Genomic DNA, 57,671 nt, shown 5'->3' with positions numbered 1-57,671 from the left:
TTTTCGTTTCCACTTGTTGTATTACTCTCATTCCCACAAGCAGCTAATATTGTAATAAATAATATTGCAATCATTGTCATTATTAATTTTTTCATTTTCATCGTATTTCCTCCTCTTTACTAGTTAATAGAATTCGAATTGTGTGAACCTTTTACTTTAGGACCACCCCCTAAAAGCATTCACTTCTGTTATCCTTTAATTCCTGCTTTCGCTACACCTTCAATAATGTACTTTTGTAAAATGAGATATAAAATAATCATTGGCAGTATGATCATTGTAGAAGCCGCCATAAGTAGCTCATAAACGGTTCCTGCTTCGGTACTAAACGAAGTTAAACCGACCGGTAAAGTTCTCATTTCCTTTGATTGCGTAACAATTAACGGCCAAAGGAACGCATTCCAGCTGCCGATTGCTTTTAATAATAAAATCGTAACAATCGCTGGCTTTGCTAGTGGTACCATAATCGTCCACAAAAAACGAAAATTGCTACAGCCATCAATTTTGGCAGCATATGATAGCTCTCTTGGAATTCCTAAGAAAAATTGGCGTAATAGAAAAATAGAAAAAATACTTGCTAGCCACGGTACGATTAATGCTGGGTAACGGTCAATCCAACCTAACTCAGACAATGTCACATAATTCGGAATCAATAATACTTCTCCGGGAACCATCATCGTTCCTAACAGAACAGCAAAAACGATGTCCCGACCGTAAAAGTTAATTCTCGAAAAAGCGTAGGCAGCTAGTATCGTTGTCAACAATTCCCCAATAGTCGATAATACGGTAACGATAATGCTATTTACCGTATACCTAGCAAACGGGGCCATCCCCCATGCCGTTTCATAGTTATCCCATCTCCAATCGGATGGAATCCAGACAGGAGGCATCATCATTACCTCTCCTGAAGATTTCAGCGACGTACTTAACATCCAAACAAACGGCAAAAGCATCAACATACTGCCTACGATTAAAATGATATAAATGAACCCTTTTGATAGAGCTGCTTTTTGCATGTTCTCTCCCCCTTCTCCTAGTAAGTAACCCTACGTTTTCCAATGTAAAGTTGGATAAGGGTAAAGATAAAAATAATAATGAACAAAACATACGCAGCTGCGGAAGCAATGCCGAACTGCCATTCTAAATAAAACTTGTCATATATGTAATACACAATTGTTTGTGCACTATACGCTGGTCCAGGCTTTCCATCAAAAAGTGCATACACTTCGTCAAACACTTTAAACGAATTTATCACTGCAATAATCGATACAAAGAACGTTGTTGGCGATAACATCGGAACAGTTATATGCAAAAAACGTTTCCATGAACTAGCACCGTCAATTTGAGCTGCTAAATAATATTGGTGGTTAATATTTTGTAAGCCTGCTAGAAAAATAATGATGTTATATCCGAGACTCTTCCAAATACTCATAATAATTAATGCGGGCATTGCCCAATTCGGGTCCGTTAACCAACGTATCGGATCAATCCCAATTAGCCCTAAAAAGTAGTTAAATATCCCATAGTCTGTGTGGTAAATCCAACGCCACACAATGGAAACTGCTACAACGGACGTAACGAATGGTAAAAAATATATCGATCGGAAAATACCTCTAAACTTTATTTTTGTGTTTAATAAAATGGCGATCCATAGCGATAATATAATGGACGCAGGTACGACCCCTAAAACGAAAATGAACGTGTTTTTGATGGAAGTCCTAAATTCCGGATCATTGTATATGTAAATAAAGTTGTCAAAGCCATATTCATGTACGATATTTTTAAAATAATCGTAATCTGTATAAAAGCTCATTAAAAACGACATGATGATTGGATATATATTAAAAACTCCTAAAACGATAAGAGCTGGTGCTAAATACAGAAGAGCTTTTAATGTTCCTTTTATAGTTGGTTTTTCTATCACCCTACGCGCTCCTTCTTTTCAATAGATTCAATCGCTACATTCTGTCCTGACTCGGCATCAAAAAGATGATAACGGTCTTTACGAATCGATAGTTTAATCGCATCTCCACTATTTGTTGTTTGCTCTGGGTCAAGTAATGCTCTAATTTTCAACTCCCCAACGGTAGCGGTTAATAATGTGTCACGGCCGATTCGTTCTACGAGCTCGACTCTAGCTGTAATACTATTATCTTCACTGTCTGTTACAAAGAAATCTTCTGCTCGAACGCCTAATAATAATTCTTTTTCTGAATCATTAGGAATAGCTAGCTGTTTATCAAGTTGCAAGCTATTTTTTGTGTCTTTTATATGTAATGATTGGTTACTAGGTTGATAGTTTACTGGGATCATATTGATTGGTGGATTCCCCATAAACTTGCCAACGAAAGCATTAACTGGCCTGTCATACATTTGTTGCGGTGGACTAAACTGCTGAAATTTTCCGTCCTTCATTAGTAACACTTTGTCTGATATACTCATCGCTTCTTCTTGATCATGCGTAACAAAAATAGTCGTAATTCCTACTTCTTGTTGAATGCGACGAATTTCTTCACGCATTTCTAACCTTAAGCGTGCGTCTAAATTAGAAAGTGGTTCGTCGAGCAACAGTAGCTTTGGCTGTTTTACTAGCGCACGTGCTATTGCAACACGTTGTTGCTGACCTCCTGAAAGCTGTTTCGGCTTTCGCATTAATAGATGGTCAATTTGTACGAGCTTTGCCATTTCAATCGCTCTTTCTTCCGCCTCTTTTTTAGGTACTTTTGTCATTCTTAATGGAAACATAATATTTTTTAATACGGTCATATGTGGATATAAGGCGTAGTTTTGAAACACCATCCCAATTTCTCTATGCTCTGGTTCAATATCGTTTACTAGTTTTTCACCGAAAAATAATTGTCCTGACGTAGGCTTGTACAATCCGGCTAGCATAAATAAGGTTGTACTTTTTCCACACCCACTTGGCCCTAAAAGGGATACGAGTTCCGCATCATTAATCGTCACGTTTAATCGATCCACTGCGGTAACATCGTCAAATTTCATCGTTATGTCCCTCAACTCTATTCTCAAAGATGTAACCCCCTAATATTTTCATCCTAAGTTAACATGATTCATTATACCTACCGAGTACGAAGCTGCCGTAAAAGTAGTTTGAATGTTTCGTTAAGTAATATTTGAAAATGTAAAGTAATTAATGGTTTGTAAATTTTTAGAATTGGAGATTTCAAAACGTAGCAAAAAAGCGTCACTCTTTTTTAACAGAGAACGCTTTTTCTTTACCCTTGGACTAGCTTCGTCCGTATTTTATTAGAAAATAATTCAACTAGTAATATGAGGATAACAAGACCAATTAGTATGGATCCTACTTCGGACCAGCGATAGGAGTTCATGGCAAAAATAAGTGGCGCACCAATTCCACCTGCCCCTACTAATCCTAAAATGGATGCTTCTCGTAAGTTCATATCAAATCGATATACAACAATCGATAAGAAAATAGAAGTTAATTGTGGAATAATTCCGTAACGTATTTTTTCTAATGTTGTACACCCTATAGACGTCATTGATTCAAGCACACTCGTATCTAGGTTTTCAATTGCATCTACATATAGTTTGGCTAGCATTCCAATCGATACGAAAGAAATCGTTAACACACCAGCAAACGCCCCTGGCCCGGTTACTCGGATGAACATCAATCCATACACGAGGGCTGGAACCGTTCGGATAATGATAAGTATAATTCTAGTAATATAAGCTATAGGAGTAGGTACTACATTAGATGCAGACAAAAACGCAAGCGGGACTGCTAATATAGCTCCTATCACTGTACCTAGAAAAGCAATTGCAATTGTCTCTATTAGTAAATATAAAACACTATTGGATGACACATTTAATAGCAAATCTAAATTTGGATTTACTATTCCTTTCAATATATTTGATGCGATCATTAATCCGCTTTTATCAACAGCTTGTAAATTTATCGCTGTCATTGACCACAGGAATAATAGAATGACTATTATCGTGATTGTTAACATATAACTTTTATTTTTTGGTGCAGCATACAGCTGCTTTTCAATGGCAGTCATGAAATTTATACTACTCCTTTAAATCAACTTTTTCCTAAAATGTTCACTAATCGATTCAATGATCAAAACCGTCACAGCCAGCAACAGCAAAATCATTCCAACACTTGAGTAATCACGCCAGCCTAAACTCTCATTTAATAAAAGACCAATTCCACCTGCACCTACATAACCTAAAATCGCTGCATAGCGCACATTTCCTTCAAAGCAAAACAACGAAGTAGATAAGTAGTTTGGTAATATTTGCGGCATGATAGCGAAACGAAATGCTTGAATTCTAGTTAATCCAAGTGATTCCATCGCCTCAAACGCCTTCATATCAGCTGTTTCAATTTGTTCATATGTTAATTTTCCAACATAGGCAACCGTAAATAGAAAGATTGCTACTGTTCCAGCAACTGTCCCTAACCCAAAAATAAAAGTTGCAATTAAAGCAGTTACTAACGTTGGCAGCGTTCTGAGTACACTGAGAGTAAATTTCGTAAATATTACAACTGGCTTAAATTTAATAATGTTGGATGAGGACAAAACCGCTACAGGAATAGCTGTCATTGCTCCTAAAATGGAACCAAGCAAACTCATTTTTATAGTGTCTAGTAACGGTTTGGATAAATGGGGAAAGTAGTCCCAATTTGGAGGAATCATTTGTCCCACGATAACAAAAAATTCGTTCCAACGAGTCCTTAATACTTGAAATTCAAAACCGGTAAATTGGATAGAAGCATACGTAGCTAAAAGTAATACTAATACAATTAGCGGTGTATAGGACCTTTTTTCCACCACTACTTTTCCGTTTGGGAGAACCATCCTTTTCTCGGGAACTAATTTATTGAACATGCTCAAATCGTTCCCCCTGTTCGTCTACTATATGTACCTTCCCATATATATCATCTAAAACTTCTTGTGTAACAAACTTTGATTTTCCATCGTATATTACTTCGCCATTTCGGATCCCTATTACCCGATTAGCATACTGCAATCCCATTTCAACATGATGGATATTCATAATAACGGTAATATTCATTTCTTCATTAATTTTTTTAAAATCGTCCATCACTTGTTTTGCTGTTACTGGATCTAATGACGCAATTGGTTCATCTGCTAAAATAATATCTGGATTTTGCGCAAGTGTTCTTGCTAACGCTACTCGCTGCTGTTGTCCACCTGAAAGCTGATCGACACGTACATACGCCTTGTCTAAAATTCCGACTTTATCAAGGGAGGATAAGGCAGCTATTTTTTGCTGCTTCGTAAAAATACCGAACAATTTTCTCCAAAAAGGTAATACTGGAACGAAGGAAACGAGCACATTTTTCAATACAGTGGTTCTCGTTACTAAGTTAAAAGATTGAAAAATCATCCCTATCCGTCTTCGAAAAAGCCGGACATCTTTCCCTTTTAAAGAAGCAACGTTTACATCATTGACCTTTATTTTCCCACTCGATATGTCATGCATTCGATTTATACAGCGAATAAAAGTCGACTTCCCTGCTCCAGATAGTCCAATTACTGCTACAAATTCGCCTTGTTTAATCGATACATTAATATTATGTAGTGCTTTTACTCCATTGCTGTACGATTTTTCTACGTTTTTAAATTCAATCATTGTAAATACCCCAATCTATTCGCTCATTCCCACTAAATCTTTTCAAACTTTGAAAAATGAGAACATTAAGGAATGTTCTCATTTTCACTATTTATTAGTTTAAATTTCGTAACAATTTCTGTGCTTCTCTTTCGTTATCGTAATCAGACGAAGTTGCAATTTTGTAACCTTCATGGTTGTAAATGGAAATGACTTCTTTTCCTTCTGTTGTTTGCGCTATATTCATAAATGCTTGTTGTAATGCTGCTTTTAATGCATCGTCCATAATTGGTGAATTTTTACTAACGCTAATAGTATCATTGTATATTCCAGGTGTTACCCCAATAACGTTCGTTTCATCCCAAATCGATTCAGAACGTTCAAAATCAGTAGTCCATGATTCTTCGTTATCTCTTCTTGCATCTGCATACGTTACTAAAATATCAATTTGACCTGCAGCTAATCGTGCAAAAGCACTACCATATGAATCAACTTGTACTACACTATCTAGGTCTGTTATTGTTTTATCAAAATGTTCTCTTAACCATAACGCAGGATAAATATAGCCAGCTGGTGAAGAGGATGACATTACAGCCCAAGATGCACTATTCACATCGTCATAAGTAAGCTCTTCGCCGCTGTTCACTTTAGCCGCTAGCGCTTGGCCCTTTTCAGATGGACCAGCGATGATTAAAGAACGATAAGCTGTTGCTTGAACATCTGCACTAGTTGTTGGTTTATTGTCATTCCAATCTTTTGCCGCATCAGAGTCATGATTTAAACCAGCACGTGTTGCCGTTAAAATAACTTCTGCACCGTCATCGTATAAAACGTATGTACCACCAGGAATTAACCCGATATCTGCCGTTCCTGCTGATAATGCTTCTCCTACCGCTTCATAGTTTGTCCCAACAGTAATGTCTACTTCATTTACTTCATAGCCTAGTCCAGCTAGTTCTTCTGCTAATAATTGTTTTAAAGGTTCTGTCGCTGTAATGATTTCATCAGGATCTCTTGAAGGTACAAACCCGATCGATAATTTGTCTACGACAATAGATTTATTATCTTCCGTTGCATCATCTTTTTGTTCATTGTTTGAATTTGTTCCCTGTCCTGAAGCTGGTGTTGCTGAGTTTGTATTACCATTATTAGAACTACATGCAGCTAAAACTACTGCAAATAATAGAAATAGTAGTAATAGTGATATTTTTTTCGGCATTAGTATGCCTCCTTCTTTTAATAGATTCATATTCCATATTAGGTTATAGATGTAAATTAGCGATTAACTGGAGATGAAAGTATGTAAAGGAGCCGTTAAGAATTTTCTATCTTATGTAAATTAAATATCTAACATTATGCTAAAATATAAGGAATTACTCGCATAAAAGGGATGTGGAGATTTTTGAAGAGAATGCTTGCTATTAGTGATATTCATGGAGATATAGAGAAATTTGAAAAACTTTTACACCTAGTAGACTTTCGTAATGATAAGGATCAATTGCTGTTATTAGGAGATTATATTGATCGTGGACCAAATTCTAGAGATGTATTAAATTCGGTTCAAAGATTAGTAGAGGATGATGGTGCAATAGCGCTAATTGGGAATCACGATAAAATGATGGTAGATGCCTTTTTGACGGATGATCCTATGAACGTAAAAAGATGGTTTTATAACGGTGGAATAAAGACACTGCAAAATTACGGGTATAACATTGAAAAAGATGATGCGAAGTATTGGTATACGACAGAAGAAATGCCTGAACCTCTTCAAATGAATGACGAAATACGCGAACACATTGAATTTCTTCAACAGCTTCACCACTACTATGAGACGGATACGCATATTTTTGTTCATGCCGGAGTTCATCCGACAAGTCCGGTTGAAGAAACGGATCTTCAAACGTTAGTGTGGATTCGTGAAGAATTCCATCAAGGCTATAACGGCGAAAAAACAGTCGTTTTTGGTCATACACCGGTAAAACATTTACATAAAAGTGAAGACGTATATTTTGGTCGAAACAAGATTATTGGAATAGATGGTGGTTGTGCGTACGGTGGGAGATTATATTGTTTAGAAGTGAGTAGTTCAAAAGTTATGTATGTAGACTGAGTATAAAAAAAACCTTTCCCCATTACGAGGAAAGGTTTTTCGTGTCTATATTTAACCCCTTTTGTCTTCTTGCGAGTAGTACTACTGTTATTACCATTAATACAATTGCTAATAGAAGTGACATTACGTTTCCAGTTAGTCCTGCTACTAAATAGGCAACCATTGCCGCTCCACCGTTTAATAATGCATACGGTAATTGCGTTTTCACGTGGTCAATATGGTCACACCCAGCACCAGTCGAAGCTAAAATCGTAGTATCAGAGATTGGTGAACAATGGTCTCCGAATAATCCTCCTGATAAAACGGCTCCAATTGCAATATAAATTGATGCATCGAAATGGAATGCCATCGGAATCGCTAGTGGCATCATAATTGCAAACGTCCCCCATGAACTACCTGTTGCAAATGACATAGCCGCTCCTGCAATAAATAAAATAACAGGAATTAAGTATGCTGGTACATTACCATCCATGATTTCAACGATATAGTTAGCCGTTCCCGCATTTTTAATAACGGTACCTAACGCCCAAGCTAGTACTAGTGTAATGGCTACGTTCATCATTCGTTGCATACCAGACATGTAAATTTCTAATGCTTCACCTAGTTTTTTCACTTTAAAGTAAACCATCATAATAATTAATAGAATAGCAGCAAACAAATACGCAGTCGTTAAGGCAACGCGGAAATCACTTCCGCCAATTCTTTCAAACGGGAAGCCTAAAGAAATTAAAATTCCAAATAACGTAACGAGTAATGTTAATAATGGTAACCAAATTAAGCTCGCTTTACTTTTTGTTGCTGAGATTTCTTGCATCGTTTCTGACTTACGTAGCGGTTTAGATTCAGGCCAATATAGCGCACCTGTTTCTTGAACCCTTTTCTCCGCCTTTGCCATCGCTCCAAAATCTAATTTCGTAAACGCAACAAGCGGCACCATTAATAATGTAAGAATTGGGTAAAATTGATACGGAATTGCCGCAACAAACGCATCCCAATCTGATTCTGCAAGACTTAACGCTTCAAATTCTTTTTGAATAAGTCCCATAATGTAAACGCCCCAGCCGATAAACGGGATAAGAACTGCTACTGGTGACGCTGTTGAATCAATAATCCACGCTAATTTTTCTCTAGAAAGTTTTGCTTTATCAAAAACTTTTTCAAAAATAGGTCCATTTAATAATGGTGTCCCTAAATCCGAGAAGAAAATAATGATTCCACCAAACCATGCAGCTAACTGTGTTTTCACTTTCGTGTTAAGGAAATGAATAACCTTGTCCGCAAATGCTGCAGCCCCACCGGAACGCTCCATTAACGCAACGAATCCTCCGATAAATACTAACAACACTAGCACTCCTGCATTATAACTATCTGTTAGTTGGACGAATAAATATTCACCTATTATTGTTTTCGTTGCCGTTAATGGCGCCCAACTACTTAATATTAAAACCCCTGAGAAAGTACCGAAAAATAATGATATAATGACATTTTTTGTCATGATTGCAATAATAATCGCTAACACTGGTGGTATTAACGACAACCAACCGATATGCTCCATTTTATGTTCCTCCTGTTGTTATTTTTTATATAATTATGAACTTGATTAATTATGCAACATTACGCATATTAATTCAATAGTTTTTTAAAAAATATTTTTATATTTTTAATTGGAACGGTTACAAGTTTTGTTTGGTCTAATAAGTAGAAACATTCAATCAAGACGGTCTTTATTAATGTTTTTATAGTAAAATGGAAATTTAGGGAAGGGAGGATTTACGGTGTTTACATCCTTTTTTAAACGTACAGAGGAACATTCCTTTGAAGTTTTAATAAAAAATGAGCAAGAAAAACTCTATAAAATTGCATATTCCTATGTGAAAAATGAACAAGATGCGCTAGATATCGTTCAAGATGCGATTATTAAAGGCTATAAATCTTTTCACAAGTTGAAAGAAAAGAAGTACTTCTCTACTTGGATTACTCGTATTGTCATAAATTCTGCTATTGACCATATTAGAAAATCAAAAAACGTCATTTATTTAGATCAGGAGTGGCTAACTCCAGAACGAAGCCACGAAAACCAATCAATAATTTCGATGGATATGGAGCAAGTATTTGATCAATTAAAGCCGGAACAAAAAACATTACTATTACTACGGTTTTACTCCGGCTATTCAATACCAGAAATTGCTCATATGTTAGAAAAACCAGAAGGAACAATCAAATCACAACTTCACCGCGCTCTAACAAAAGTGAAAGAAAAATTAGAAAACGGAGGGGAAACATATGGATCAAATGGAACGGAATATTAAAAGTATGGTAGATAGTGTTGACGTACCTAGTGCTAAATTAGAAGAAACGGTTAATCGCTCATTACAAATAGCAAAAAAACAAAACAACCGAGCATTTAATAGGAGACAAAATATATTTGCATCTATTGCGTCGATATTTATTTTAGCGATTGGGGCGTTGTTGTTTACTTCGTTTTATCAAAATGAAGTCGGGAAACAATCTGATGTACTTGAAAAAAGTATCATTTATCAAGTTGGTGATGATGCATTGAAACGGATGGTTGAAGAAGGGAAAGTAAATAATATTTCACTTGTAGCGGAAGACCAAGGAATTAGAGTATTTTTTGAAGAAGCATATTTAGATAACAATCAGATGGCTGTTTCCTATCGTATAGATGGATTAGACCTTTCACGTGGAGATATTGAAACCTCCATAAAGTGGGATTATTTTATAAATGGGGACTTAATTGGACATCATACTTTTGGAGGATTAGTAAAAAGTGACTTATTTTATAAAGGTGGTATTTTTCCACTCCATTATGATACGTCAATATTCCCCTCTGAAAGTGAAATAAAAATCCAAATAACTCATATTGATGACATTGAGGGAAACTGGACTTTTCAATTTCCTATAGTAAAAAATGATGAGCATATAGTAAAGAATATTAATTTAACCAAGAAGGATCTATTCGGTAATGAATTTACAATTAACCAAGCTGAACTGTCTCCTACAAGGCTATTAGTCGATGCGACTACTAAGTTTAACTTTACAAGAAATCTTTTTTCAGGACTTAGTCAACATCGTTTCGTTGTAGTTGCAATAGGAGAAGACGATGAAATGCATTTAGAAAGGGTTGTATCAAGTGGGTCTGATTTTAGAGATGAAATAGTTAAACATAACATACCGTATAACGAAGCAATGGTGATTCCAAGAACTATTAATATTTATAAATATAAAATTATTCCATACTATGTTCAATATAACGGAAAACAGGTTCCTTCCTATAGTGGAGAAGCCTACAAGTGGGATGAAATTACTGCGCCATTTGAAACCGGTTCTGTATTACAACTAGATTCAATGATAAAAGTAGCAAAAATAGAAGAAAATAAAAATAGCACTGTTATATACTATGAAATGGAAGAAGAATTTCCTATCTTCCCTATCATTGTAAATAATGATAAAACAATTGAACTCGAGGCTAAATCTTATAAAATAGAAAATGATTATATAAAAGTAACGTACCCTAAAGTAAATAGTAAAGATTCAGTACATCTTTTAATGTATGATGGAACCTACAATTTTTACAAAGATTTAGCAATTGAAATAACCTTAAAGTGATTTGCACAATCTGGCCGTTTTGAACGGTCAGATTTTTTTAGTTATTCTTTCTTTAGTTACTGTTAGGTTCACTTTTGTAGACAAAACAGCAACAGAAGTTTATTTTCACTTCGTAATATCAATAGAACTAGCTCGAGTTATTTTTTGTAAGTCCTGAACAGTAAGCTCTAACTGTACCCCAATCTTCCCACCACTAACAACAATTGTTTCAAGATTTGTTGCACTTTCATCCATTACCGTTGAATACGCTTTTTTCATTCCAATTGGCGAACAGCCACCACGAATATATCCCGTCCATTTTTGAATATCCTTTACCGGGATCATTTCAATCTTTTTTTCGTTTACTGCCTTTGCACCCTTTTTAAGATCTAGTTCGTCATTAACCGGGATAATAAATACGTATATATTTTTACTATTTCCTTGAGCGACAAGTGTTTTATACACACTTCTAACATCTTTACCGATTTTCTCTGCAACGGAAACCCCGTCAATTTTACCGTCTTTACTTTCATATGTTATAAGCTCGTAGGGAATTTTTTTTGAATCAAGTAATCTCATTGCATTCGTTTTACTAACTTTCAATTCACGCATCCCCATTTCATTCTTTTTTATATATATTAGCAATATCTTTTGCTCTTTGCATCATCCTTCTTGGGTATTTTTGGTTAAAATGAATACGCACATCTCATACTATTAGTAGAAATGTTTAAGGAGAGTTATACAATGGCGCAAAACGAACAAATTCCACATGATCCAAGTTTAGAAAAAAGCTTAGTAAATTTAAAGAAGGAATGCTCGTTTTACTGGATATGTCGGCGAATCATAATACATCCTTGTGGAAAATGCCACATGAATTTTGCCCTGAACGATTTAAAGAATGGAACGGAAGTCTAAAACCTGAAGTAAACCTTCTCTTCTTACTTCATCAAAGGTATGCGAAGTAGAAACTTCCCATTCACCGGGGGTAGGTTATGAATTTATCTGCTTGTCCTTGGTTGAAATAGATTAATAGAGTTGCGGTTACTAAAATCACAATTACGGTAAGAATTTTTTTCATGTTAGATTCCTTTCGTTCTATTTTAGATATCGGTATGGTTTTAATTTATGTAGTCGATAATATAATTTCTTAATAACGCATAATGTACTGGGTATTCCTCATCTGGAAACCTTCCTGTAAAAACTACCACTAAATTGTTACTAGGAATTACAAAAATATATTGACCTAATGCGCCAGCAGCAAAATAATAATCCTCCCTTCCATGGCTTCCAATTACCCATTGATACCCGTATCCCTTTGCTAAAAAGTAGTCTCCGTTTGAATATTTTGCTGTACTTTCTTCGACCCATCCTTCTGGTATAATCCTTTCCCCATCCCATATACCATCTTGCAACATTAAGTAGCCTATTTTCGCCATTTCATATGGGGAAAGGGCTATTCCTCTTCCACCTCGGTAAAAACCTCCATTGAATTGATTCCATGTATATTTTTCGATTTTAAGAGGGTTAAAAAGCTTTTCCTCCGCATAGTTTGGCGTTGGTTTTCCTGTAGCTCTTTCTATAATGACAGACAATAGGTCCGAACCACCTGTATTATAGACAAAGATACGATCTGGTTCTCTATCTATAGGTTGGCTAATGAAATAGTCAATAGGGTCTGATACAGCGCCAGTCATTTCCTCATTTCCCGTTCCCCATTTTATCCCTGACCTCATCGTTAGTAAGTCTCTTATTGTTATTTTTTTTAAGTCTTCATACGTATCCTTCTCTTTTATCTCCGGTATGAAATCTTCTATACTTTGATGGACACTTTCTATATGTCCTTCTCCAATTAACATCGACATAATACTTTTAGTAGCTGAGTTAATTTCTTTAATTGTATTATTGTTATCTATTCCTATTCCGTAATCTTCTATGATTTTTCCATCTTTTATAATTAACATTGTGTGGATTTGCGGTCGTTTTTCTAGGGCGTGATACAAACCTTCTCTTCTTTTCTCGTCAAATGTATGGGTAGTTGACACTTCCCATTTTCCGTCGGGGTAGGTTATGACCTTTTCTGCTTGCCCGCTATATAAAAATATTAATAAAATCGCTGTTAATAAAATTGGTATTAGAATTATTAACTTTTTCAAATTCTTACCCCTTTCAAAAATGATTAAAATGTAAGACTATAATAATATTGTAGGCTTCTAAAATTAGAGTTTTTATTGAAAAAATAATTAATTATTAGCCCATTAAATTGTCCTTTTTGGAAATATTTTTTCAACATATAAAAAAGCCTCCCCAAAAAGTGAAGTATTACTTTGAGGTAGGCCCTTTGTTAGTTTACATATTGTGATTTCTTTAAAAACATATCTAGTAAAAAGTTTCCGAATGGAATGAAGGCTACTGCAACTGCACTAACGATCCATTTAAACGACCAACGAACTTTAAGTGTTGTGTACCCGATGATAAATAGATACAAAATGAAGAGAAATCCGTGTAGCGAACCAACGAATGTGACTGCTTCTGGAATGTTCGCTGCGTATTTTAAAGGCATGGCAATGAACAACAGAACAATTAAGGAAGCGCCTTCAATAAATCCGATAATACGAAATTGATCAATTGGAGTTTTTGGCATATATGTATCATCCTTCTTGTTTATTTATCTTATTTTACCAATCTATGAGACAAGAAGTCTACATATGTTTGTATTCATAGGGGTATTTGGGGAAGGTTGGACAACATGCCCCCGTTACTGTATAACAACTTGGCCGTTATACTTGGGCTTATCCTCAGATCAATCTTTTGGAGCACAAATTCTAGTTTCTGAACCTTTTATTTGCGGTACCCCTCTTTTTATTTGCTATAACTATCCTTTTATTTGCGGTAACCACCTTTTTATTTGCGATACCATCTTTTTATTTGCGTTTACCACTTTTTATTTGCGATACGCCCTTTTTATTTGCGATAACCTCATTTTTATTTGCGGTAACCACATTTGCGAATCCCTCCTACTTGCGAAAATGGACCACCCCACATTCCCAGCCCTCCACTCTACAAAAAACACCCGCTCCTACCGCCCAACCGCGATAAAAACGAGTGCGAAACTATAATTTAATTATTCTTCTCGCTAACTACTGCTTTATCATCTTTCTCAAATAATACTAGTAAGCCAGGTAGTAAAAATCCTCTTATAATGAACGTATCAATTAATATTCCGACAGCAACGATAAATCCGAACACGAACAATAACTCAATTGGTTGCGTCATTAAAACTGCGAATGTTGCGGCTAGTATTAAGCCTGCAGATGAAATAACGCCTCCAGTGTTCGCTACCGCAATTTCTACTGCCTTTTTCACAGAGTGCTTTTTCCGTTCCTCTTGGAATCGTGACACTAACATAATGTTATAGTCAATTCCTAATGCTACGAGGAAGACGAATGCATATAGCGGTACTCTGTTGCTGATTGTATCAATGCCGAAGAGCAACTCCGTTAAGAACATTCCAATTCCTAAAGCAGCAAGGAATGAAACTAATATAGTTCCCATCATGTATATTGGCATTTTCACAGACTTCGTTAACACAATTAACATTAAAAAGATTAATATCGTTTCTAATATAACGATAAGGATCGTATCACGATTATTATAATCACGGTTATCCACTTGTTTCGCTGTTTCTCCAGCAAAGTACAAATTTCCGTCTAAGTTCCCTATTAATGCTGCTTCTTCATTCATCATTGTTTCCATCGCATCAATGGACTCAACAGAATAAGGGCTTTCTGCAAATGTAACACTGTAGCTTACGACTTTACCATCTTCAGCAACACCATTCACCCGAACATTATCTACTAACGATTGTTCGGATAATCTTACTCTTAACTCTTCCTGTTGTTCAGGAGTTAACACATCCGTACCTTCCAATAAAACAGTTGAAGGAGCTAAGTCCCCTGGTGCGAACTTCTCTTCTAACAATTCATAACCATAACGTGATGGCATGTCTTCAGGGAAAGATTTCATCGTATCAAATTCATATTTTAAATTGAACATATTTAACGATGAGATAATTAAGAAAATAACAACAACACCTACCGCGAGCCCTGGCTTTCTAACGACGAAACGCCCAACACGACTCCAAACAGAGTTCGTTTTAACCTTTGCTTCTCCCACTTTCGGTACTTTCGGCCAGAATGATTTACGACCGAATAGTGCGAATAGGGCTGGTACTAACGTTACGGAAGCTAAAATGATAACAACAAGTGCTGTTGCAAATGTTGGTGCAAAGTTGCGGTAATCTCCAGATTGAGCGACAAACAATACGAGCATTGCAGCTAATACGGTACCTCCAGAGAAAAAGACTGGCATTCCCGTTTCTCTCATAGCACTTCTCATTGCAGTGAATTTGTCCTCGTGATCTTTCAATTCTTCACGGAAACGTGAGAACACGAATAACGAGTAATCAATGACAGCTGCAAATAATAATATCAACATAATCGACACGGTTTGCTGACTAATTAATACACCTGTACTTCCTAAAATACCGAGTGATTTCATTACAACTTCATGTACGATACCCGCCGCTAATAAAGGAATTAACGCTAATAATGGTGAGCGATAAATGATAATTAGTAATACTAGTATTAATCCAACTGTAGAGAAAATTAAAACTAAGTCCGCTCTTGAAAATAAATCAAGCGTGTCTGCAGCAATACCTGCTGGACCAGTTATATACAAATTAAGATTTGTTGTGCTTTCAACCACTTCATATATTTGTTCATTTACAGCTTTAATCTCTTTTGATTCTAAGCTTCCATCCAATGTAACTGGAACGATAGCAGTTGTTCCATCTTCGGAGAAAAAGCTCTCAACAGCTTGAGGTGGAAGCGCTGCTAACGGAATTACTTGTGCCAAGCCTTCGATGCCTTCGTCCTCGATTGCACTAACTGCACTAACTAAATTTGTTAACTCGATAGTGCCAGATTGTGATTCAAAAACTAAGATAGCTGGAACTCCGTCACTATCTGAAAAATATTGATCCACTTTACTTTGAGCTATTACTGCTTTAGCATCACTAGGTAGGGCATCAATACTTGAAACTTGATACTCTTTTACACTAGGTGCAAACACAGTTAAAACCGCGGTCACAATTAACCAAAGGCTTAATGTAATCCACATCCCTTTTTTCGTTGAGACACGGTCCGTTATCGCTTGTAAAAATAATTTCATAGTGTATCTCCTCATACTAAAAGTTTATAGTGACAAGTGTGTCACTTTGGAAATAAAAATAGACACTAATGCCACTTAACTATTATCGTTTATTAGTGACACTAGTGTCAATTATCTTTTCTTGAACATTCCGTGACTTAAAATTTCTTTTATCGACTCCACCCAAATCGAATATGGAACACCAAAATGATTAGGTATAGCAATACTTTGAAAGATAATCCCAAGCAATAGACCATTCGGAATATCTTCTTTTAACATCCTTTCTTTTTTACCTAATTCAATGAACCCTTGGAGGTTTTTGTACATTTCTAAATGGAGAAGATCTAATTTATCACGATTCTCTTTTGCTTTCGCGCTTACATTTGTCGGGATACTACTACCTATTTCTATCAGTTTATGAATAGATTTGTTTTTAAATATCAACTGAATTAAAAATTCAAACTGCTCCTCAAACCCGTCCACATGATCGATTTCTCTTAATTCAACGAGAAAAAGATTCATTTCATACAACATAAAATCGGTGATAAGCTCTTCTTTATTTTCATAGTATTTATACAACGCTCCTCTCGACACGTTTAAATGATCTGCTAAAATACTAAACGTAAAGCCTTCATATCCGTGTTGGAGAAGTAAATGATTCGTTGCTTGAAACAAATCTTCCGTTGAAAACTTTTTCTCTCTCGCCATCTTCCCACCTCCACAAAAAATCTAATCTTTAACCTTTTATTTTTTGATATAATAATATTAAGTATCTTTTCGCTACAGTTACTTACGAAACACAGTAGCGGACATCTACAGTTAGTACTGAATTTAACTCATAATAAACAAATACAAAGTCCATTACATATTATCATAAAGTAATTTTTCATGTGAAATAAATGAAGGAGCCATTTCATGACGAAAAAATTTGAAAATGACCCATTTAAAAGAACGTATACAAGTTTAGAGGACCTTGTTGACAGTATTAACGATACGTTTCAATGCCCTGTAACGATAGAGGATGCTAATCACCGTTTATTAGCATACAACTCTCACGAGGACGAAACCGACCCAGCTCGAATCTCGACCATTATTAAACGACGTGTTCCTGAAAAAGTAATTAATAAGCTTTGGAAGGAAGGAATTATTCCTCAGTTAATGGCAACCGACGAACCAATCCGAATTCCTGAAATTAAAGAAATTGGTTTACGTGATCGTGTTGCTGTATCCATTCGAAAAAATAATAAAGTATTAGGCTACATTTGGATTGTAGAAGAAAAAAATAAACTATCCGATAAGCAATTTTTACAACTTAAAAATGCGGCGAGCGCTGCAACAACATTATTAATTAAACTACATTTACAAAAAAAGAAAAAAGAAGAAGATTACCAAGATTTTTTCTGGCAACTCATAACAGGGCATTATAAATCTCAAGAAGAAATTAGTAAAAAGTTTTATCAATTAAATATATCCATGCCTGAACGATTTTCTGTTCTTGTCTTTCAGTTTGAACAAGAAATCTCAAGACAAATGGAAGACCATATCGCGTATTTAATATCAACAAGTCAAAAAATCACCAATCATTTTCTAGTCGTTATGCGAAATGAGCTTATTTTAATCGCTTCCCCTCACCCTTCTTATCCGGATGAGAAAAACTTTCGAGAATTTATTACCTTTTTTATAGCCGAAATGAAAAATAGGTTTTCGGTAGAAGGAATTAAAGGAAGTTCAGGAACGGTGTATGCCGACTTAGAAAGAGTGGAAACTAGTTATCAGGAAGCATTAAAAGTACTAGAAATGAAAGATGAATATCCGGAAGTACTGGAAGATGTATATCACTATCATCAGCTTGGTATGTTTCGGTATTTCGATGCGATTATGAAAGAAAAACGCTCCGATTCGTACGAACACCCAGCCATTTTTAAGCTTGAACAATATGATAAAGTAAACAACACAAACTTTTTAAAAACGTTAGAAGTTTTCATTAACGAAGATAGTAATATGAACGACGCTTCTAAAAAATTGTTTGTTCATATTAATACGTTAAATTATCGAATGAAACGCATTGTTGAAATTACCGAAATAGATTTAAAAAACGTGAACGAAAAAATGTCCATTTACGTAGATTTAATGCTACGACGCAAACGAAAGGATTTGTAAAATATCACAAATGAAAATGCTTTCATTCTTCATTTCATACAATGAAAAAATGTCAACTACACTCTATAATTTAAGCTAATAATAATAATACTATTATTGAAAACAAAGGGGGCAGGAACATGTTAATCGGAGTTCCTAAAGAAATTAAAAACAATGAGAATCGTGTCGCAATTACTCCAGCTGGTGTAGATGCTTTCGTAAAGGCTGGACATAAAGTAATTATCGAAACTGAAGCTGGGATGGGAAGCGGCTTTACAGATGGAGATTACACAAATGCCGGTGCGGAGATTGTAGAAACAGCAGCAGAAGCTTGGTCTGCAGATATGGTTATGAAAGTAAAAGAACCACTTTCATCCGAATACAACTATTTCCGCGAAGGATTAATTTTATTCACGTACCTTCATTTAGCAGCAGAGCCTGAATTGGCTGAGGCACTAACGAAGAATGGCGTAACAGCAATTGCATATGAAACAGTTGAAGTAAATCGTACATTACCACTACTTACTCCAATGAGTGAAGTTGCTGGAAGAATGGCAGCACAAATCGGTGCACAATTTTTAGAAAAAGTACACGGTGGTAAAGGTATCCTTCTATCAGGCGTACCTGGTGTTAAACGTGGAAAAGTAACGATTATTGGTGGCGGTGTAGCTGGTACAAATGCTGCGAAAATGGCAGTTGGACTTGGTGCGGAAGTTACAATTATCGATTTAAGCCCTGAGCGTTTACGTCAATTAGATGATATATTTGGTACAGATGTAACAACATTAATGTCAAACCCATTCAATATTGCAGAAGCAGTAAAAGAATCTGATCTTGTTATCGGAGCAGTTTTAATTCCTGGAGCAAAAGCACCGAAGTTAGTTTCAGAAGAAATGATTAAGTCAATGAGCCCTGGATCTGTTGTCGTTGATATCGCAATCGACCAAGGTGGTATTTTCGCAACTTCTGACCACATCACAACTCATGACAACCCAACGTACGTAAAACACGGTGTTGTTCATTACGCTGTTGCAAACATGCCTGGAGCTGTTCCTAGAACATCTACAATTGCATTAACAAATGCAACAATGAATTACGCTCTACAAATTGCAAACAAAGGCGTGCAAAAGGCTATTGCAGAAAACCATGCTTTAAAGCTTGGAGTAAACGTTGTAAACGGTTCGATCACGTATGAAGCAGTTGCAAAAGACTTAGGTTATAATTACGTACCAGTTGATGAAGCTTTCGAAAGAGAAATAACAAAATTATAATCCCTCTATCCCTCGTGTTTCAGACACGGGGGATTTTTCTATCTATATTTGACCCCTTCGAACGATATTTTCCAAAAAATAAACACACGTTTAAAACCTTTATGATAAAGAATAATAACAAAGTACAAACTTTTTAATAAAGGAGTTGTCATAATGAAAGTTTACGTATTACATGCAAGTATGTATGGACATACAGAAGTTTTAGGTTCTGCCATTTCTGATGGAGCTAAACAAGTTAGTGGTGCAGACGTTATATATAAGTCAGTAGACGAAGTAGATCCAGAAGAATTAAAAGAAGCAGCTGCAATCATTTGGGGTTCAGGTGGTACGTTCGGAGAACCGAATGAAAAAATGTCGGCGTTCTTTTCGAAATTAGGCGGGATTTGGTATACTGGCGCATTCCAAGGGAAAGTTGGGGGCGTTTTTGCGACGACGACAACACAACATGGAGGAGTAGAAAACGTTTGTCGCGCATTACAAACACCGATGTTTCACCATGGAATGATTGTTGTATCTAATACCGGACCGAATGATGCGGATCGTGCTCAATACGGTTGTCCTTACGGAGCTGTCGCAGTAATTCCCGTTGAACAATCGAAAGACGCACCGCTCAATAAGCCGACTGATGCAGAAATGGAAATTGCACGCAATTATGGTAAGCTTGTTGCAGAAGCAGCGATGAAATTACACGGGTAGGTTTATATATCAGTGGGGACGTCCCCACTGATATTTGCCTTCGTTTTTTATTCGTTTCTTAAATAGCGGGGCTCCTTTTTTATAAACGGCCTAATTAAATAACTTAATACCTTCAATGGATTACGTGTACTTTGTTGAAAGATTTTACTACCGATACGACCATCAAGATGGGAAATGAGAAAATCATATGTGTTATTGTTCATTTGTTCTAACGCTCGGCGGAGTATTAACGAATGCTCGTAACTCTTCATTAAAGGCTTCGTTAATTGTTCATAGGTTCCTAAGCCACATATGTCTTGTGCAGCATATATCCCAGTTAATAGTGCTTGAAATTGGCCAAATCCGAGAAAAGGCATAATTGCACCGAAGCAATTTCCTGTAAAGAACGTATTACCAATTCGAGGTGCGTTGCAAATTCCAATCTTATAATTTCTAATTTGAAATTGATCGGTAATCTTTAACGATTGTCCAAGCTCGGAACAAACTGTTTGAAAAAATCGGTCCCAAAGCTTATTTATTTCTTCATCTGTTTTGATTGCCTCATCAGGAAAAGCAATGACAATGTTGGCTTCTTTATCAGAAAACGGAAGTAAATAGCCATATCCTTTAGGAGCTAATTCGTTATTTAACCATACACTAACGGAAAAACGTTCAAAATTCCCTTCAACTGTCGCTCCCTTTAACGTTACCGATAAATCTTCTTTAAAGTTTTTTACTTTTATCGCATAGGAAGCATCACCTGTTGCCATCACAACGTGAGTATACTCTTGCGAAAGCTCCTCATACGACTTTTCAGAGTTAAATATTAGCTCTGAGTTAACTTGCTCTGCTAATTGATTTTCAAAAGATAGCTCATGTCGACCTCTAATATTAACAAAACCAATTCTCTCATTAATAGTAGCTTTACTGTTTTCGCTATGTATGACCATTTGCCCAATATGACTCGTTGGCTTTAAGTACAGTTCGTATTCATTTGATAAATAGCTAATGGAGTCGTTAATCGGTCTAGTTAAAATCGAGAAGAGTGCCTCGCCATTTATGAAGCGGTCTCCAACTTTCGATCTACTCTCGTATATTGTTGGATAGATTCCATTCCGTTCTAACATAATAGCACAAGCTAAGCCTGACAACCCCGCTCCCATTATCGCCACCTTCAATTAATATCCCTCCCGTCATACATTATTTTTACTATTAGTTTTGCCTGATTATAAAAAAGAATGTTCGTGTTTATAGATGTTTCTGTATATTTTTGCATTTCCGAAGCAAAACTCTAGTAAGATACGCATGAAATTTGGTACTTTAAAAGAAAGAATAAAATGAGGTGGAAAACAATGAATTTAAATGAGTGGTTTGCAAAAGGACTTACATATGAACAATATAAAGAAAACATGACGGTAAACAGAGAAGAAATGGAAACTATTTATCAAGATTTTTCTTTAAAAACGGAAGAAACTTCGCTGTTACAAAAGGTAGCACAACAACAATTAAACGTTATTGTTATTACGGAAGACTGGTGTGGAGATGCCCTACTTAATAATCCGATATTAATGAAAATAGCTGAAGCCGGTAAAATGGACGTTCGCTTTATTCTTCGCGATCAAAACCTTGAATTAATGGATCAATATTTAACGAATGGGACAGCTCGCTCTATTCCAATCTTTATTTTCATTAACCAGGCTGGTGAAGAAGTAGCTGTATGGGGCCCAAGAGCTCCTAAAGTGCAGGAAATGGTGGATAAAATGAAGTCTTCCCTTCCCCCAAGTGACTCACCAGATTTTAAGGAAAAGCAATCTGCCCTCTTTAAGCAAATTAAAGATTTATACGTAAACGATGCTTCTCTACGGGATATTGTGTCAGATAGCATATTAGAAAAGTTAAAAGAGAAAGTACTATAATAGAAAGAGGTCTGCCGAATAATAAGTGGCAGACCTCTTTTACATTATAAAACTAAACCTTTTTTCTTTGCATCAGCATCCATACCTGCACCGATAGCTATACCAATACCTATTCCAATTGGGATTCCCATACCGATATTATCGAACGCAGATAAACCTAACGCTACTCCAATGGCTACACCTACAGACATAAACACACTCATATAATAACCTTCCGTGACTAGCTTATGTTTCTTCTGTAGATGGGCTGTAATAAGATGTAGTTTCTTACTATGATGTTTTAACATTTCTTTATCTTGTATAGTTTTCATTGCTTGTATTTCATGAAGACAAGTTTCGAGTTCGTTCAAGTATTTTTCACATTCCGGACAATCGCTTGAAAAAGAATGAACACGTTTTAACACTCGCTCCATTTTTTCCAATTTAAGTCTATGCTGATCTCTATTGCTCACATTACTTTTAATCTCATTTAATGTATCGAATATTTTTTTGACTCGTTCATTCATCCGCCGCTCACCCTTTACCTTTTTTCGGTTAATATTTCTACGGTTGCAGCATACTAAAGGTTTCAAGAAGACTACGTTTTAATGAATAAACCTACTTAATCTGAACAAAGAAATATCATGTTCCGTCTCCCCATCAATCGCAAGTTGACTTAACACTTCCCCCATTACACTACTAAATTTAAACCCATGACCAGAAAAACCGGCAGCAATGATAATATTTTCATCTATTGGATGATGATCAACAATAAAATGTTCATCAGGTGTTAAAGTGTACATACAAACTTTACCATCCTTTAAAGCGCCCGAAGCATTCGGCATATACACGTTTAAAAATTGACGTACATCCCCTTCATCAGCAGGATCAATTCCAAACGGTTCCTTTTCGTCATCAGGGTTTATCTTTTTCCCACCATCATGTCTTCCGATTTTCAACCCGTCACCATTCATATTTGGAAAGCCATAATATTTTCCTTCTTCTGCATCAAAAAAGAACGCGGGAAAATTTGTCATGGTGTACTCATCAGTTTTTGTCTCAAACCACGCAAACGTCTTTCGTGTAGGTTGTAATGGTAGCTCTAAAGAATGTAATAGTTTCGAAGTCCAAGCACCGGCCGTAACGATTACTTTTTTGGCATAGTAATCACCGCTGTTTGTTTTTATAGAGACTCTATCTTCTTCCCCCTGGATATCCACAACATTTGTATGAGGTAAATAGGAAGCATTATAGTTCAGTGCTAGCTCTCGATATACTTCTATACATTTTTCACTATATAATATTCCAGACAACGGCTCGTAACAACCTACAAAATGATTCGGTACATTCAGACCTGTCCACTTCTCCATCATTTCTGTTGAAGACATAACGTTGAGTGGTAATCCATGTGTATTAGCACTTTCTATCGTCTCATTAATGAACGCAGAATCTCTCGGTCCAATGCCGAGTACACCTGTTTTTTCAAATAATGTCGTATTACTTTCCTTTTCTAACTGTTCCCATAATACTTGTGCACGTAAAAGGAGCGGAACATATTGACTTCCTTCCCCGTAGGCATGCCTAATAATTCTCGTACTACCATGATGACTACCGTTATGGTGTGGAGGGTCAAACGAATCAATAAGTAACGTTTTAACCCCACGTTTTGCTAAAAAATAGCCTGCTGCCATTCCCATTGAACCTGCTCCTACAACGATTACATCAAAAATATTATTTCGCACCATCACAACCTCACTTTCTATTAATAAATATTGTACACCTTTTCCATATAACTGTTTAAAAATTATTATTGTTTAAATAAATACCAAAATGGTACGATGGAAGGACGGAATATCATTTTAATAAATACATAAGATGGTATAAAGGTAAGCGCTTTTTTCCTTCCGGTAGTGGTATCTATGATTCCCTCCTTAACTAGCGCCATTTGAGGTATTGATTGTCATTTAAACGAAAATTTATTTATATTAGGAGAGTTGTCATGGAACACAATATAGTAGTACGCAACAATGTGAAAATTTTAGGAAAAGGGACTCAGCCAATCCTGTTTGCGCCTGGATTTGGTTGCGACCAAACAGTTTGGAAGCAAGTAGTTCCAGCCTTTGAAGAACATTATCAAGTTATTTTGTTTGACTATGTAGGTTTAGGTAATTCAGATATAAGCGCTTATAACCCTGAAAGATATAGTACCCTTAACGGCTATGCACAAGATATACTCGATGTTTGCTCTTATCTTCAGCTAAAAGATGTGATTTTTGTAGGTCATTCCGTTTCAAGCATAATTGGTTTACTTGCTTCTCTCTACCAACCAACATTATTTTCCAATCTAATTATGATAGGTCCTTCCCCATGTTACCTTAATGATCCCCCTGAATATTTTGGTGGATTTGAAAAAGAAGATTTACATAGCTTAATAGAAATGATGGAAAAGAATTATATTGGCTGGGCTAATATTTTTGCATCAACTGTCGTCAATAACGCTGATAGACCAGACGTTACAAAAGAGCTAGAAGACCGCTTTTGCTCAACAGACCCTATTATTGCAAAACAATTCGCTATGGCAGCATTTTTCTCTGATAATCGTGAAGACTTACGAAAAGGAGTTGTACCAACGCTGATTTTACAATGTTCTGAAGACATTATTGCACCAACCGAGGTTGGACAATACGTTCACGAACATTTACCGAAAAGTGAATTTCAAGTAATGAATGCAACTGGTCATTGCCCTCACATGAGCCACCCTGAGGAAACAGTTCAACTTATTAAACAATATTTAAACGAGGTCCATCTAAATAATAATCATCTTGGTCCTGTTTAATGGATGAACTGCTAAATTATGCACCAGGTGGCTTTCTCACATTGTCAAATGAAGGAACGATTCTTTCTATTAATCAAACATTACTGACTACATTAGATTACCGAAAAGAGCAACTAATCGGAAAACATATAAATAATATTTTATCGGTTCCAGCTCGTATCTTTTATCAAATTTATTTTATACCGTTAATAAAAGTAGAGCAGCGCATAGAAGAAATGTATTTAACATTAAATAAAAAAGATGGGAAAGAAATACCCGTTCTTCTTAACGCTTCTGGCAATAGCACAAATGACACTTCTAATATCCATTGCATTATTATTCCTATGCAAAAAAGAAACGAGTTGGAAAATCAATTACTACTTGCAAAAAAAGAGGCTGAGCTCGCTTTAAAAGAAAAAAACATCATGAATACTCAACTTAAAAGCGCCTTTAAAGAGTTAGAAGAAAAGCAAAAGGAACTATTAGAATTAAATAAACAAAATCAAAAGTTTACAGTGGACACAAAATTAGAATTGCAGCTTGCACGGAAAATACAAAAAACATTTTTAACGGAGCCGTTTTCTCACCCTCATGTAAAAACGGAGGTGTACTATCAACCAGCAGGAGAATTATCTGGGGATATGTATGGGGTGTATCGTATTAATGAATACCAATACGGTATCATTATACTAGATGTGATGGGTCATAGTATTTCTTCCGCCTTTATAACCATTTCACTACATTCTTTATTTCACCGACTAATCTCAACTGGTGTAACCGGGGATGTTGTAATGAAAGAATTAGATCATCACATTCATTCTCTTTTTCAACATAACGAAGATGCAAGACATTATTGTACAGCGATTCACCTTTTAATAGATACTAGAAAGAAAGAAATTGAATATATAAATGCCGGGCATCCACCTGCTATTTGGCAAGAAATCAACGGAAGACAACGAGAGCTAAAATCAACTACGCCACCTATCGGTTTACTTGAAGGGATTGCTTTTAAAAGTGAAAAATTCTCATACGGTATTGGTGGTAAACTAGCCCTTTACACAGACGGAATTACCGAACCACAAGATTGTAACTTTTTAGCTCCATTAATTCAAGAAAATGCAACAAAATCTTTATCGGAAGTGAAAGAACGAATTATGGAAATACTCAACAACAATAGAAATATAGATAAGAAGGATGATCAATGCTTGATTTTGGTTGATATTAGTTAATGGAAAGAGGTAATGACTTTAAGATGATTCATTACCTCTTTTGATTTTACTATCATGTTATTGTACGTTCAGCGTCTATATAGCCTGCCCCGTATACATATTCATCGTTATCTCCCCATCGTATCGCATTTTTCATTAACGCCTTTTTTACTTTGTATGGAGTTAAGTTAGGATTATGCTGTAAAAGTAAGGCAACTACCCCTGCGCATATCGGTGTTGCCATTGAAGTACCAGATAACGAAATATAGTGTTCTCCAACTCTTGCATTTTTTTGGAGCTTATCAATGTATGAACCTGGTGAACGTAATGAAATAATATTTACACCAGGTGCCACAACATCTGGCTTTTTCACACCATAAATGGTTGGCCCTCTACTAGAAAAACTTGCGATTTCATCATCAGAACGGGAAGGAGTATTTTTATCATCCATTGCCCCGACCGTAATGATTTTACTACTTACCCCTGGGCTCGCTATCGTATGAGGATCAGGTCCTTCATTTCCAGCGGCCACACATACAACAAGCCCTGCATCCCAAGCTGCTTCTACGATTTGAACCATTGGATCGTCATTTTCATTTCGATAGGCACTACTCGCAGTACTTCCAAGCGACAGGGACAAAATATTAATTCCTAACGCATCTTTGTTCTCAATACACCATTGTACACCTTCCATCACTGTCGCTAAAGAACCTGAGCCGAGCTTATTTAACACTTTGACACCGACAATGGATGCATTTGGTGCTGGACCTTTATACTGTCCACCTGACATCGACCCGTTCCCAGCCGCGTCACCCGCACAGTGGGTACCATGTCCATTGTCATCGTACGGATTCGCTTCGTTATTAATGAAATCTCTAAAACCTTTAATTCGCCCTTGTAAGTCAGGATGTGGATGAACTCCTGTATCTATTACAGCTATCGTTATGCCCTCACCAGTTAACTCTGTATGATTTCTAACGATATTCGTTGCATTTATAGTGGGAGTTGCAACATCTAGTAAAGCTTTAACCTCTCGATTGTAGTAAACTTTTTTTATTTTTGCGCATTTCGAAAGTATTTCTTCTAATGCTACAGCGGTAACAGTTGCGCTACAAGATTGGATACTTGGAAATTGTTTTCCGATTTGACATCTCAAATGACGATGCAATACTTCATTCACTGTTTGATATTCTTGTTGGAGTTCTTTGTTTTTACATTGTTGAAAGGATATAATAACAGGATATTGCTTGAAGTTACTAAGAAATCTCTCGAATGTACGATGCAAAAAACACGGGGTATATTTGAATGGACGGTATATTGAAGTGAATTCTTCTCTTAATTGTTTATCTAATTTATGTGCGTTGTTTCTTACCATTTGGATCATAGAAAAACCAAACATCTATTAACACTTCCTTATATTAAAGATACTAATAATTTATGTTGTTAATAGATTTGTTGTAACGGTGTTTATACTAAAAAAAAGAAAACCGTTACTAGTTTTAGTAACGGTTTTCTCTGAAAATATCGTTTCACATCCTGTATCTCACTTAACTAATTTTCCTAACATCTTCTATGTTTTTAGATAGTTTTTTATAGAGTGGTAAGTTGGAAAGGTCCATATTTCCACCGCTAATAATTGTACCTACTCGTTTATTTACTAGGTTAACTTTTCTACATAGGAGTGCTGCGAGGGCAGCGGCCCCAGCTCCTTCTACTAACATCTTCTCGCGCTCTAGCATGAACATAATAGCATAGGCAATTTCTTCATCTGTAACAGTAACCATTTCATCTACTAGTTGATGAATAATTGGATAGGTTACTTGACCTGGCTCTTTTACTAATATTCCGTCGGCTATCGACTGGACATGTTGTAGCTTGTAATTACTTGTTCCAGTAAAACGGTTATATGTAGCTGGCGCACCAGAAGCTTGCACACCAATTACTTTAATGTTTGGATTAAAGCCTTTTACTGCTAATGCAACACCAGCAATCAAGCCGCCTCCGCCTACAGGAACTAAAAGTGCTTGTAAATCATTATACTGTTGCATTAATTCTAACCCGATTGTTCCTTGCCCAGCTATTACATCATGATCATCAAATGCGTGAACGAACGTTGCACCTTTCTGCTGGCGTTCGTTCATCGCTGCTTCAAAAGCCTCTTGATACGTTTCGCCTCCTAGTACGATTTCCGCCCCGTAAGATTGTGTTGCAATAGCCTTTGCGGTTGGCGTTCGGGCTGGCATATAAATTTTTGAACGGATTCCTCTTTTGGAGGCTGCAAATGCAACTCCTTGCGCATGATTTCCTGCTGATGCTGCAACAATTCCTTTTGCGCCTTCAAAATCAGACAGTTTCATAATTTTATTTAACGCACCTCTTAATTTAAAGGAGCCTGTTTTTTGTAGGTTTTCCAATTTTAAATAAACGTCAGCCCCTGTTAGTTTATTTAATGTTGCTGACTGTTTAATAGGTGTTCGGTGGATATATGGATGGAGATTTTCCATCGCGTTAATTACATCATGTTCTTGGAGATAATTCCCAACGCAGTTCTTCCTCCCTTGTTTCGTACCGTTTAATTTGATCATCGTATTGTAATGTTAAAGAAATTTCATCCCAACCATTTAATAGCATTTCTTTTCGATAAGGATCAATAGAAAAGCTAGCTTTAAAACCTTGCTCGTCTGTTACCGTCTGCTCTTCTAAATGAACGAAAAGACGGTAGTTTGGTTGTTTTGCATTTTCTAATAATGTGTCTACTTCTGACTGCTGAAGTTTTACCGGCAGTAAACCTACCTTCAGACAGTTATTATAAAAAATATCTGCAAAGCTTGTGGCAATTACTACTTTAAATCCGTAGTCTAATAATGACCACGGTGCATGCTCACGGGACGATCCACAGCCAAAGTTTTCACCAGCTACTAATATAGAGGAGTCTTTATATTGTGGTTGATTTAAAATGAATTGTTCATTCGTTGTCCCGTCGTCCTGAAAGCGCCAGTTGTAAAATAAAAACTGACCAAACCCTTGTCGTTCTATTCGCTTTAAAAACTGTTTCGGAATAATTTGGTCTGTATCAACATTTGCCCGATCTAAAGGGCAAACAATACCGTCATATTTTTGAAAAGGTTCCAATATTATTACCCTCCTTTATTGAAAAACGGGCTCCAATTTTCTTACATCACTAAATTTCCCCGTAACGGCAGCAGCGGCGGCCATTTGCGGACTAACTAAATGCGTTCTCGCACCATTTCCTTGTCTTCCTTCAAAGTTACGATTTGATGTAGAGGCACAACGTTTACCAGCTGGTACAACATCGTCATTCATCGCTAAACACATACTACATCCGGACTCTCGCCATTGAAACCCAGCTTCTGTAAAAATTTTATCTAAGCCTTCTTTTTCCGCTTCTTTTTTAACCGTTTGTGAGCCAGGTACAATGATTGCTGTAACACTCTCTTTTACTTTTCTACCTTTCACCACTTCAGCAGCGGCACGTAAATCACTTAATCTAGAATTAGTACAAGAGCCGATAAATACGTAATCAACCGCAATATCTTCAATCGGTGTATCTGGTTCCAATCCCATATACTCTAAAGCTCTTTGAATGGATTGACTCTCAGTTTTATTCTCTAAAGCGCTTGGATTAGGTACTTTACCTGTTACAGTCGTTCCCATTCCTGGGTTTGTTCCCCAAGTTACGTGAGGTTCAATTTGCGAGCCGTCTATAACAATCGTTTTATCAAATGTAGCCCCTTCATCTGTTGCAAGGCTTCTCCAATAATCTACCGCTCTCTCAAACTCTTCACCTTTCGGACTATATTTTCTATTTCTTAAATATTCAAAGGTTACTTCGTCTGGGCTAATAAGTCCGGCACGAGCACCAGCTTCAATCGACATATTACAAATCGTCATCCGCTCTTCCATTGATAAACGACCAATTACGTCTCCTGTATATTCAATAACATGCCCCGTTCCAAATGCAATACCATGTTTGGCAATGATGTGTAAAATAACATCTTTCGCACTTACTCCGAACCCAAGCTCGCCTTCTACTTTAATTTGCAATGTTTTTGGACGAGCTTGCCAAAGCGTTTGGGTTGCAAGAACATGTTCGACTTCACTCGTCCCTATTCCGAAAGCTAGTGCTCCAAACGCACCGTGAGTGGACGTATGACTGTCACCACAAACGATCGTTTTCCCTGGCTGTGTTAAACCTAATTCTGGTCCGATTACGTGAACGATTCCTTGATCGGGATGGTGAATGTCAGCAATTTCAATACCAAATTGCTGACAGTTTTCCATTAGCTTTGACATTTGTGTTTTTGCTATTTCATCTGTAATTACATGTTTATTAATCGTTGGAACGTTGTGGTCCATCGTAGCATATGTTAGATCTGGTCTTCTTACTTTTCTTCCGTTTAGTCGTAAGCCTTCAAAAGCTTGTGGAGAGGTTACCTCGTGAACTAGATGTAAATCAATATATAGTAAATCTGGCTTTCCTTGTTCCGACTGAACCGTATGCTTCTCCCAAACTTTTTCTATTATCGTTTTTGCCGCCATACCTTTACCTCCTTACAACGAACATTATGCATAGCAAGCTAAAATCCCTACAATTGCGTCATCTTCTAATTGATTAACAACAAGCTCAATCATCTTATCCGTTCCTACTACTGTACTACCCTCTGATTGAATATCTCCAGTCCGGTATCCAGCATTTAACACATCATTTACCGCACGCTCAATTGTTTCTGCTTCTTTTTCCATTGAAAATGAATATTTTAACATCATTGCCGCCGATAAAATCATCGCTAATGGGTTCGCTTTATTTTGCCCAGCAATATCAGGAGCTGAGCCGTGAATTGGTTCATATAACCCGAAGCTATCATTTCGTAAGCTTGCTGACGGAAGCATCCCTAGTGAGCCTGTTAACATCGACGCTTCATCACTTAAAATATCACCAAACATATTTTCCGTAACGACGACATCAAATTGTTTTGGGTTTTGAATTAGTTTCATCGCAGCAGCGTCGACTAAAATATGTTCAACCTCTACATCTGGATAGAAGGCTGCTTTTTCCTCAACAATTTCTCTCCACATCTTGCTTGATTCTAAAACATTCGCTTTATCTACAGATGTTAATTTTTTTCTTCGCACAGAAGCTAACTCAAATGCTTTTTCAACAATTTGTTCAATCTCTTTTCTCGAATATTGTAGAGTATCGACAACATAGGATTGATCTTCACCTCTACGCTCACTAGGTTTTCCGAAATAAAGTCCACCTGTTAGTTCCCTTACAATCATTAAATCTACATTTTGAACAACTTCTTTCTTTAATGGAGAAGATGCAATAAGACTTTCAAATGCTGTTACCGGACGTAAATTCGCGAAAAGTCCTAACTCCTTCCTAATCGCGAGTAAACCGCGCTCTGGTCGTAAATGAGAAGGATTTCCGTCCCATTTCGGCCCCCCAACTGCTCCTAGAAGGACAGCATCACTACTTTTACAAGCTTCTATCGTCTTTTGCGGAAGAGGTGTATCGTATTGATCAATGGCAGCCCCTCCGATAGAAGCTTTCACAAATTCAAATTGATGACCGTACTTTTGCGCTACAGCTTTTAAAACTTTAATTGCTCCACTAACAACCTCTGGACCAATTCCATCACCAGGTAAGACCGTTATTTTTTTTCGCGCTCCCATTGTAATCCCTCCATTATATTAGTTGTTCCGTTTTATAAATGTACTTTTTGTTTTACTTTTCTACTCTCAAACTTACAAACGCGATTGACTGCATTGATATATGCTCTGGCAGAAGCTTCTAATACGTCCTGTGCCGTTCCTCTTCCACTTGATTCCACTCCGTTATACAACACTTTTACGAACACATTTGCTAATGCATCACGTCCACTACCGACGGAGTTTAATTTATAATCTAATAGCTGAACTGGTTCCTCCACGATACGCTCGAGTGTATTATAAATTGCTTCTACACTACCTGAGCCAGTAGCAGCTTCTTGGATTTTTTCTCCATCCTTTGTTGTCACAACTAATGTCGCCGTTGGGATGTTAGCCGTTCCATATTGGACTTGTAAACTAGTAAACTCATATTTTTTCTGTTCGTCTTTTTCCGTTTGTTTATCTGTTAATAGCTCAAGCAAATCTTCTTCCGTAATTTCCTTTTTCTTATCTGAAAGGTCTTTGAATAGTTTAAACACTTCGTTTAATTCTTCATCTGCTAATTGGAATCCAAGCTCTAGCGCTTTATTTTTGAAAGCATGTCGACCGGAATGTTTTCCAAGAACTAAACTATTTGATTTCACACCAATTAATTCTGGCGTAATGATTTCATATGTTGATTTTTCTTTTAACACACCGTCTTGATGAATGCCTGATTCGTGGGCAAATGCATTTGCTCCAACGACCGCTTTATTAGCTGGAACAATCATTCCAGATAATTTGCTCACAAGGTTACTTGTTCGTTTAATTTCATCTAGCTTTAGGCGAGTTTCTGCTTCGTAATAGTCTTTGCGGATATGAAGCGCGACCGCTACCTCTTCAAGAGAGGCATTACCTGCGCGTTCACCGATTCCATTAATAGTACCTTCTACTTGAGTAGCACCATTCTCAATTGCAGCGAGTGTATTAGCTGTCGCCATTCCGAGATCATCGTGGCAATGGGCAGATAGTTTAACTTTATCGATATTTTTAACGTACGAACGTAAGTATTTAAATAGCTTTCCATATTCTTGTGGGCTACGGTAACCGACTGTGTCTGGTAAGTTGATCACCGTTGCTCCTGCATCAATGACTTCTGATACAATTTTCACTAAAAAATTTAAATCGGATCGACAAGCATCCTCTGCGGACCATTGCACTTGAGGGAAATATTGACGGGCATATTTCACACTACTTACTGCAGCATCGATTACTTCATCAGGTGTCATTTTTAACTTATAAGTCATGTGGATTGGAGACGTTGCTAGGAAGATATGCAATCTTGGTTCAGCCGAATATTTTAATGCTTCCCACGCTGCATCGATATCCTTTTTGTTCGAGCGCGCTAGTCCTGTTACGGAACTATTTTTAACAGTTTGCGCGATTAATTTCACTGCCTCAAGGTCACCTTTGGAGGCTGCGGGAAAGCCAGCCTCCATAATATCAACTCCAAGACGTTCTAACTGCTTTGCTATTTCCAATTTTTCGACCGTATTTAAATTAACACCCGCTGATTGTTCGCCGTCTCTTAGCGTTGTATCAAATACGTCAATTTTTCGCACTTGCTACCACTTCCTTTTTTGTTTGTTTTTTTACAAATGGCATCATTGCGCGTAGTTCCTTTCCAACAACTTCGATTGGGTGGTTCTTTTCACGTTCGTTAATAGCGTGGAACTCTGGGCGATTAAGTTGGTTTTCTAAAATCCAACCTTTCGCAAATTTCCCATCTTGAATGTCTGTTAAAATATCTTTCATTCGTTTCTTCGTATCTTCGTCTACTACTCTAGGTCCAGATACAAAATCTCCCCATTGAGCTGTATCAGAAATAGAGTATCTCATTCCTGCTAAACCATCTTCATACATTAAATCAACAATTAACTTTAACTCATGTAAACATTCAAAATAGGCAACTTCTGGCTGATATCCAGCTTCCGTTAACGTTTCAAAACCTGCTTTTACTAGAGATGTTAAGCCACCACAAAGGACTGCTTGCTCTCCGAATAAATCCGTTTCTGTTTCTTCTTTAAATGAAGTTTCGAGAACACCAGCACGTGCAGCTCCAACACCTTTCGCATAAGCAAGTGCTAAATCTTTCGCAGTTCCTGATACATCTTGGTATACACCGATTAATGCAGGTACTCCTGCCCCTTCTTCAAATGTACGACGAACTAAATGTCCTGGTCCTTTTGGTGCTACTAAAAATACGTCTACATCATGTGGAGGAACAATTTGGTTAAAATGAACGTTAAATCCATGAGCAAATACTAAAGCTTTGCCAGCTTGTAAATTTGGTTCAATCTCGTTTTTATAAACTTGTGGCTGCATTTCGTCTGGAAGTAGTACCATAATAACGTCTGCTTCTGCACTCGCTTCATGAACTGTTTTTACGTCAAAACCATCTTCAACTGCAGAGTTCCATGATTTTCCTTGACGAAGACCAACAACTACTTCGAAACCACTATCACGTAAGTTTTGTGCATGTGCATGACCTTGAGATCCATATCCAATTACTGCTACCTTTCTTCCTTTTAATACTGCCTCGTTAATATCACCGTTATAATATACTTTTGCCATTTTCATTCATCCCTTCAATTTTTATTGTGAATTTTCCAATTATTTATTTTAATAATGAGTATTGCTTCATATTGGCAACTGATTTTTGTGAACCTCTTGGGAAAGCGGTAATTCCAGTTCTAGCTAGCTCTTTAATTCCGTAAGGTCTCAATAAGTCAATAATTGCATCCATCTTCTCGGAATCACCAGTTACTTGAACGGTGACACTTTCCCTTGATACGTCAATAATGGACGCTCGGAATAGTTCGACTATGCCACTAATCTCACTTCGTGTTTGCGCATTACTAATAACTTTAATTAGTGCTAACTCTCTCGCAACAATTGCTTGTTCTGTAATATCAGAAACTTTCAAAACATCAATTTGTTTGTTTAGTTGCTTTATAAGTTGCTCTACTTGGCGGTCATCTTCCACATTGACAACAAAGGTCATTTTGGAAACACCTTCAATTTCCGTTACTCCAACAGTAATACTTTCAATGTTAAATTGCCTTTTTGTAAACAAACCGGTAATTCGATGTAATACACCACTTTGGTTATTTACAGTGGCTGAAACAATTCGACGTTTCATCGTTTCACCCCAATCATTTCATGCAATCCTTTACCAGGTGCGATCATCGGATATACATTTTCCATTCTACTAACACGACAATCTATTAAAATTGGTTCGCGCTTATTTAACGTTTCTTGCAATACTTCTTTCGCTTGTTCTTCACTCGTTACTTGAATTCCTCGAATGCCATATGATTCCGCGAGTTTTACGAAATCTGGTTGATGTTGCATAATCGACTGTGAATAACGCTGTTCATAAAATGTTTCTTGCCACTGTCTTACCATTCCTAATGCGTTATTATTAACAATTACGATCTTCACTGGCAGATCTAGCTCTGTTAAAAGTGACATTTCTTGTAATGTCATTTGAAAGCCTCCATCTCCAACTAGGGCAACGACGTTTGCTTCTCGGTCAGCTAGTTGAGCTCCAATCGCTGCTGGAAAGCCGAAGCCCATCGTACCTAAACCACCGGATGTTACCCAACGGTTAGGGGCATTAAAACGATAATATTGAGCTGCCCACATTTGGTGCTGGCCAACATCCGTTGTTACAATCGCATTTCCTGCCGTACATTCATGAACTAATTCAATTAAATGTTGAGGCGAGATTTCTTTTTCACAGTTGTTGTACCAGAGTGGATATTGTTCTTTATATGTTGTTAAATGAGCTAGCCATTCAGAAATATTCGGCTTAGCATCAAACTCTTCATTTAGTTTTGTTAATGCTTCTTTTGCATCTGCAACGATTGGTATTTGAGTTGTAACGTTTTTTCCGATTTCGGCAGGATCAACGTCAATATGGGCAACCGTCGCTTTTGGGGCAAAATGTTTTAAATTACCTGTTAGTCTGTCATCAAAGCGAGCACCGATGCTAATTAAAAGATCGCATTCGTACATTGCCATATTGGCAGCATAAGTTCCATGCATTCCACCCATTCCTAAATTTAAAGGATGTTCTGCTGGAAAAGTTCCAAGACCTAAAAGTGTATTAACAACTGGAAGGTTATTTTGTTCTACAAAGGCTAATAATTGCTCGGACGCTTTAGCATGTAACACACCTGCACCTGCTAAAACTACCGGTCTTTTCGCATTTTTCACAGCCTCTAATAGTCTCTTTATTTGTAAAACATTCGGCGATAACGTTGGCTGATACCCAGGTAAATCTACTTCAAGTTCAAAGTTTGGACTCATTACTTCTGCACTTATATCTTTTGGAATATCTACTAAAACAGGTCCTGGTCTCCCAGTTGTTGCGATATAAAATGCTTCTTTCACAATTCTAGGTAAGTCGCTAATCTGGCGCACTTGGAAGTTATGCTTCGTAATTGGCATTGTAATACCAACAACATCGGCCTCTTGAAATGCATCTGTTCCGATTACACCTCTAGCAACTTGACCTGTAAAAATAACTAACGGCAGTGAATCCATCATTGCATCTGTAATTCCTGTTACTAAATTTGTTGCACCAGGTCCTGATGTCGCAATGACAACACCTGGCTTTCCTGAAACTCTCGCATAACCTTCAGCTGCATGGATTGCTCCTTGTTCATGCCTAGCTAAAACATGCTTGATTGGCATTTTATAAAGAGCATCATAGATGGGTAGAACAGCACCTCCAGGATATCCGAAGAGTAGTTCGACCTTTTCGTTTTTTAACGCTTGAATAAAAATCTCTGCCCCACTCATCTCTTCCTTTAATGGTTCAGCCTCTACCTTTGTATGCATACTAGTCTCCCTCCTAAAACATTTATAAATTTTTATTAGAAAAACTCGCTACTCGCTTGTTCCTTGGACGAAGCGAGTTGCATAGTTTTACTTATGCGACTCTGAAAAGTAAACCATTTTCAAAAGTGGAATCTAACATTCTACACAGTTTAAAAGTTTTATACTTTTCTATAAGCTAAAATAAAAAAGCTTTTCCAACCTCTGCCTCCACAATTAATACAATGGAACGCAGGGGTGAAAAAGCTTTTAGTAACTTTATCACGGTACCACCCTGATTCATGATATTTTCGCAAATATCACCTTTGGAACAACAAATCTATTGTTCATTTTTGTAACGAGTATTACTACTCGGTCGATCCTACTAAAATTCATTTTTCAGATCAACGCTCAGAGGGGATGTCGCAAAAGGAGGTATTACCGGTTCGCAGCAACCACCGGCTCTCTGAAAATACGGATTCCTTCACTTTTTCCTCGTCAACGCCTTTAAAACTATTAAATTTTCATAATTCCACCCGTACTTGCATTCGTTACAAGTTTGGCGTATCTCGCTAAGTAACCTTTTTTAATTTTCGGTTCAGGTTGTTTCCAATCTGCTTTACGTTTTGATAGCTCCTCTTCAGAAACTTTTAAATTTATCGTTCTGTTCGGTAAATCGATGGAAATAATATCTCCATTTTCAACGAAGGCAATTGGTCCGCCTTCTGCCGCTTCAGGTGAAATATGTCCGATGGAAATACCTCTTGATGCTCCGGAAAATCTACCATCTGTAATAAGAGCAACTTTTGTTGATAATCCACGGCCTGCAATTGCAGAAGTAGGTGCTAACATTTCCGGCATTCCCGGACCACCTTTTGGTCCTTCATAACGGATGACAACAACATGCCCTTCTTTTACAGTTCCTTCATCGATACCTTTTTGTGCCTCTTCTTGAGATTCAAATACGATTGCTTCGCCTTCAAACGTCTGAATGGATGGATCCACTGCACCAACTTTAATGACTCCTCCATCTGGTGCAATATTTCCGTAAAGTACGGATAATCCCCCAACTGGACTGTATGGATTATCTACTCGTCGAATAACTTTATCGTTTAGTATCTCTGCATCTTTTACATTTTCATATATTGATTTTCCTGTAATTGTTAAACGATCTGGATGGATTGCACCTTCTATATTGCACAATTCCTTAATAATGGCATTAACACCACCTGCTTCATGTACATCTTGCATACTGTAATCTGATGCAGGACTGATTTTCGATAAATAAGGAACACGTTGAGCAATTTCATTCACTCTTTTTAAGTCATAATCTATCTCTGCTTCATTGGCGATTGCTAACACATGCAGTACTGTATTAGTGGAACCACCCATTGCCATATCAAGAGCGAACGCATCATCAATTGCTTCTTTTGTAATAATATCTCTAGGACGAATATCCTTTTTCACCATTTCTACCAGACTTTTTGCAGCTTCTTTTATTAAATTTTTGCGTTCATCTGAAGTTGCAACGATTGTTCCATTCCCCGGTAGTGCCAATCCGAGCATTTCCATAATCGTATTCATTGAATTAGCAGTGAACATTCCAGAACAAGATCCACAAGTTGGACATGCACTCATTTCGATCTCTAATAGCTCTTCCCTTGTCATTTTTCCTGACATAAGTGAGCCTACTCCTTCAAAGACAGATGCAAGAGATAGTGGTTTCCCATCTTTTGTTCTACCTGCTTCCATCGGACCTCCTGAAACAAATACGGAAGGGACATTCGTTCTAGCTGCCGCCATTAACATACCTGGTGTAATTTTGTCACAGTTTGGTATATAAAAAACTCCATCGAACCAATGTGCATTTATAACTGTTTCTGCTGAATCCGCAATAATCTCTCGACTTGGGAGCGAGTATCTCATTCCGATATGCCCCATTGCTATTCCGTCATCGACACCAATAGTGTTAAATTCGAATGGAATTCCACCTGCTTCACGAATTGCTTCTTTTACAACATCTGCAAATTGCCTTAAGTGTACGTGACCTGGAATAATGTCTATATAAGAGTTACAAACACCGATAAACGGCTTATCTAAATCTTCTCTTTTTACCCCTGTCGCATAAAGTAAGCTCCGGTGAGGTGCACGGTCCACTCCTTTTTTGATCATATCGCTACGCATTTATATCTCCTCCAACTACTTTTACACCGCTTGAATTTTTTCATTCGGATAAACTTTCACTCCGTCACTTGTAACTGCTTTACGAAAATCTTCAAGCAATTCTTTCGTATAAGGACCTGGAGTACCTTCGCCAATTGTTCTACCATCTACTTTGACAACGGCGATGACTTCTACGGCAGTACCAGTTAAAAATACTTCATCTGCTGTATAAACATCATGTCTCGTAAAGACCTCTTCCCTTATGTCAAACCCTTTTTCTTTTGCTATATCGATAATCGCATTTCGCGTAATTCCTTCTAACGCTCCAACATAACCTGGAGGTGTTTTAATAACATTTCCTTTTACGATAAAAATGTTATCAGCGGAACCTTCTGCCACATATCCTTGGTCGTTAAGCATTAAAGCTTCTCCAACCCCAGCTAAGTTAGCTTCAATTTTTACAAGGATGTTATTTAAATAGTTTAGCGATTTTACTTTCGGTGATAATACATCCGAACGATTTCTTCTGCTAGCTACTGAGACAATGTCTATACCACTCTCATACATTTCTTTCGGGTATAGTGCTAATTGTTCTGCAATAACAATGACTTGCGGATTTTTACAAGTGAATGGGTCAAGACCTAAATTCCCAACACCTCTTGAAACGACAACTCGTATATATGCATCTTTATATTCGTTTTTTCTTAACGTTTCAACGATAATTTCTGTCATTTCCTCTTTCGTCTGTGGTATCGATAACATGATCGATTTCGCAGAATCGTATAGGCGGTCAATATGCTCTTGGAGGCGGAATACATTCCCACTATAAACTCGTATTCCCTCGAACACTCCATCTCCATATAAGAAACCGTGATCGTAAACCGAAACTACCGCATCTTTTTTCGTAACAAATTTGCCGTCTAAATAAATCCATTGTTCACTCAAAGTGTTCTCTCCTCTCTTGATGATTCCACTTAATTACATAAACGCGTTAAAGTGTGTAATTTAAAAAAATATTTGTCATTTTTAACTAGATTAACTAGTTTGTTGATTTCTGAAAATTCTTTGATTGAGGACAATAATACGCCCGTTCAGCCTTAAGGTCAATAGGTTTTTAAAAATTTTTAGATAATTTAGATTTATCTGATATATAAGAAATCGCTTACATTATGATAACGATGCATGTTTGCGAGATTTTAAAATATTTTTGAACTTTTTAATGAAAACCCTTACATAAAAACTTCCATATCAATCTTAAAAATAGTTTCTGTTCTATGTTGTCTATACAAGATACCTTTATCTAAAGGAAAGAAAAAGAAAAGTTAGCAGCTACTTTCCTTTTTTAATAGATTAATAGTTATACTCCAGATTATTACAATGAATTTGAAGTTGTTTAACGGTACAATGTGAAAATCTTCTTTGGAACAGAGAGGCAATATATTCACCCGTTCCTTTTGGGGCAAACGTTAATATCGTTGGCCCAGCACCACTAATAACCGTTGCGATAGCTCCCGCTTCTTTCCCCAAATTACGCGCTTCCGTTAACTCTGGTATTAACGGAAGTCGATGCGGTTCATGAAAACGGTCCTTCTCCATCATTTTTCCTGCTAATTCGTAGTTTTCAGTAAGCAGCGCAGCAATTAAAACATTGGCTACTGCACTACCTAATACTGCTTCTTCTCTAGTAAGCTGTTCTGGCAATACTTTTCTAGCAACTTCCGTTTTCACTTCATACGGCGGAATAGTCACCACAATATCTATGTTAGGCTTTGGTAACTGAACGATTTCAACTACCTCTCCAATAGATACACCTGCTACTAGCCCTCCAAAAATACATGCACCAATATTATCAGGATGTCCTTCTATTTCGTTACCAATTAACAGTTTCTCCTCAAGAGTCAACTCTAACTGAGCAAAATAATTCGCCACTTCAATTCCAGCAGCAATTGCAGCTGCACTACTTCCAAGTCCACGAGCAAGAGGAATTTCACTATCAATGACGATATGCAAAGGCGGAAGGACCGCGTTATAGCGCTCAGCTGTTAGAGTAGCAACTTGATAGATAAGATTCGTTTCGTCCGTTGGCAAGCTGATAAGTAACGGTGATCGGCATTCAATCTTCCAGTCGGAGGACCTTGTTATTTCAAGCGTTAAGTACAAATTTAAGGCTAGGCCTAAACTATCAAAACCTGGCCCTAAATTTGCTGTACTCGCCGGAAATTGTAAAGTTACGGACGTACTCATGCTGTAACGACTCCTTCAATAAATTGTGCCACTACTTTCTCATCGTTTGGTAATAATACTCGTTCTTTTTGAACTTGTTCCATTGCTGTTTGTGGGTCTTTTAACCCATTACCTGTTAACACCGCTACTACTGTAGCACCTAACTGGATTTCTCCAGATTTAAGCTGTTTCATCACACCAGCAATAGAAGCACAAGAAGCAGGTTCCGCAAATACACCTTCTTCTTTCGCAATTAACCTGAAGGCTTCTAGTATTTCATCATCGGTAACTAAGTCGATTTTTCCACCTGATTCGTCTCTTGCAGCTACCGCGTATTCCCAGCTTGCTGGATTACCAATTCTAATTGCAGTTGCTATCGTTTCTGGCTCTTCAATTACTTCGTTTTTCACAATGGCTGCTGCTCCTTCTGCTTCAAATCCATGCATTTGAGGCAGTCCTGTGCTATATTTTTCGTTATATTCTTTGAACCCTTTCCAATACGCTGTAATATTACCAGCATTTCCTACAGGTATAGCTAAAACATCTGGTGCTTTTCCTAATTGATCACATATTTCGAACGCTGCGGTTTTTTGTCCTTCAATACGATAAGGATTAACGGAATTTACGAGCGTTACCGGAGAGCGTTCACTAATACTTCTAACCATTTTTAATGCATCGTCGAAGTTCCCTTCAATCGCAACAATTTCTGCTCCGTACATGACTGCTTGCGCCAATTTCCCCATTGCGATTTTCCCTTCCGGTATGACGATAATTGCACGCATACCAGCTCTTGCTGCATAGGCAGCGGCAGCAGCGGACGTATTTCCAGTTGATGCACAAATAACAGTACTACTTCCTTCCTCTTTTGCTTTTGCTACTGCCATAACCATTCCACGATCTTTAAATGACCCCGTCGGATTTGTTCCTTCCGTTTTTACATAAAGATCGATTCCTAATTTTTTCGATATATTTTTTAATGGAATTAATGGTGTATTTCCTTCCATCAACGAAAGCTCAGGAGTATTATTTGTTACAGGTAGAAACTCTTTATATTGTTTTAATAATCCTTCCCACTTCATTTTTGTCCCCCACCTTCAACTAAGTAAAGACTTTTCACTGCGTTCACTACAGGAAGATCACTCAATTTCGCTAGTACATTTTCATAGTTTGCGAGAGATGCTCTATGAGTTACAATGACAATTTCGGCTAACCCTTTTTCATCAAGAGGTAGCTGCAATATTTTCTCAAAACTGATTGAATTATCGGAAAACAGTTGAGTTAAACCAGCAAAGACTCCAACTTCATCAAGCACATGTAATCGAATAAAATATTTCGCATAACGTTCGTCTGCTGATTTTAATTGGCGACTGAATTGAGGTGCAAGCACACTTCGCCCATTAACTCCGAGTCGCATATTTTTTACAACTGTTAACAAGTCACTTACGATAGAAGTGGCTGTTGGTAAACTACCTGCTCCTGGACCATAAAACATCGTCTCTCCTACCGCTTCTCCATAAACATAGACAGCATTGTACTCATTGTTTACGGATGCTAGAGGATGACTATTATCTAAAAATGTCGGTTGGACACTCACTTCCGCTCGGTTGTCTTCCTGCTCAGCATATCCGATTAACTTCATCGTGTAACCAAGCATATTTCCGTATTTTAAATCTTCTTGTGTTACGTTTGACATCCCTCGGACAGATACATCTTCAAGCTCAATGTCCATAGAAAAAGCTAAGCGTGATAAAATTGCCATTTTACGAGCTGCATCAAGACCTTCTACGTCAGAAGTTGGGTCACTTTCAGCAAAACCTAAATCTTGCGCTTCTTTTAAGACGGAATCGTATGCTAAACCTTCTTTCGACATCTTCGTTAAAATGTAATTAGTCGTCCCGTTTACAATTCCCATCATCTTCTGAATTTTGTCCGAAGCGAGTCCTTCTGTTAGTCCACGAATAATCGGAACCCCACCCGCAACACTTGCTTCATAAAATAAATCACATCCATTGTCTACTGCTATTTTTTGTAGCTCAGAGCCATGAAGTGCAATTAAATCTTTATTTGCTGTTACAACTTGTTTTTTTAATTGAAGAGCGTCGATTATGTAACGACGTGTTTCCTCTACTCCTCCCATCACTTCTACAACAACATCAATTTCTGGGTCATTAATTACTTCGTATGGGTCAGTTGTTAACAAAGAACGATCAACGTCTACATCTCTTTCTTTGTCTACATTTTTTACTAACACTTTTTTTATAGATACCGAGCAGCCAACTTGATGGAAAAGCTGTTCTTGTTGACGTTGAATCATTTTAACTACACCCGTACCAACAGTTCCTAATCCTAATAAGCCTACATTTACATTTTCTCTCATTTCCTATCACCCCGATGTACTTTTGTGGTATACACTTGTTTTTATATAGTAGACATTATATAACTTACTTTTCAGCTTTACAACCTATTATTTTCAAAAAATAGTTTTTTATTTTTGTAAATAGCAAAAAAAGCCTGCTCCAACAGGAAACAAGCTTTGAAAATTTTTATATGATTGTATTAAGTAACTACTAAACTCTGAAAATGGAAATATGCTCTTGTAGTTCTTGAGCCATGTGACTTAGGGCGTTAGCCGATGCTGCTATTTCCTCCATCGATGCGTTTTGCTCTTCAGCTGAAGCTGCAACCATTTGAGAATTATGTGCTGATTTTTCAGAGACGTTTGTAATGTCAGCCATTTGCTGTACCATTTGTTCCGTACTTGTACTTACTCTTTCTGCAATTGCTGATACATCTTCTGCTTGTGAGGTTATACCTGCAATCATTGTTCGTATTTCTTGAAATGATTTTCCCGTTTCGTTTACTTTTTCAATCCCAACTTTGACCGAGTTAGTACCAGCATTCATAGAAAGGGAAACTTGATTAATTTCTTCCCTGACCTTTTCAATTACTACACGAATTTGTTCTGTAGCATCATTCGATTCTTCCGCAAGCTTCCTTACTTCATCTGCAACGACAGCGAATCCTCTTCCATGCTCACCAGCACGCGCTGCCTCGATTGCAGCATTTAGTGCTAATAAATTCGTTTGACTAGCTACTTTCGAAATGACATCGACAATTACCCCGATTTCACGGGAACGTTCACCTAAACTACTAATAATAGTAGCGATTTCTGATACACGCTTTTGAACGATACTCATTTGCGCTACCGTATCCATGACAATTTTATTGCCTTCTTCTGCTTTTTCGTTCGTTTCTGCACTATAGTTTGAAACGGTTACAATGGAGTTCGATGCCTGCTCCATTCCTTTCGCAATATGTATAATAGATTCATTAGCTGTTAGAGCGCTTTCCACTTGATTGTCAGAACCTGCCGCAATTTCTTGAATCACTTCCGTTATTTGTTCTGCTGCTTTCGAAGTTTGCTCTGAGCTTGCTAGTAGCTGTTGGGAGGAGGAAGCAACCGTCTCGGAGGCAACTAGTACTTTTCTAATTAAGTTTGCTAAATTCGTTCCCATCGTATTAAAAGATAAGGCTAAGTCCCTTATTTCATCGTTCGTTTTCACTTCTATTGGATCAATCGTTAAATTTCCTTCTGCTACCTCTTTCATTCCTTTATTCACAATCTCTAACGGTTTCGTAATCATCCGAGCTACTACAAATGCTATCGAAAGCCCTATTATTAAACCTACTAAAAGGAAAATAGCACCTTCTACAAATGAAACAGAGGATAATAACATAATAAATATCCCTTGTACTAGCACTACGGTGATAAAACCAGCGTAGAGCTTCTTAGCTACCGTCCATCTAAAATTTTTCAATAGTTTCGACCCCTCTATCCTTTTTTAATAATTTATAAGGACACTATATACCAACTTTTTTCCTATTTATTTCATCATAAAACAAGCTAATAATCATTTCAATAATATTCAGACAAATTACATTAAGAAACGGAAGCATTCTACATTTTGTGAAACTTTTCCTTATTTGTTACGTATGTAATGATGAAAGGAAGGTGCGAAAATGAAAAAAATTTGCATGAGTTCTTTATTTTTACTTTTACTCGTTATGACCTTTCCTACAAAAGGGTTTGCAGTCGATTATTCTATTACAAATGTAGAAATTGATGCGTACTTACAAGATAACGGCGATGTTTATGTTATGGAGCTGCATACATACGAATTTAGGGGAGATTTTAATGGCATCACCAGAGAAATCGTCCCTAAAGAAGGTGCTCGCATTCAACAAGTAACAGCATCGGAACAGGAAAACACATTACATGTGGAACGAGAAGAAAATGTATACAAAATACATCGAGCTGGGAACGACGAAACGATCACCTTTACGATTACTTATACAATTGAAGGTGCTGTCGATGTTTACGAGGACGTCACACAGTTTTATTGGCCATTTTTTGATAGTAGAAATGAGTCTACTTACGAACATCTAGTTATTACGGTTCATCCTCCGCAACCTACCGATGATGTAATAGCTTTCGGATATGATACTGCGTATAATACAGAACAAATTCAGGATTCAGGAGTGGTCGTATTCCAATACGAAAAAGTTCCTAGAAGAGAAAATGGGGATATTCGCGTTGCCTATCCTTCTAGCCTCTTTCCGGCTACAACGGGAACGAATACCGGTACGTTGAGACAACAATTATTGGCGGAACAACAGGAACAAGTTTTAGCAGCGATTGAAAGAGAAGATAAGAAAGAAACACTATCTTCTATTGCAGCAATTGGCCTCCCAGTTGTTTCAATGCTTCTATTATTTTTATTTTTACGAGATTATTTGTTGATGAGAAACCAATTAGCTTCAGTAAAGAGAGAACATCCATCATTTAACACATTACCTCAACAAAAATTAAGTATGCCAGCTGTTTTCTATTTTACAAACTTTAAAGTATTAAATGAGCATGCAATGGCTGCTTCGTTACTAGATTTAATCCGACAAGGGTATGTGCAAAAAAGTGGGAATGATACATTTACAGTTACAAATAAATCTCCAAAGCTTCATCATGAAACCATATTAATAGAATGGCTTTTTTATAAAATTGGTAACGATGGTACGTTTCATTTTAACGACTTGAAAGATTACACGAAGGATGAAAATAACCATGATAAGTATCATGAATTTCAATCCGAATGGCAAGGTGCAGTAAAAGAAGAAGTTAACCAACATACGCTTTATCATAATAAAACAAAGTATAGCTTGTCATTGATATTAATAAATCTTCTACTTTTACCGTTTTTGTTTTATTTTCCTACCTACGAATTGTATAGTGCCTTTATTGTAACGATTGTGTTGTTTTTGACCGTTCTAATATACGCGATATCGTATCGACCAAAAACATTTGAAGGTGCTAGTATTCACTACAGTTGGAAAGTGTTTAAAGAGAAGTTTTTAGAGGTAACGAAGCAAGATTGGACGCACTGGACAGAGGACGAGAAAATGCGAGCCTACATTTACGGGCTCGGTATTAACAATAAAAGATTAACCGAAAAGCATAAAGAATTTATTGAAGCTTTCACTACACCAACATTAACTGGAAGGCATTCGAGCACTAGCTACCAATCTTTATATATGTTAGGCGCACTAACTTCTAACAATTTTCATTCTGCTTCGAGCGCTACAAGTGACAGTTCTAGCAGCAGTTCATCCTCTTATAGTAGTGGCGGAACTGGTGGTGGCGGTGGTGGTTCTGGGGCGTTTTAAATGAAGTGTATTTTTAAAAAAGTAGGGGAAACGACTTTGTTTCTCCTACTTTTTTTGTATTGGCATTTGATACTGCTTAAAAAGGGTTGGCCGGTGGAGGCTAGTTCCAATTTTATTGCGGTAACACGCAGTTTATTTGCGATAACCACTGTTTATTTGCGGTAACACGCAGTTTATTTGCGATAACCTCTGTTTATTTGCGATAACACGCAGTTTATTTGCGATAGTCAATCTTTTGGACCGCATCTACTTTTATATAGACTGTTCCCCTTTTTTTCCATTAATAGAATAACTAACCGAGATTTCCGCACTTAAAGAATGGGACACGGAGCAATACGTATCTTTGGATAACTTAATGGCTCGCACTACTTTATCTTCAGGAAGCTCTCCTTCTAACGAGTAGTGAATATGTACTTTCGTAAACTTTTTAGGATGATCGTCCGCTCGTTCTCCTTCTACATCCATTGTAAATCCAGTCGGCTCTAAGCGCATTTTATGTAAGATCGAGATAATGTCAATACCGGTACAGCCAGCTACCGCATTTAATAATAGTTCTGTCGGTCTTGGTCCACTATTTTCTCCCCCAACTTCAGGGGCTGCATCCATTTTTAATTCATGACCAGATGGTGTTACACTTCCGAAAGCCATTTTGCCTTCCCAATTAATCGTTGTTTTCATTCCAATCATTCCTTTCGTTCATATACTATCCATTACTATTTCCAATTGATTCCTTAATTATTTTAAAAGTAATCTGTGGCTAAATTTATGTCAAACATTTCGCCTTGAGAAATTAAGGAAAAGGGGCTGTCCAATAAATGCCAAATTAGTGGAGAAACCTTATTGTTTTCCCACTTGTTTGTATGAATTTCATTCAGATAGTAGGGTAGTTTACAGTGTTCGTTCTCAATTAATAGAATGAAGCCAACATCCGTGAAAACTACACATAATGGAAAATCTGTACTATGAACTAATGAGGTTTTAGAATCCTTATAAGGAGTAAGGAACAAAAAAAGTCCTAAAAGTCAGTCTTTACTGACTTTTAGGACATCCCAACTTTTCGTTATGCCGCGTTCTTAATCGGAACTTTCTTTTTGTCCTCAGGAATAATTAAATTCAATATGAGGACTGCTAAAGCACCTACTGCCGTACCAGAAGATAATACGTAGTTGGCTAAATCCGGCATACTATATAAAATTTCAGAAGGCATTACTGTTACACCAATTGTTAATAGAATTGGTAAACCGATAACAATCATATTTCGATCATCTAATACAACGTGTTGAATTACTTTAAAGCCGTTCATCGCAATAGTGATACAAACTACACCAAAAATTCCATTAATAACTGGGGCAGGTACGCAAGTTATTAATGCCGATAGTTTAGGAAGAAGACCTAGTAAAACTAATATTCCTCCTGCAGCTAAAATAGCGACACGACTAGCAACACCAGTAATGGCAATTAGACCAGCGTTAGAAGAATAACCTGTCATCGGCGTTCCACCAACTAAAGATCCTACAAAACAACCTAACCCCTCACCGAAAGAAGCTTTGTTTAATCGTTTATCTGTTAATTCACTATCCGTTACTTTTGATACGACGAACCAAGTTCCTGTTGTTTCTACTAAAATAATAAAATAAATAAATACCATAATTAAAATTGCATTTAAATCAAATACTGGAGGTCCAAAAGGCATTAATTTTGGTAACGAGAACCAAGCTGCATCTGCAACTGGAGAAAAATCAACTCTTCCATAAAAAGCGGCCGTAATCGTTCCTACAACGATTGCTAAAATAACAGAAACTAATCGGAAAAACGTCCCTAATCCTTGCTGCTTTTTCCCTAATAACATACAAAGGATAAGAACAGCGACCGTAACAATTGCTATCATCGCATTATCTCCTAAATTACCTGGAGAAGAATAAATACTTTTAAAAGGAACTGGCATTAAAGAAATCCCTACGATTACAATAACTGTTCCACCTACCAAAGAGGGAATAATTCTTTTTACTACTTTCGCAAACCATTTTAATGGATATCCAATAATAGCAATTAATATTGCGCCGGGAATTAAACTACCAGCTATTGCTCCTAAGCCCAACTTTCCACCAATTGCCGCTAATGCACCAATCGGAACATATGACGGACCTTGCACTACTGGTAACCTCATACCAAAACCAGTTTGAATTAACGTTCCTAACCCAGCTGCAAGAAAACACATTTGAATAAAGAAAGTAGTATTTTGTGTATCGAGTGCTAATAATCCAGCAATTATTATTGGAGCAATGTATAAATCCATCGCAAGAACGTGCTGTAAGCCAAGTATTGTCGCTTTACCTGGGCTAAGTTTATCATCTACTCCAACGATGAGCCCGTTATTTTTCTCTTCTGTCTTCATCTCGTAATTGTCCCCCTAAATGTGATTCAGTTTTTCGATAATTTGTATTATAGAAGTTAAAATTAGTTTTGTAAATATAAAATACGTATATTTTATTAGATAATATAATTATTGTTCGTTTTTTAATTGACTAACGAACAATTTTAACTTAACATAATGTTAAATCACAATGTATATAAGGAGAAAAGCGAATGTTAGTTAAAGACCCAGTATTACAAAAAGAGTGGATTGTAGCTTGTATTTCTGAAGAAGTAAGCGATAAACCTATATCTGTTACTATTTTAGGAGAGCGTATCGTTCTATTTAGAAATGAAGAAGGCGTTCATGCTTTCAAAGATCTTTGCATTCATCGAGGTGCAGCACTATCTTTAGGTTGTGTAAAGGACGGAAATTTAGTATGTGCGTATCACGGATGGGAATATAACTCAAATGGAGATTGCGAGAAGATTCCTCAACTTCCAGAAGGACGAAAAATTCCAATGAAAGCTAAAGCAATTAAATATCATTGTGCGGAAAAATACGGATTTATTTGGGTAAATTTATCGACTGATGATAGTACATTTTTTGATTTTCCTGAGTGGGAGAATGAAGATGTGAGAAAAATTATGTGGGGACCAACTTCAGTAAACGCTAACCCACCTAGAATAGTAGAAAACTTTTTAGATGTTGGACATCTTGCATTTGTACACGGTGGTATTTTAGGAGTAGAAGATAAACCTGTTATCGAGGACTATGAAATGAATTGGGGAGAAAATAGTATTTACTCTGATGAGATTGCTATTTTCCAACCAGATCCTGATGGCTCAGGTCAATCAAAGTATGTGTATTACACGTACGAAATATTAAGTCCATTAACTGTTCGTTTTACTAAGAGAGATCCTGACACAGATAACAAGTTTACTATTTTGCTAACCGTTTCCCCTGTTGAAGAGAAAAAGTCGGTTGTTTATGGTATTCTTGCATTTAACTACGATACGAATACATCTGACGAGGAAACAATTGCTTATCAGGATATGATTTTTGCTCAAGATAAACCTATTGTAGAAAATCAAAAACCTGAAGATCTACCGCTAGACTTACAGGTGGAGCTTTCATTGAAAAGTGACCGTGTAAGTATCGCGTATCGTCAATATTTGAAAAAATTAGGCGTTGTTTTAGGAACTGCATAAAGGAATTTTTTAAGGGGTCAGAAGATTACATTGACCCCTTTTCACGTTTTTTCCCTATTATTATTTTTCTTTCTTCTCTACTATCCTGTTAACAATCCTCTTGCTTAATCCCTTATTCTATTACGTTTGCTACTTTTTGCTTTTCCATCTGCCATATTACGATAAAATAAAGACCTAGGCCAACAGGTAAAATAAGCGCCGTTAAGATTAGTTTAGTTTCTTCTGATAAGGAAGTTAATCCGATGATTACTTCAGGAACAAAAAGAATTAATGGTAGTACAATCGGCATCCACGTTTTAGACCATAGTGCTATGGCGATGAATACGACTATAGAAAAAATCGCAGCTATTACATTAATCGTCGGACCAAATGTAAAAATCGGAGTTTCTATTGCATCGTTTAAAAATAGTAACCCGACAAACAGTGCCATTGGGATTCCACCGATTAGACAATATAACGTCCATTCTTTTACTTTTGATAGTTTGTTACTAGATAAATATTTGATTGCAACTGTAGACACCAAGAGTACAAACAAAAAGATAATCGGATATCCAACTAATTGTAAAACAGAATAGGCTAATCCACCTCGAATAACATCCCCTAGTAAAATATAGGAAAAGGCTCCTAAAAAGATAATCGGAATGAACTTTAATATTCCCCCAATATCTAGCGGCATTTCTTTTGCAATTTGTTCCATATATTCCTTTGGCGTTTGCCCGACTATGTCCTCTACATTTTTACCGTCTTTTTCTGCTTCCACTAAATGATCTTCTAATTCACTAATTATCTCTTCAATTTCTTGTTCCTTTTTACCACTTGCAATTAAATAAGCTCTTAAATTTTGTAAAAACTCTTTACTTTGTTTCGATACTTTCATCACTACTCATCCTCCTTTAAAAGGTTATTAACTCCGCTCGAAATCGCATCCCAACGCAATTTAAACTCTTCTAGCTCTTCTTTTCCTTTGGCTGTTAAAGAATAATATTTTCTTTTCGGACCACCTGATGGAAGTTCTTTCTGAGTTGTTATAACAAGGCCCTCTTTTCTCATTCGTAATAAAAGTGGATAAATACTTCCTTCACTTACCATCGTAAATCCGTACTTGTTTAGTTTTTCTATCATTTCGTAACCGTACGTTTCCCCTTTTCCAATAACAGAAAGTAAACATCCTTCTAATATTCCTTTTAATATTTGACTTGTGGACACACTTTCCCCTCCCTCCACTAACTTGTTTTGCAATATAGTTGAACAAAAAAAGAGAACAACTATTTTGTTATGCAACATAGTTTGATAAAAAAAGAACATTTCACTACTTTGTATTACAATATAGTTTGACTATAACATTGTTAGAAATTTTTTACAAGTAATTTTCAAAAAAAAGAGAATCTGTCTATTACAGATTCTCTCCTATTCGTTACGCCCACCACATATCTGAAGGTTTTTCTTCAATGATGATGGAATTTAAGTTTTTAACTGCTCTTGCAAAGCCTTCTTCGATAGACATTAGTGGATCTTCGTGTTCAATACTCACTACGTAATCGTAGCCGTACGTACGTAATGCACTGATCATGTCGGACCATTCTTGAATACTATGTCCGCAGCCTACTGAACGGAATGTCCAAGCTCTCGTTTGTACTTCTCCGTACGGTTGCATATCAACTAATCCATACATATTAACGTTCTCTTGATCAATGTACGTATCCTTCGCATGGAAGTGATGGATTGCATTTGCTTTTCCTAAAATTTTAATCGCCGCAACTGGATCAATTCCTTGCCACCATAAATGACTCGGATCTAAGTTCGCACCAATGGCATCACACGTTTCTTCACGTAGTTTTAGTAAAGTGTATGGAGTATGAACTAAAAATCCTCCATGCAGTTCTAGGCCAATTTTGACGTTATGGTCTTTCGCAAATTGCCCCATCTCTTTCCAATAAGGAATTAACTTTTCTTCCCATTGCCATTTTAATACATCCGCATACTCTGTTGGCCAAGGTGTAACAGGCCAGTTTGGATATTTTGCTTCTTCATGGTCACCAGCTGTTCCAGAGAAACAGTTGACAACAGGTACGCCCATTAAATTAGCTAGTTGGATAGATTTTTTCAGTGCGATATGTGATTCTTCTGCAAAAGACTTCTCAGGTGAGATTGGGTTACCGTGACAGCTAAACGCACTAATTTGTAAACCACGAGAAGTTACCTTTTCTAAGTATTCGTTGCGAAGCTCTTCACTTTCTAATAGTGCATCGATATCGCAATGCGCATTTCCAGGGTAGCCACCTGTCCCAATTTCTACAGCATTCACCCCTGCGTTTTTTACATAGTCTAGCATTTCATCTAAGTTTTTTTGAGAAAATAAAACGGTAAAAACACCTAACTTCATGTATGAAAACCTCCCTTTTATAGCTTTACACTTTTTCCTGTTTCACTACTTAAGTAAATGGCATCAATTATTTGAGAAACTTGCAGTGCTTCCTCTGGCTTCACTACGAGTTCACTTTTTCCTAAGCAAGCTTCCACAAAGTTTGTTACTTGTGCTACTCCAGGATTTTCTTCACCTGGAATCCAGTCAGCTTTACTACTTACTAACATGCCGTGCTTCACTTGATTCAGTTCCAATGGAAAAAGGTCAATTCCACCTTTTTCACCTGAAATACTAACACCTTCTGAATCTTCTTTTATATTGGCCGCCCAAGAAGTTTCAAACAACATCGTTGCTCCATTATCAAACCGAATGTACGCTGTAACGTGATCATCTACTGAAAACGTCTCATGATTAAAGCTTCCCCACTGATTCACTTGGTTCGGCATTTTACTTAAACGGTTGTACGATTGACCAACTACTTCAACCGGTTTTGGATTCCCCATTAGCCAAAGAGATAAATCTAAGAAATGACAGCCCCAATCAATTAAGCTGCCGCCACCTTGTAGCTCTTTATTTGTGAAAACTCCCCAACCAGGAACTTTTCTTCTTCTCATCGCATGAGCTCGAGCCACGATTGGCGCACCAATTTCATTTTCTTCTATCATCCTTTTTGCCGCTTGTGCATCTTTCGTAAATCGATAGTGGAATCCGATTCCTAACACTTTTCCAGTTCTATTAGCAGCTTCAAGCATTGCGGCTGATTCTTCAGCACTCATTGCCATCGGCTTTTCACATAACACATGAACACCAGCTTCTAACGCTGCAATCGTCATTTCAGCATGAAATTTGTTTGGTGTACAAATTGTTACGGCGTCTACTTCTTTAAGAAGATCGGTGTAATCGGAGAACACTTTTTCAATTCCAAACTCTTCAGCAACCGCTTTCGCTGCATCGATATTTACATCACAAACAGCCTCGAGTGTTACTAGATCAGATATTTGTTGGTAGGCAGGAATGTGGCGGCCACGAGCGATACCGCCCGTGCCGATAATTCCCATTTTTATTTTTGTCATTTTAACCACCACTTAAATTCTAGTTATTTGTTTCGTTTCATTAGAAGCAAGCGCAGCTAATACGACTTGTAAAGATTTCATTCCTTCTTCACCCGAAACTGGAGGCTCTACATCATTCACGATAGAAGTAATAAATTGGTCTACTACTTGAGAGCTCGTTTGTCCGCCAGATTCATTCGTTTGAATGCCACCTAGCTCATATTTCACGACTTCACCATTTTTATATTGAACAATTACGGAGTTAACTGGGTCATCTTCTAGACGAACGATAGCATTTTCCGCATAAATAATAGTAGCGTTATCCTCTTTCGATACGTAAGACCAGCTAGCTGCTAATGTACCTATAATACCGCTTTCTGTTTTTAAAACACAAACAGCTGTATCATCCACATCTGCATTTTCTTTTGCACTAGTTTCTACGAACGCACCAACTTCTACAAACTCTTCTCCTAAAATGTAGCGTAAAAGGTCTGTTTTATGAACACCTAGGTCACCCATCGCACCGATGAACGCTTGCTCTTTTTTAAAGAACCAGCTATTCGCTCCATCTACACTCCAACCTTCTGGGCCTCCATGACCGAAAGCAGTACGGAAGCTATAAATTTTTCCAAGCTCTCCACTTGCAACTAGTTGTCTCGCTTTTTGGTGCGAAGGTACGAAACGTTGGTTATGAGCAATCATTAGTTTTTTATTACTTGCTTTAGCGGCTGCAATCATTTCCTCTGCTTCTTCTTTAGATGTTGCCATCGGCTTTTCACATAGTACGTGTTTACCTGCCTTTAATGCTGCAATCGAAACTGGAGCGTGTAAATAGTTCGGTGTACAAACACTTACTGCCTCCACGTCTTCATTAGCTAAAAGCTCTTCATAACTTGTATAAGCAGTTGCATTATATTTATCCGCAGTCTCTTGTGCTCTTTCCTCTACGATGTCACACACTGCAACAATTTCTACATTTTTATTGTTTGCATATTCCGGTAAATGACGGTGTTTCGCAATACTTCCACAACCAATTACTCCAATTTTCACTTTACTCATATGTCTAATCCCCCTGTTTAGTTCTTTGGTTTAATTTCTTCTAATGGCTTCGCGTTTCCATATACAGGATAAGAGCGTTTTGTCGGTGCCGCCCATTTTACGCCATTTTTAATAACTCGTTGAATTTCTTCGTTATGATAGGTCGGATACGTTTCATGTCCTGGTCGGAAGTAGAAAATCTTCCCGTTACCACGGCTGTAAGTGCATCCGCTTCTAAATACTTCTCCACCTTCAAACCAACTTAAAAATACAAGTTGATCTGGTGCTGGAATGTCAAAATGCTCTCCATACATTTCTTCACGATCAAGCTCAATGTATTCTCCAACACCTTCCACAATTGGATGGCTTGGGTCAACAACCCATAGTCTTTCTTTCTCGTCTGCTTCACGCCATTTTAAGTCACATGAAGTACCCATCAATGTTTTGAAAATTTTCGAGAAGTGACCAGAATGAAGTACGATAAGTCCCATTCCTTCCCATACACGTTTCTTCACTTTTTCCACAACTTCATCACTTACTTCATCATGTGCGATATGGCCCCACCAAATTAAAACATCTGTTTCATTTAAAACATCATCTGTTAATCCGTGTTCCGCTTCATCTAGCGTTGTTGTTCTCACTTTATAATCATCTTTTAAAAAGCTTGCAATTGCTCCGTGAATACCTTCTGGGTAAACGTCTCTTACTACCGGGTTTTTTTGTTCGTGACGGTGCTCGTTCCATACTGTTACATTAATCATGCTGTTATCGCTCCTTAGAATTAATTTATATTATATTTTTTAAGTAGTTAATGCTTATTTCAATACTCTCTAACGGTGTACGTCGGCTTTCATCTTGTTCCACAATCCACCATTTTACGTTTTGCTCTTTTCCTGTTTGGAGAATCGATTCCACATTTACTCCACCAGTACCAAGTTCAGCAAAAAATCTTTCATCATCTAACGTCATATCTTTTAAATGAACAAGCGGAGTTCTGTCACGATATCGGGTTAACCAGTCAACCGGATCCTCCCCAGCCTTCGTTAACCAATACACATCAAATTCTGTACTAACACTTGTTTCTTCAAGGATTGCTTCAAGTACTTTTCTACCATCACTCAATTTCTCTAGTTCAAAATCGTGGTTATGATAACAAAGAGTTAAGCCTTGCTCGTTACATTTTGCATTGGCGGTTTTTAAAAACGAGATTAATGAGTAATAATAATCTTCGTTTTGATTTTCTGGCATTATATAAGGAACTACAATATATTGGCTTCCTAATATTTTCTGTTCTTCTATCACCTTGTCCAAATTTTTCTCTAATTGTTCTAACGGGACATGGCTAGATGGAGCTTGAAGACCTAGTTCATCTAATAAGCTTTTTAGCTCGGTAACACTCATCCCTCCGTATCCGGCTAATTCTACGCCATCAAAACCAAGTTGAGCTACCTTTTTCAATGTTCCAACGAAATCTGCTTCTAATTCATTACGTAACGTATACAATTGAACTGCTATTGGGATACCTATAACATTTCACTCCTTTTCAACATAAGGATAAAACGCTTACATTTACGTACTCATCATAAAATAGATAGTATAAATTATAAATAGATAATATAATGGAAACATGCACTATTTTGCTATTTCTTTTTTATAATGAAAATAAGGACGAGAAAAAAATGAACACTTACATACGTTTTTGCGGTTATTCCTACCATACAAAAGGTTATCATTCCCAAGATACAGAACAATTAACAGGTTATCTTTTTCGCTTGCAAACGGAAGGGACAGGCGTTATTACGTTAAACAATGAAAAAATAGCGATTAAAAAAGGGGATCTTTTACTTGCCAAGCCAGGTGACCTATATGAATTAAATATTGAAGAAAATGAAAAGAGTGGGGATTATCATTTATCCGTATCAGGTGCTTGGGTCGATGAATGGTGGAATCGGTCTGAAAAACCTGCCATCTCTACTATTGATTTAGATGAGCGCTTACTAGCACTTTGGAGACATTTAACGATTGAAAAACGTCGACCTCTATCCGAAGAAAACCAAGAATTATCATCGTATTTAATGCAGGCGCTTTGTTTAACGTTAGAACGGGCTGTGAATGAAACGAAACAGTCTAAAAATAGGCCATACGCGGTTACAAGAATGTTAAGGTACATCGAAGAGCATGCTACTGTTGGATTAAAAGTAGAAGATGTAGCAAAACATGCCGGACTAAGTGTATCCCGAGCTGTTCATTTGTTTAAACAAATTGTTGGGAAGACAATGATAGAATATGCCCAAGAAATTCGCCTTTCCGCTGCAATCGATCAAATGAAATACACAACGATGACGTTAGAAAATATTGCAGAGAACTGCGGGTTCACTTCATACACGTATTTTCACCGTGTGTTTAAAAAGAAATATGGTATGTCTCCTGGTGAGTATCGAAGTAAATAAGAATATTAAGCCT

General features: G+C 37.1%; 53 protein-coding genes and 1 other annotated feature (1 of these 54 only partly in view). Of the genes, 12 read left to right on the top strand and 41 right to left on the bottom strand.

What is annotated here, in order from left to right; genetic code table 11:
- The 8 genes from O1A01_RS04235 to O1A01_RS04200 all read right to left on the bottom strand — a co-directional run.
- Positions 1–101, bottom strand: the start of a protein-coding gene (locus O1A01_RS04235) for an ABC transporter substrate-binding protein (RefSeq protein WP_270065645.1). Its footprint begins 1,255 nt before the window's first position; 101 of the gene's 1,356 nt are visible here — the first part of the coding sequence; the start codon lies at positions 99–101; its stop codon lies off the left edge, out of view.
- Between the two features lie 87 nt (positions 102–188).
- Positions 189–1,013, bottom strand: coding sequence for a carbohydrate ABC transporter permease (locus O1A01_RS04230; protein WP_270065644.1), 825 nt, complete (start codon positions 1,011–1,013; stop codon positions 189–191).
- A gap of 17 nt (positions 1,014–1,030) precedes the next feature.
- Positions 1,031–1,921, bottom strand: coding sequence for a carbohydrate ABC transporter permease (locus O1A01_RS04225; protein WP_066418145.1), 891 nt, complete (start codon positions 1,919–1,921; stop codon positions 1,031–1,033).
- Positions 1,918–3,027, bottom strand: coding sequence for an ABC transporter ATP-binding protein (locus O1A01_RS04220; protein WP_066418143.1), 1,110 nt, complete (start codon positions 3,025–3,027; stop codon positions 1,918–1,920). Before O1A01_RS04220 ends, O1A01_RS04225 begins: the two co-directional genes overlap by 4 nt.
- 206 nt (positions 3,028–3,233) lie before the next feature.
- Complete coding sequence (gene phnE, locus O1A01_RS04215; RefSeq protein WP_270065643.1) at positions 3,234–4,040, bottom strand: phosphonate ABC transporter, permease protein PhnE; 807 nt, start codon at positions 4,038–4,040, stop codon at positions 3,234–3,236.
- Positions 4,041–4,058: 18 nt separating this feature from the next.
- Positions 4,059–4,874: a phosphonate ABC transporter, permease protein PhnE gene (gene phnE, locus O1A01_RS04210; protein WP_270066370.1), complete on the bottom strand. Its 816-nt coding sequence runs from the start codon at positions 4,872–4,874 to the stop codon at positions 4,059–4,061.
- Positions 4,864–5,643 (bottom strand): phosphonate ABC transporter ATP-binding protein, encoded by a 780-nt coding sequence (phnC, locus tag O1A01_RS04205; RefSeq protein ID WP_270065642.1) that lies wholly within the window; start codon positions 5,641–5,643, stop codon positions 4,864–4,866. Before phnC ends, phnE (O1A01_RS04210) begins: the two co-directional genes overlap by 11 nt.
- 94 nt (positions 5,644–5,737) lie before the next feature.
- Positions 5,738–6,841, bottom strand: a complete 1,104-nt coding sequence (locus O1A01_RS04200) for a phosphate/phosphite/phosphonate ABC transporter substrate-binding protein (protein ID WP_270065641.1) — start codon at positions 6,839–6,841, stop codon at positions 5,738–5,740.
- Positions 6,842–7,024: 183 nt separating this feature from the next.
- Between O1A01_RS04200 and O1A01_RS04195 the strand changes: the two genes are divergently transcribed.
- Positions 7,025–7,732 (top strand): metallophosphoesterase family protein, encoded by a 708-nt coding sequence (locus O1A01_RS04195; RefSeq protein WP_270065640.1) that lies wholly within the window; start codon positions 7,025–7,027, stop codon positions 7,730–7,732.
- Between the two features lie 22 nt (positions 7,733–7,754).
- Here O1A01_RS04195 and O1A01_RS04190 read toward each other — a convergent pair whose 3' ends face one another.
- Entirely contained in the window at positions 7,755–9,287 is a 1,533-nt protein-coding gene (locus O1A01_RS04190; protein ID WP_270065639.1) for a Na+/H+ antiporter NhaC family protein, read from the bottom strand.
- Between the two features lie 220 nt (positions 9,288–9,507).
- Here O1A01_RS04190 and O1A01_RS04185 point away from each other — a divergent pair, with 220 nt between their 5' ends.
- Together O1A01_RS04185 and O1A01_RS04180 are read left to right on the top strand one after the other, a co-directional pair.
- Positions 9,508–10,041 (top strand): sigma-70 family RNA polymerase sigma factor, encoded by a 534-nt coding sequence (locus O1A01_RS04185; RefSeq protein WP_270065638.1) that lies wholly within the window; start codon positions 9,508–9,510, stop codon positions 10,039–10,041.
- Positions 10,016–11,359, top strand: a complete 1,344-nt coding sequence (locus O1A01_RS04180) for a DUF4179 domain-containing protein (RefSeq protein ID WP_270065637.1) — start codon at positions 10,016–10,018, stop codon at positions 11,357–11,359. The genes O1A01_RS04185 and O1A01_RS04180 overlap by 26 nt, the downstream gene beginning before the upstream one ends.
- Positions 11,360–11,464: 105 nt before the next feature.
- On the opposite strand, the gene ybaK is transcribed toward O1A01_RS04180, so the two are convergent.
- From ybaK to O1A01_RS04155, 5 genes are all read right to left on the bottom strand, one after another.
- Entirely contained in the window at positions 11,465–11,941 is a 477-nt protein-coding gene (gene ybaK, locus O1A01_RS04175; RefSeq protein ID WP_270066369.1) for a Cys-tRNA(Pro) deacylase, read from the bottom strand.
- Between the two features lie 515 nt (positions 11,942–12,456).
- Positions 12,457–13,491, bottom strand: a complete 1,035-nt coding sequence (locus O1A01_RS04170; protein WP_270065636.1) for a serine hydrolase domain-containing protein — start codon at positions 13,489–13,491, stop codon at positions 12,457–12,459.
- Positions 13,492–13,679: 188 nt separating this feature from the next.
- Entirely contained in the window at positions 13,680–13,979 is a 300-nt protein-coding gene (locus O1A01_RS04165; RefSeq protein WP_270065635.1) for a DUF3817 domain-containing protein, read from the bottom strand.
- Positions 13,980–14,455: 476 nt separating this feature from the next.
- Positions 14,456–16,567 (bottom strand): MMPL family transporter, encoded by a 2,112-nt coding sequence (locus O1A01_RS04160; RefSeq protein WP_270065634.1) that lies wholly within the window; start codon positions 16,565–16,567, stop codon positions 14,456–14,458.
- Positions 16,568–16,678: 111 nt separating this feature from the next.
- Positions 16,679–17,254, bottom strand: coding sequence for a TetR/AcrR family transcriptional regulator (locus O1A01_RS04155; protein ID WP_066414923.1), 576 nt, complete (start codon positions 17,252–17,254; stop codon positions 16,679–16,681).
- 207 nt (positions 17,255–17,461) lie between these two features.
- Here O1A01_RS04155 and O1A01_RS04150 point away from each other — a divergent pair, with 207 nt between their 5' ends.
- The 3 genes from O1A01_RS04150 (at position 17,462) to O1A01_RS04140 (ending at position 20,652) form a co-directional block, all read left to right on the top strand.
- Entirely contained in the window at positions 17,462–18,706 is a 1,245-nt protein-coding gene (locus O1A01_RS04150; protein ID WP_066414924.1) for a PucR family transcriptional regulator, read from the top strand.
- A gap of 119 nt (positions 18,707–18,825) precedes the next feature.
- Positions 18,826–19,956, top strand: coding sequence for an alanine dehydrogenase (gene ald / locus O1A01_RS04145; protein WP_270065633.1), 1,131 nt, complete (start codon positions 18,826–18,828; stop codon positions 19,954–19,956).
- A gap of 153 nt (positions 19,957–20,109) precedes the next feature.
- The gene (locus tag O1A01_RS04140; RefSeq protein WP_066414934.1) at positions 20,110–20,652 is read left to right on the top strand and encodes an NADPH-dependent FMN reductase family protein; all 543 of its coding nucleotides are present in this window, start codon (positions 20,110–20,112) and stop codon (positions 20,650–20,652) included.
- Positions 20,653–20,699: 47 nt separating this feature from the next.
- Here O1A01_RS04140 and O1A01_RS04135 read toward each other — a convergent pair whose 3' ends face one another.
- Positions 20,700–21,803, bottom strand: coding sequence for an NAD(P)/FAD-dependent oxidoreductase (locus tag O1A01_RS04135; protein ID WP_270066368.1), 1,104 nt, complete (start codon positions 21,801–21,803; stop codon positions 20,700–20,702).
- A gap of 180 nt (positions 21,804–21,983) precedes the next feature.
- On the opposite strand from O1A01_RS04135, the gene O1A01_RS04130 reads away from it, so the two are divergent.
- The gene (locus O1A01_RS04130) at positions 21,984–22,547 is read left to right on the top strand and encodes a thioredoxin family protein (protein WP_066414940.1); all 564 of its coding nucleotides are present in this window, start codon (positions 21,984–21,986) and stop codon (positions 22,545–22,547) included.
- A 44-nt stretch (positions 22,548–22,591) separates the two neighbouring features.
- Here the strand turns inward: O1A01_RS04130 and O1A01_RS04125 are convergent, their stop codons facing one another.
- Entirely contained in the window at positions 22,592–23,053 is a 462-nt protein-coding gene (locus tag O1A01_RS04125) for a glycine zipper domain-containing protein (protein ID WP_066414943.1), read from the bottom strand.
- A gap of 78 nt (positions 23,054–23,131) precedes the next feature.
- Positions 23,132–24,271, bottom strand: a complete 1,140-nt coding sequence (gene solA / locus O1A01_RS04120) for an N-methyl-L-tryptophan oxidase (RefSeq protein WP_066414946.1) — start codon at positions 24,269–24,271, stop codon at positions 23,132–23,134.
- Positions 24,272–24,525: 254 nt separating this feature from the next.
- Here solA and O1A01_RS04115 point away from each other — a divergent pair, with 254 nt between their 5' ends.
- Positions 24,526–25,362, top strand: coding sequence for an alpha/beta fold hydrolase (locus tag O1A01_RS04115; RefSeq protein ID WP_066414949.1), 837 nt, complete (start codon positions 24,526–24,528; stop codon positions 25,360–25,362).
- Positions 25,362–26,570, top strand: a complete 1,209-nt coding sequence (locus tag O1A01_RS04110; protein ID WP_066414952.1) for a SpoIIE family protein phosphatase — start codon at positions 25,362–25,364, stop codon at positions 26,568–26,570. The genes O1A01_RS04115 and O1A01_RS04110 overlap by 1 nt, the downstream gene beginning before the upstream one ends.
- Positions 26,571–26,622: 52 nt before the next feature.
- Here O1A01_RS04110 and O1A01_RS04105 read toward each other — a convergent pair whose 3' ends face one another.
- From O1A01_RS04105 to O1A01_RS04035, 15 genes are all read right to left on the bottom strand, one after another.
- On the bottom strand, positions 26,623–27,948 hold the full coding sequence (locus O1A01_RS04105; RefSeq protein ID WP_270065632.1) for a S8 family peptidase: 1,326 nt from the start codon (positions 27,946–27,948) through the stop codon (positions 26,623–26,625).
- Between the two features lie 148 nt (positions 27,949–28,096).
- On the bottom strand, positions 28,097–29,053 hold the full coding sequence (ilvA, locus tag O1A01_RS04100; RefSeq protein WP_270065631.1) for a threonine ammonia-lyase: 957 nt from the start codon (positions 29,051–29,053) through the stop codon (positions 28,097–28,099).
- A 13-nt stretch (positions 29,054–29,066) separates the two neighbouring features.
- Positions 29,067–29,681: a 3-isopropylmalate dehydratase small subunit gene (gene leuD / locus O1A01_RS04095; RefSeq protein WP_066414967.1), complete on the bottom strand. Its 615-nt coding sequence runs from the start codon at positions 29,679–29,681 to the stop codon at positions 29,067–29,069.
- Positions 29,682–29,696: 15 nt separating this feature from the next.
- On the bottom strand, positions 29,697–31,109 hold the full coding sequence (leuC, locus tag O1A01_RS04090; RefSeq protein WP_270065630.1) for a 3-isopropylmalate dehydratase large subunit: 1,413 nt from the start codon (positions 31,107–31,109) through the stop codon (positions 29,697–29,699).
- Positions 31,110–31,133: 24 nt separating this feature from the next.
- A complete protein-coding gene (gene leuB, locus O1A01_RS04085; RefSeq protein WP_066414971.1) occupies positions 31,134–32,246 on the bottom strand; it encodes a 3-isopropylmalate dehydrogenase in 1,113 nt (370 codons plus the stop codon).
- Positions 32,247–32,278: 32 nt separating this feature from the next.
- A complete protein-coding gene (locus O1A01_RS04080; RefSeq protein ID WP_270065629.1) occupies positions 32,279–33,823 on the bottom strand; it encodes a 2-isopropylmalate synthase in 1,545 nt (514 codons plus the stop codon).
- The gene (ilvC, locus tag O1A01_RS04075) at positions 33,810–34,835 is read right to left on the bottom strand and encodes a ketol-acid reductoisomerase (protein ID WP_066414975.1); all 1,026 of its coding nucleotides are present in this window, start codon (positions 34,833–34,835) and stop codon (positions 33,810–33,812) included. The genes O1A01_RS04080 and ilvC overlap by 14 nt, the downstream gene beginning before the upstream one ends.
- A 43-nt stretch (positions 34,836–34,878) precedes the next feature.
- The gene (gene ilvN, locus O1A01_RS04070) at positions 34,879–35,403 is read right to left on the bottom strand and encodes an acetolactate synthase small subunit (protein ID WP_270065628.1); all 525 of its coding nucleotides are present in this window, start codon (positions 35,401–35,403) and stop codon (positions 34,879–34,881) included.
- The gene (gene ilvB, locus O1A01_RS04065; protein WP_270065627.1) at positions 35,400–37,109 is read right to left on the bottom strand and encodes an acetolactate synthase large subunit; all 1,710 of its coding nucleotides are present in this window, start codon (positions 37,107–37,109) and stop codon (positions 35,400–35,402) included. Before ilvB ends, ilvN begins: the two co-directional genes overlap by 4 nt.
- Positions 37,110–37,336: 227 nt before the next feature.
- Positions 37,337–37,596: a binding site (T-box leader), on the bottom strand.
- A 5-nt stretch (positions 37,597–37,601) separates the two neighbouring features.
- Entirely contained in the window at positions 37,602–39,269 is a 1,668-nt protein-coding gene (ilvD, locus tag O1A01_RS04060; protein WP_270065626.1) for a dihydroxy-acid dehydratase, read from the bottom strand.
- A gap of 21 nt (positions 39,270–39,290) precedes the next feature.
- Positions 39,291–40,193: a branched-chain-amino-acid transaminase gene (gene ilvE / locus O1A01_RS04055; protein ID WP_066414984.1), complete on the bottom strand. Its 903-nt coding sequence runs from the start codon at positions 40,191–40,193 to the stop codon at positions 39,291–39,293.
- Positions 40,194–40,598: 405 nt separating this feature from the next.
- The gene (gene thrB, locus O1A01_RS04050) at positions 40,599–41,492 is read right to left on the bottom strand and encodes a homoserine kinase (protein WP_270065625.1); all 894 of its coding nucleotides are present in this window, start codon (positions 41,490–41,492) and stop codon (positions 40,599–40,601) included.
- On the bottom strand, positions 41,489–42,550 hold the full coding sequence (thrC, locus tag O1A01_RS04045; RefSeq protein ID WP_066414988.1) for a threonine synthase: 1,062 nt from the start codon (positions 42,548–42,550) through the stop codon (positions 41,489–41,491). The genes thrB and thrC overlap by 4 nt, the downstream gene beginning before the upstream one ends.
- Positions 42,547–43,848, bottom strand: coding sequence for a homoserine dehydrogenase (locus tag O1A01_RS04040; protein WP_270065624.1), 1,302 nt, complete (start codon positions 43,846–43,848; stop codon positions 42,547–42,549). Before O1A01_RS04040 ends, thrC begins: the two co-directional genes overlap by 4 nt.
- A 190-nt stretch (positions 43,849–44,038) precedes the next feature.
- On the bottom strand, positions 44,039–45,289 hold the full coding sequence (locus O1A01_RS04035) for a methyl-accepting chemotaxis protein (protein WP_270065623.1): 1,251 nt from the start codon (positions 45,287–45,289) through the stop codon (positions 44,039–44,041).
- A 202-nt stretch (positions 45,290–45,491) separates the two neighbouring features.
- Between O1A01_RS04035 and O1A01_RS04030 the strand changes: the two genes are divergently transcribed.
- A complete protein-coding gene (locus tag O1A01_RS04030) occupies positions 45,492–47,189 on the top strand; it encodes a DUF2207 domain-containing protein (RefSeq protein ID WP_270065622.1) in 1,698 nt (565 codons plus the stop codon).
- Positions 47,190–47,441: 252 nt separating this feature from the next.
- Here O1A01_RS04030 and O1A01_RS04025 read toward each other — a convergent pair whose 3' ends face one another.
- Positions 47,442–47,867, bottom strand: coding sequence for an OsmC family protein (locus O1A01_RS04025; protein WP_066414999.1), 426 nt, complete (start codon positions 47,865–47,867; stop codon positions 47,442–47,444).
- Between the two features lie 382 nt (positions 47,868–48,249).
- Complete coding sequence (locus O1A01_RS04020; protein ID WP_270065621.1) at positions 48,250–49,584, bottom strand: uracil-xanthine permease family protein; 1,335 nt, start codon at positions 49,582–49,584, stop codon at positions 48,250–48,252.
- Between the two features lie 191 nt (positions 49,585–49,775).
- Between O1A01_RS04020 and O1A01_RS04015 the strand changes: the two genes are divergently transcribed.
- Positions 49,776–50,753, top strand: a complete 978-nt coding sequence (locus O1A01_RS04015; protein WP_270065620.1) for an aromatic ring-hydroxylating dioxygenase subunit alpha — start codon at positions 49,776–49,778, stop codon at positions 50,751–50,753.
- Between the two features lie 112 nt (positions 50,754–50,865).
- Here the strand turns inward: O1A01_RS04015 and O1A01_RS04010 are convergent, their stop codons facing one another.
- From O1A01_RS04010 to O1A01_RS03980, 7 genes are all read right to left on the bottom strand, one after another.
- Positions 50,866–51,630 (bottom strand): DUF1129 family protein, encoded by a 765-nt coding sequence (locus tag O1A01_RS04010; RefSeq protein ID WP_066415007.1) that lies wholly within the window; start codon positions 51,628–51,630, stop codon positions 50,866–50,868.
- A gap of 2 nt (positions 51,631–51,632) precedes the next feature.
- Positions 51,633–51,959, bottom strand: coding sequence for a PadR family transcriptional regulator (locus O1A01_RS04005; RefSeq protein WP_066415010.1), 327 nt, complete (start codon positions 51,957–51,959; stop codon positions 51,633–51,635).
- A 208-nt stretch (positions 51,960–52,167) separates the two neighbouring features.
- Positions 52,168–53,136, bottom strand: coding sequence for a sugar phosphate isomerase/epimerase family protein (locus O1A01_RS04000; RefSeq protein ID WP_270065619.1), 969 nt, complete (start codon positions 53,134–53,136; stop codon positions 52,168–52,170).
- Positions 53,137–53,153: 17 nt separating this feature from the next.
- The gene (locus O1A01_RS03995; protein WP_270065618.1) at positions 53,154–54,191 is read right to left on the bottom strand and encodes a Gfo/Idh/MocA family protein; all 1,038 of its coding nucleotides are present in this window, start codon (positions 54,189–54,191) and stop codon (positions 53,154–53,156) included.
- Positions 54,192–54,203: 12 nt separating this feature from the next.
- Positions 54,204–55,229, bottom strand: coding sequence for a Gfo/Idh/MocA family protein (locus O1A01_RS03990; RefSeq protein WP_066415015.1), 1,026 nt, complete (start codon positions 55,227–55,229; stop codon positions 54,204–54,206).
- A gap of 17 nt (positions 55,230–55,246) precedes the next feature.
- Complete coding sequence (locus tag O1A01_RS03985) at positions 55,247–55,969, bottom strand: ThuA domain-containing protein (protein WP_270065617.1); 723 nt, start codon at positions 55,967–55,969, stop codon at positions 55,247–55,249.
- A gap of 25 nt (positions 55,970–55,994) precedes the next feature.
- Entirely contained in the window at positions 55,995–56,711 is a 717-nt protein-coding gene (locus O1A01_RS03980) for a sugar phosphate isomerase/epimerase family protein (RefSeq protein WP_235858096.1), read from the bottom strand.
- Between the two features lie 176 nt (positions 56,712–56,887).
- On the opposite strand from O1A01_RS03980, the gene O1A01_RS03975 reads away from it, so the two are divergent.
- Positions 56,888–57,658, top strand: a complete 771-nt coding sequence (locus tag O1A01_RS03975) for an AraC family transcriptional regulator (protein ID WP_066415024.1) — start codon at positions 56,888–56,890, stop codon at positions 57,656–57,658.
- The last annotated feature ends 13 nt before the right edge of the window (positions 57,659–57,671 follow it).

This window comes from Sutcliffiella sp. NC1, from assembly GCF_027594365.1.
GTDB classification, from domain to species: Bacteria; Bacillota; Bacilli; order Bacillales; family Bacillaceae_I; genus Sutcliffiella; species Sutcliffiella cohnii.
The sequence above is the reverse complement of the archived record's forward strand: the minus strand, read 5'-3'. Positions and strand labels throughout refer to the sequence as shown.

Excerpts from the sequence above, each read along its gene's own strand:
- O1A01_RS04230 (WP_270065644.1), bottom strand. The coding sequence starts at position 1,013 with ATGCAAAAAGCAGCTCTATCAAAAGGGTTCATTTATATCATTTTAATC.
- phnE (WP_270065643.1), bottom strand. The coding sequence starts at position 4,040 with ATGACTGCCATTGAAAAGCAGCTGTATGCTGCACCAAAAAATAAAAGT.
- phnE (WP_270066370.1), bottom strand. The coding sequence starts at position 4,874 with ATGTTCAATAAATTAGTTCCCGAGAAAAGGATGGTTCTCCCAAACGGA.
- phnC (WP_270065642.1), bottom strand. The coding sequence starts at position 5,643 with ATGATTGAATTTAAAAACGTAGAAAAATCGTACAGCAATGGAGTAAAA.
- O1A01_RS04200 (WP_270065641.1), bottom strand. The coding sequence starts at position 6,841 with ATGCCGAAAAAAATATCACTATTACTACTATTTCTATTATTTGCAGTA.
- O1A01_RS04190 (WP_270065639.1), bottom strand. The coding sequence starts at position 9,287 with ATGGAGCATATCGGTTGGTTGTCGTTAATACCACCAGTGTTAGCGATT.
- O1A01_RS04180 (WP_270065637.1), top strand. The coding sequence starts at position 10,016 with ATGGATCAAATGGAACGGAATATTAAAAGTATGGTAGATAGTGTTGAC.
- O1A01_RS04165 (WP_270065635.1), bottom strand. The coding sequence starts at position 13,979 with ATGCCAAAAACTCCAATTGATCAATTTCGTATTATCGGATTTATTGAA.
- O1A01_RS04160 (WP_270065634.1), bottom strand. The coding sequence starts at position 16,567 with ATGAAATTATTTTTACAAGCGATAACGGACCGTGTCTCAACGAAAAAA.
- O1A01_RS04155 (WP_066414923.1), bottom strand. The coding sequence starts at position 17,254 with ATGGCGAGAGAGAAAAAGTTTTCAACGGAAGATTTGTTTCAAGCAACG.
- O1A01_RS04150 (WP_066414924.1), top strand. The coding sequence starts at position 17,462 with ATGACGAAAAAATTTGAAAATGACCCATTTAAAAGAACGTATACAAGT.
- ald (WP_270065633.1), top strand. The coding sequence starts at position 18,826 with ATGTTAATCGGAGTTCCTAAAGAAATTAAAAACAATGAGAATCGTGTC.
- O1A01_RS04140 (WP_066414934.1), top strand. The coding sequence starts at position 20,110 with ATGAAAGTTTACGTATTACATGCAAGTATGTATGGACATACAGAAGTT.
- O1A01_RS04130 (WP_066414940.1), top strand. The coding sequence starts at position 21,984 with ATGAATTTAAATGAGTGGTTTGCAAAAGGACTTACATATGAACAATAT.
- O1A01_RS04125 (WP_066414943.1), bottom strand. The coding sequence starts at position 23,053 with ATGAATGAACGAGTCAAAAAAATATTCGATACATTAAATGAGATTAAA.
- solA (WP_066414946.1), bottom strand. The coding sequence starts at position 24,271 with ATGGTGCGAAATAATATTTTTGATGTAATCGTTGTAGGAGCAGGTTCA.
- O1A01_RS04115 (WP_066414949.1), top strand. The coding sequence starts at position 24,526 with ATGGAACACAATATAGTAGTACGCAACAATGTGAAAATTTTAGGAAAA.
- O1A01_RS04110 (WP_066414952.1), top strand. The coding sequence starts at position 25,362 with ATGGATGAACTGCTAAATTATGCACCAGGTGGCTTTCTCACATTGTCA.
- O1A01_RS04105 (WP_270065632.1), bottom strand. The coding sequence starts at position 27,948 with ATGTTTGGTTTTTCTATGATCCAAATGGTAAGAAACAACGCACATAAA.
- ilvA (WP_270065631.1), bottom strand. The coding sequence starts at position 29,053 with ATGGAAAATCTCCATCCATATATCCACCGAACACCTATTAAACAGTCA.
- leuC (WP_270065630.1), bottom strand. The coding sequence starts at position 31,109 with ATGGCGGCAAAAACGATAATAGAAAAAGTTTGGGAGAAGCATACGGTT.
- leuB (WP_066414971.1), bottom strand. The coding sequence starts at position 32,246 with ATGGGAGCGCGAAAAAAAATAACGGTCTTACCTGGTGATGGAATTGGT.
- ilvC (WP_066414975.1), bottom strand. The coding sequence starts at position 34,835 with ATGGCAAAAGTATATTATAACGGTGATATTAACGAGGCAGTATTAAAA.
- ilvN (WP_270065628.1), bottom strand. The coding sequence starts at position 35,403 with ATGAAACGTCGAATTGTTTCAGCCACTGTAAATAACCAAAGTGGTGTA.
- ilvB (WP_270065627.1), bottom strand. The coding sequence starts at position 37,109 with ATGCATACAAAGGTAGAGGCTGAACCATTAAAGGAAGAGATGAGTGGG.
- ilvD (WP_270065626.1), bottom strand. The coding sequence starts at position 39,269 with ATGCGTAGCGATATGATCAAAAAAGGAGTGGACCGTGCACCTCACCGG.
- thrB (WP_270065625.1), bottom strand. The coding sequence starts at position 41,492 with ATGAGTACGTCCGTAACTTTACAATTTCCGGCGAGTACAGCAAATTTA.
- thrC (WP_066414988.1), bottom strand. The coding sequence starts at position 42,550 with ATGAAGTGGGAAGGATTATTAAAACAATATAAAGAGTTTCTACCTGTA.
- O1A01_RS04040 (WP_270065624.1), bottom strand. The coding sequence starts at position 43,848 with ATGAGAGAAAATGTAAATGTAGGCTTATTAGGATTAGGAACTGTTGGT.
- O1A01_RS04030 (WP_270065622.1), top strand. The coding sequence starts at position 45,492 with ATGAAAAAAATTTGCATGAGTTCTTTATTTTTACTTTTACTCGTTATG.
- O1A01_RS04025 (WP_066414999.1), bottom strand. The coding sequence starts at position 47,867 with ATGAAAACAACGATTAATTGGGAAGGCAAAATGGCTTTCGGAAGTGTA.
- O1A01_RS04020 (WP_270065621.1), bottom strand. The coding sequence starts at position 49,584 with ATGAAGACAGAAGAGAAAAATAACGGGCTCATCGTTGGAGTAGATGAT.
- O1A01_RS04015 (WP_270065620.1), top strand. The coding sequence starts at position 49,776 with ATGTTAGTTAAAGACCCAGTATTACAAAAAGAGTGGATTGTAGCTTGT.
- O1A01_RS04010 (WP_066415007.1), bottom strand. The coding sequence starts at position 51,630 with ATGAAAGTATCGAAACAAAGTAAAGAGTTTTTACAAAATTTAAGAGCT.
- O1A01_RS04000 (WP_270065619.1), bottom strand. The coding sequence starts at position 53,136 with ATGAAGTTAGGTGTTTTTACCGTTTTATTTTCTCAAAAAAACTTAGAT.
- O1A01_RS03995 (WP_270065618.1), bottom strand. The coding sequence starts at position 54,191 with ATGACAAAAATAAAAATGGGAATTATCGGCACGGGCGGTATCGCTCGT.
- O1A01_RS03990 (WP_066415015.1), bottom strand. The coding sequence starts at position 55,229 with ATGAGTAAAGTGAAAATTGGAGTAATTGGTTGTGGAAGTATTGCGAAA.
- O1A01_RS03985 (WP_270065617.1), bottom strand. The coding sequence starts at position 55,969 with ATGATTAATGTAACAGTATGGAACGAGCACCGTCACGAACAAAAAAAC.
- O1A01_RS03975 (WP_066415024.1), top strand. The coding sequence starts at position 56,888 with ATGAACACTTACATACGTTTTTGCGGTTATTCCTACCATACAAAAGGT.